At 47.1% G+C, this 41,755-nt stretch carries 35 protein-coding genes; 18 read left to right on the top strand and 17 right to left on the bottom strand.

The window, feature by feature from the left end:
* Positions 1-641, bottom strand: a 641-nt coding sequence (locus ACTHMC_RS29190) for an N-acetylmuramoyl-L-alanine amidase family protein (protein ID WP_440418613.1), incomplete at its 3' end; no start/stop codon positions are given.
* A 210-nt stretch (positions 642-851) separates the two neighbouring features.
* On the opposite strand from ACTHMC_RS29190, the gene ACTHMC_RS29195 reads away from it, so the two are divergent.
* Entirely contained in the window at positions 852-3,407 is a 2,556-nt protein-coding gene (locus ACTHMC_RS29195; protein ID WP_440418614.1) for a putative LPS assembly protein LptD, read from the top strand.
* A 417-nt stretch (positions 3,408-3,824) separates the two neighbouring features.
* Here the strand turns inward: ACTHMC_RS29195 and ACTHMC_RS29200 are convergent, their stop codons facing one another.
* The 5 genes from ACTHMC_RS29200 to ACTHMC_RS29220 all read right to left on the bottom strand — a co-directional run bounded on the left by ACTHMC_RS29200 (position 3,825) and on the right by ACTHMC_RS29220 (position 12,150).
* Entirely contained in the window at positions 3,825-4,565 is a 741-nt protein-coding gene (locus ACTHMC_RS29200; protein WP_440418615.1) for a lysophospholipid acyltransferase family protein, read from the bottom strand.
* 20 nt (positions 4,566-4,585) lie between these two features.
* A complete protein-coding gene (gene ung, locus ACTHMC_RS29205; RefSeq protein ID WP_440418616.1) occupies positions 4,586-5,260 on the bottom strand; it encodes a uracil-DNA glycosylase in 675 nt (224 codons plus the stop codon).
* 82 nt (positions 5,261-5,342) lie between these two features.
* Entirely contained in the window at positions 5,343-7,292 is a 1,950-nt protein-coding gene (locus ACTHMC_RS29210; protein WP_440418617.1) for a KUP/HAK/KT family potassium transporter, read from the bottom strand.
* 143 nt (positions 7,293-7,435) lie between these two features.
* The gene (locus ACTHMC_RS29215) at positions 7,436-9,595 is read right to left on the bottom strand and encodes a TonB-dependent siderophore receptor (RefSeq protein WP_440418618.1); all 2,160 of its coding nucleotides are present in this window, start codon (positions 9,593-9,595) and stop codon (positions 7,436-7,438) included.
* 107 nt (positions 9,596-9,702) lie between these two features.
* Entirely contained in the window at positions 9,703-12,150 is a 2,448-nt protein-coding gene (locus ACTHMC_RS29220; protein WP_440418619.1) for an outer membrane beta-barrel protein, read from the bottom strand.
* Positions 12,151-12,395: 245 nt separating this feature from the next.
* Between ACTHMC_RS29220 and ACTHMC_RS29225 the strand changes: the two genes are divergently transcribed.
* The 5 genes from ACTHMC_RS29225 (at position 12,396) to ACTHMC_RS29245 (ending at position 18,227) form a co-directional block, all read left to right on the top strand.
* Entirely contained in the window at positions 12,396-13,439 is a 1,044-nt protein-coding gene (locus tag ACTHMC_RS29225; RefSeq protein WP_440418620.1) for a sensor histidine kinase, read from the top strand.
* Positions 13,439-14,140 (top strand): LytR/AlgR family response regulator transcription factor, encoded by a 702-nt coding sequence (locus tag ACTHMC_RS29230; RefSeq protein WP_440418621.1) that lies wholly within the window; start codon positions 13,439-13,441, stop codon positions 14,138-14,140. Before ACTHMC_RS29225 ends, ACTHMC_RS29230 begins: the two co-directional genes overlap by 1 nt.
* Before the next feature lie 62 nt (positions 14,141-14,202).
* Positions 14,203-15,987, top strand: a complete 1,785-nt coding sequence (locus ACTHMC_RS29235; RefSeq protein WP_440418622.1) for a 3'-5' exonuclease — start codon at positions 14,203-14,205, stop codon at positions 15,985-15,987.
* A gap of 142 nt (positions 15,988-16,129) precedes the next feature.
* On the top strand, positions 16,130-16,696 hold the full coding sequence (locus tag ACTHMC_RS29240; protein WP_440418623.1) for a serine protease: 567 nt from the start codon (positions 16,130-16,132) through the stop codon (positions 16,694-16,696).
* 7 nt (positions 16,697-16,703) lie between these two features.
* Entirely contained in the window at positions 16,704-18,227 is a 1,524-nt protein-coding gene (locus ACTHMC_RS29245) for a flotillin family protein (protein ID WP_440418624.1), read from the top strand.
* A gap of 85 nt (positions 18,228-18,312) precedes the next feature.
* Here the strand turns inward: ACTHMC_RS29245 and ACTHMC_RS29250 are convergent, their stop codons facing one another.
* Together ACTHMC_RS29250 and ACTHMC_RS29255 are read right to left on the bottom strand one after the other, a co-directional pair.
* Positions 18,313-19,152 (bottom strand): hypothetical protein, encoded by an 840-nt coding sequence (locus ACTHMC_RS29250; RefSeq protein WP_440418625.1) that lies wholly within the window; start codon positions 19,150-19,152, stop codon positions 18,313-18,315.
* A gap of 91 nt (positions 19,153-19,243) precedes the next feature.
* Positions 19,244-19,666: a secondary thiamine-phosphate synthase enzyme YjbQ gene (locus ACTHMC_RS29255; RefSeq protein WP_440418626.1), complete on the bottom strand. Its 423-nt coding sequence runs from the start codon at positions 19,664-19,666 to the stop codon at positions 19,244-19,246.
* A gap of 47 nt (positions 19,667-19,713) precedes the next feature.
* On the opposite strand from ACTHMC_RS29255, the gene ACTHMC_RS29260 reads away from it, so the two are divergent.
* Both ACTHMC_RS29260 and ACTHMC_RS29265 read left to right on the top strand, forming a co-directional pair.
* Positions 19,714-20,217 (top strand): cupin domain-containing protein, encoded by a 504-nt coding sequence (locus ACTHMC_RS29260; protein ID WP_440418627.1) that lies wholly within the window; start codon positions 19,714-19,716, stop codon positions 20,215-20,217.
* Between the two features lie 39 nt (positions 20,218-20,256).
* Positions 20,257-21,558: an MFS transporter gene (locus tag ACTHMC_RS29265; protein WP_440418628.1), complete on the top strand. Its 1,302-nt coding sequence runs from the start codon at positions 20,257-20,259 to the stop codon at positions 21,556-21,558.
* Between the two features lie 71 nt (positions 21,559-21,629).
* On the opposite strand, the gene ACTHMC_RS29270 is transcribed toward ACTHMC_RS29265, so the two are convergent.
* Entirely contained in the window at positions 21,630-23,831 is a 2,202-nt protein-coding gene (locus ACTHMC_RS29270; RefSeq protein WP_440418629.1) for a B12-binding domain-containing radical SAM protein, read from the bottom strand.
* Between the two features lie 257 nt (positions 23,832-24,088).
* Here ACTHMC_RS29270 and ACTHMC_RS29275 point away from each other — a divergent pair, with 257 nt between their 5' ends.
* The 7 genes from ACTHMC_RS29275 (at position 24,089) to ACTHMC_RS29305 (ending at position 30,749) form a co-directional block, all read left to right on the top strand.
* The gene (locus ACTHMC_RS29275) at positions 24,089-24,742 is read left to right on the top strand and encodes a nuclear transport factor 2 family protein (RefSeq protein ID WP_440418630.1); all 654 of its coding nucleotides are present in this window, start codon (positions 24,089-24,091) and stop codon (positions 24,740-24,742) included.
* Between the two features lie 294 nt (positions 24,743-25,036).
* The gene (locus ACTHMC_RS29280) at positions 25,037-26,992 is read left to right on the top strand and encodes an ATP-binding protein (protein WP_440418631.1); all 1,956 of its coding nucleotides are present in this window, start codon (positions 25,037-25,039) and stop codon (positions 26,990-26,992) included.
* Positions 26,976-27,605 carry a response regulator transcription factor gene (locus ACTHMC_RS29285; RefSeq protein ID WP_440418632.1) on the top strand — a complete coding sequence of 210 codons (630 nt, stop codon included), beginning with the start codon at positions 26,976-26,978 and terminating at the stop codon, positions 27,603-27,605. Before ACTHMC_RS29280 ends, ACTHMC_RS29285 begins: the two co-directional genes overlap by 17 nt.
* Before the next feature lie 53 nt (positions 27,606-27,658).
* Positions 27,659-28,243: a Crp/Fnr family transcriptional regulator gene (locus ACTHMC_RS29290; protein WP_440418633.1), complete on the top strand. Its 585-nt coding sequence runs from the start codon at positions 27,659-27,661 to the stop codon at positions 28,241-28,243.
* Positions 28,244-28,315: 72 nt separating this feature from the next.
* Positions 28,316-29,206, top strand: coding sequence for an SDR family oxidoreductase (locus ACTHMC_RS29295; RefSeq protein ID WP_440418634.1), 891 nt, complete (start codon positions 28,316-28,318; stop codon positions 29,204-29,206).
* A gap of 91 nt (positions 29,207-29,297) precedes the next feature.
* A complete protein-coding gene (locus ACTHMC_RS29300) occupies positions 29,298-30,065 on the top strand; it encodes a hypothetical protein (RefSeq protein WP_440418635.1) in 768 nt (255 codons plus the stop codon).
* Between the two features lie 39 nt (positions 30,066-30,104).
* Positions 30,105-30,749: a class I SAM-dependent methyltransferase gene (locus tag ACTHMC_RS29305; RefSeq protein WP_440418647.1), complete on the top strand. Its 645-nt coding sequence runs from the start codon at positions 30,105-30,107 to the stop codon at positions 30,747-30,749.
* Here the strand turns inward: ACTHMC_RS29305 and ppsA are convergent.
* Complete coding sequence (gene ppsA, locus ACTHMC_RS29310; protein ID WP_440418636.1) at positions 30,720-33,362, bottom strand: phosphoenolpyruvate synthase; 2,643 nt, start codon at positions 33,360-33,362, stop codon at positions 30,720-30,722. The genes ACTHMC_RS29305 and ppsA overlap by 30 nt on opposite strands.
* A 7-nt stretch (positions 33,363-33,369) precedes the next feature.
* Positions 33,370-33,825, bottom strand: a complete 456-nt coding sequence (locus ACTHMC_RS29315) for a MarR family winged helix-turn-helix transcriptional regulator (protein WP_440418637.1) — start codon at positions 33,823-33,825, stop codon at positions 33,370-33,372.
* Positions 33,826-34,003: 178 nt separating this feature from the next.
* Between ACTHMC_RS29315 and map the strand changes: the two genes are divergently transcribed.
* Entirely contained in the window at positions 34,004-34,768 is a 765-nt protein-coding gene (gene map / locus ACTHMC_RS29320; RefSeq protein ID WP_440418638.1) for a type I methionyl aminopeptidase, read from the top strand.
* A 17-nt stretch (positions 34,769-34,785) separates the two neighbouring features.
* Here the strand turns inward: map and ACTHMC_RS29325 are convergent, their stop codons facing one another.
* Positions 34,786-35,163: an SPW repeat domain-containing protein gene (locus ACTHMC_RS29325; RefSeq protein WP_440418639.1), complete on the bottom strand. Its 378-nt coding sequence runs from the start codon at positions 35,161-35,163 to the stop codon at positions 34,786-34,788.
* A gap of 284 nt (positions 35,164-35,447) precedes the next feature.
* Here ACTHMC_RS29325 and ACTHMC_RS29330 point away from each other — a divergent pair, with 284 nt between their 5' ends.
* Positions 35,448-35,900 (top strand): hypothetical protein, encoded by a 453-nt coding sequence (locus ACTHMC_RS29330; protein ID WP_440418640.1) that lies wholly within the window; start codon positions 35,448-35,450, stop codon positions 35,898-35,900.
* Between the two features lie 143 nt (positions 35,901-36,043).
* Here the strand turns inward: ACTHMC_RS29330 and ACTHMC_RS29335 are convergent, their stop codons facing one another.
* Positions 36,044-36,721, bottom strand: a complete 678-nt coding sequence (locus tag ACTHMC_RS29335; RefSeq protein ID WP_440418641.1) for a YceI family protein — start codon at positions 36,719-36,721, stop codon at positions 36,044-36,046.
* Between the two features lie 171 nt (positions 36,722-36,892).
* Here ACTHMC_RS29335 and ACTHMC_RS29340 point away from each other — a divergent pair, with 171 nt between their 5' ends.
* Positions 36,893-37,882 (top strand): winged helix-turn-helix domain-containing protein, encoded by a 990-nt coding sequence (locus ACTHMC_RS29340; RefSeq protein ID WP_440418642.1) that lies wholly within the window; start codon positions 36,893-36,895, stop codon positions 37,880-37,882.
* A gap of 402 nt (positions 37,883-38,284) precedes the next feature.
* Here the strand turns inward: ACTHMC_RS29340 and ACTHMC_RS29345 are convergent, their stop codons facing one another.
* The 4 genes from ACTHMC_RS29345 to ACTHMC_RS29360 form a co-directional block, all read right to left on the bottom strand.
* Complete coding sequence (locus ACTHMC_RS29345) at positions 38,285-39,481, bottom strand: IS256 family transposase (protein ID WP_440418643.1); 1,197 nt, start codon at positions 39,479-39,481, stop codon at positions 38,285-38,287.
* An 83-nt stretch (positions 39,482-39,564) separates the two neighbouring features.
* On the bottom strand, positions 39,565-40,392 hold the full coding sequence (locus ACTHMC_RS29350; protein ID WP_440418644.1) for a hypothetical protein: 828 nt from the start codon (positions 40,390-40,392) through the stop codon (positions 39,565-39,567).
* Between the two features lie 24 nt (positions 40,393-40,416).
* Positions 40,417-41,265 (bottom strand): hypothetical protein, encoded by an 849-nt coding sequence (locus tag ACTHMC_RS29355; protein ID WP_440418645.1) that lies wholly within the window; start codon positions 41,263-41,265, stop codon positions 40,417-40,419.
* Position 41,266: 1 nt separating this feature from the next.
* Positions 41,267-41,755, bottom strand: a 489-nt coding sequence (locus tag ACTHMC_RS29360) for a hypothetical protein (protein WP_440418646.1), incomplete at its 5' end; no start/stop codon positions are given.

Below are 41,755 nucleotides of genomic sequence, written 5' to 3' on the forward strand. Positions count from 1 at the left end.
TTAAGGTCCAGTATATTGGTGCTGTCCTCTACATTCTCTCCGCCTTCTTCCTGGCTCTGGTTGATGGCATCGCTCTTGAAACCGCCGCGGTCAGCCGCCCAGATATAGGTTTCGGTACCATGCTGCCAGTTCTTCACATAATAACTTTCATAGATAGGATCCTTTACCACTTTCTTCTTTCTCTTTTTTCCTTTACCTACATATACTGTTCTGGTTTTATGACCAACTACTCTTTTGGCATACCAGCCCCCGGCTTTCACACCGGCTGCATTGCAGTGCACACTCACAAATAGATCGCCCCTGGCCTCATTGGCCATATTGGCCCTGTAACGCAAACTCTGCTGCACATTGGTACCTCCGCCGGCCAGTACATCCGTGGTGCGGGTGAAGATCACCTTCACGCCCGGCATTTCTTTTTCGATGGCTTTGCCCAGTTTCAGCGAAACGGACAATGCGATCTCGGCCTCTGTGGAATGCTGCCCGCGTGCGCCGGGATCCACACCACCGTGACCCGGGTCAATGATAATGGTGCTCAATACCGGCTTCTGCTGTTCAGGTACAGGATACTTCTTTCCCGTGAATGCGACCAGGGCACTCAGGGATCCCAGGAATATGAAAACGGATAAAACTCTTTTGGTCATTACAAGTACAATTTATCAGGAAACGAAACCTTCACAACATCTTAATGCTTTAAACGTTATTTTTGCTCCCACTGCATTATGACTAACGGACGCAAAAATAGCTTAAAACAGGGTTCAGCGTGGATTTTATTCGTATCACTTTTGCTAATAACGTCCAATGTACGCGCGAATTACACATCAGATAATTATTTTTACAATTCATTAACTGCTTTGCAGGATACTTCCAAAGTTCCCAGGCAGGACACCATCCCTCTTCGAAAGGATTCCACCATCAATAAGACTGATACCTTCAACGTAAAGATATCAAAGGATTCGCTTGATGCGCCGGTTTATTACCAGGCCTCGGATTCCATTGTGATGGAAGTGAAGACCAAGAAAGTGATCCTGTACAGCAAGGCCAGTGTGAAGCAGAAAGACATGGAGCTTACTGCAGACAGCATCGAGCTGGATCAGAACACCCACCTGGTGACTGCCGTATTCCGGCGTGACACTGCCGGGAATATGATCGGCCGCCCCAAAATGGTACAGGCAGACAGCAAGATGGAGGCCGATATGATCAAATACAATTTCGAGACCCAGAAAGGTATCACCCGGTCCACCATCACCACGCAAGGCGAGCTCATTGTTCAGGGCGAGAAGATCAAAAAGATCAACGAGACCGACTATTACGCCTACCGGGGGCAGATGACCACCTGTAATCTCGATACGCCGCACTTTGCCTTCCGGACGAAAAAGATGAAGCTGGTCAATAAAAAGCTGGCCGTGTCCGGACCCATCCACCCGGAATTCGAGGGTGTTCCCGTTCCCATTTACCTGCCATTCGGTTTCTTCCCCATTTCACAGGGAAGACATTCAGGATTACTTCCGCCGCAGTTCGCTGCCAGCGAACAGTTCGGCCTCGGCCTCGAAGGGCTTGGTTACTACAAAGTACTCAACGATAATTTCGACGTGGCCGTCCGCACCAATATATATTCATACGGAGGATGGAATCTTTACGTATCGCCAACATACCGTAAGCGTTACCGTTATAATGGTCTCATGAACTTCTCCATGCAGAATACCCGCATCCTCAGTAACAATGCCAAACAGGAGTTCACGTCCACCCGCACCTTCAATATCAACTGGAGCCATACGGTAGACAGTCGCGCCAGGCCGGGGACCTCTTTCTCCGCCAACGTGAATGCCGGTTCTACCAAGTACAACCAGTATGTGGCCAATAACCCCACACTGAACTTCCAGAATCAGCTGAGCTCTTCCATCACTTACCAGAAGAACTGGGACAATAAATATAACCTCACCCTCAGTGCCAACCATAGCCAGAACAACGTGAGCACGCTCATCAATATGAGCCTGCCCACGGCAGCGTTCACCGTGAATACTTTTTATCCCTTCCAACCGAAAGAGCTGGTAGGCCCTCCCAAATGGTATCATAAACTGGGGATCGGTCTGAACACCAACTTCGCCAACCAGATCAGCGTGTATGAAAGGGATTTCAATGTAAGCAAGATCCTTGACACCATGCAGTGGGGTGCCCAGCACAATATTCCTATCCAGGTGGCATTGCCTCCGTTAGGACCCATCCAGATCGCACCCGGTATCAGTTTCTCCGAGAAGTGGTATTCCAGAAAGATCATGAAAGGCTTTAATCCTGTCACCAATAAAGTGGATACGATCACTGCCGCCAATGGCTTTTACCAGTCGCGCGATATCTCCTTCAGTCTTGGTCTGAACACCGCGCTCTTCGGAAAATTTGAAGGCTTCGGAAAGAACAGCAAGTTCCAGGCGATCCGTCACGTAGTGCGTCCTACCATCTCGCTGAGCTACAAACCAGACCTGGCAGCCAAAGACTGGTATGATGCACAGATCGATAGTACAGGCCGCCGTGCGCGCTTTTCCTATTACGAAGGAAGCACTTACGGACCTTTCTCCGAAGGCGTATTCGGAGGTATCGGTTTCGGTATTGATAATAATATAGAAGCCAAGATCCGCAGCAAGAAAGATACTGCCAATGGCGGCATCAAAAAGATCAGGCTCATCGATGGTTTCGGCTTCAACAGTAGCTACAACCTGGTGGCCGACTCCTTCAAACTCGCGCCGTTCAGTCTCTACGCCCGGAGCACCCTCTTCGAAAAGATCAATATCACAGCCGGTGCTGTACTGGACCCTTACCAGGTCGACAGCAATGGTTATCGTACAAAAGAATATATGTGGGCTGGCGGCCGTGGTTTCAAGCCCGGCAGGATCACCAGCGGCAGCATTGCCATCTCTACCACTTTCCAGAGCAAGCCTAAAGATGAGGGTAAGGACAAAGCGCAGAAAGAAGCGGAAAAGGAAAGTGGACTGCCGCCACTCACCGTGGAAGAGCAGCAGGCCCAGCTGGCCTATGCGCAGCGCAACCCTGCCGAGTTTGCGGATTTCAATATTCCCTGGTCAGTCAATCTTTCATTCTCCTATAATTTCTCCCGTCAGTTCCGTCCAGATTACAAAGGCTGGGAAACGGTCTCCAATGCCAGCCTGAATGTGAATGGCGACTTCAACCTGACGCCCCGCTGGAAAATGGGCGCCAGCAGCTACTATGATTTCAAGCAGTCGCAGATCCAGTCTCTAACGCTGTCGCTCAGCCGCGAAATGCACTGCTGGCAGATGTCCATCAACGTTACACCGGTGGGCCTTTACAGAACGTTTAACATCACAATTAGCCCGAAAAGCGGATTGTTGAGGGATTTGAAGATCAACAGAACGCGGTTTTTCTATAACGGGCAGTAAGGAGTTTATTTTGCCTGTTGCGTAAAGGGATTTGGTTCCACTGGCTGCGAAAATATACCCACACCATTTTGTTTTTGAATGGGACTTCAGTGGGTATGTTGAAGCGGTAGGGCAGTGATGGGCTGAGGGAACGTATGTTTTCAAGGCCAGTTCCACCATAATCCCTTTGCCGCATCCCGTTGATAACGTCTATTCATCCCTGTTATACTATCGGGCAGGCAAGGCAATGGTTGTGAGTTGACGGCCTTAAAACATACGTTCCCTCAGCCCGGCCTTGCACTACAAGCCCTGACATTCCCCTCAATGCACAATAGTCCCCCCAAAGGTGTGGGTATGTTTTACAGCCGGAAACCACAGACCAATTGCCTTCCGGAGATGGCTATTAAAAAAGGAGATGGCAATTAATAAAGGAATAACTTATCTGTGAGCCACATAGTAAGCTTCCATGATCTGATGAACCCGGTCACGCAGCTCAGCGGTAGTTTCATCAGGAAGCGGCGTCACAGCCGGCAGGAAATCCATGTAGAGCCGGTGCGGCATCAGGTAGAAAGGGATAGTGGCCGGTAATACTTTGCGGGTATTGAAGATTACGGCGGGAATAACGGATTTGCCTGTCTCGATGGCCAGGCGGAAAGCGCCGTCGTGGAAGGATTTGATGGGCTGGTCGCTTTTGTTGCGGGTGCCCTCGGGATAGATGCACATATGAAGGCCCATGGCCAGCACTTCTTTCATTTTGGTGTAGCTCTCTGCACGACTTCTTTCATTTTTGCGATCGATCAGTACACTGCCGGTCTGGTAGAGCAGGCCGAAGATGGGGATCTTTGCCATTTCTATTTTGGCGATGGTTTTATTACCGCCAGGAATGAAGGGAGAAGAGATGGGCACGTCCATGAGTGAATTGTGATTGCATACCACTACATAGTTCTCTCCTTTTTTGAAATGTTCCTGCCCGGTGACGCGGAGAGGGCAACCGATGGCATTGAGGAAAACGGTCATCCATACGCGCGCGAATTGCAGGAAGCGCCTTACCCGGGCGGGGTCTTTCTGAGTATGGCTGAACAGGAGGTAGGGGATCATAAAGACCAGCAGGGTGGCAATGAATACAATGATGGCCCATACGGCAAAGATCCTTCCTGTGATGAGTTTTAGAATACGCATAATTGGGGTGCAAAGATAGCTCAAAGGGCCCAATCGATGGGATCGATGCCGTTCTGTACCAGGAACTGGTTGGTTTTGGAAAAATGTTTGCAGCCGAAAAAGCCAGAATCAGCCGAGAAGGGGGAAGGGTGCGCTGCTTTCAGGATCAGGTGGTGACGGGTAACGTCGATCAGTTCCTGTTTTTCCTGGGCAAATTTTCCCCAGAGAAGGAATACCACGTTCTTCTTTTCATCAGAGATCTTTTTGATCACTGAATTGGTGAACTGCGCCCAGCCGATCTTGGCATGGCTCATGGGCTCGCCGGCACGGACGGTGAGGGATGCGTTGAGCATCAGTACGCCCTGTTCGGCCCATTTGGTGAGGGTGCCATGGTTGGGAATGGGCAGTCCGAGATCGGAGTGCATCTCCTTGAAAATATTCACCAGGGAGGGCGGAGGCTTAATACCGGGCGCTACGGAAAAGCAGAGCCCGTGCGCTTGTCCGGCCCCGTGATAGGGGTCCTGGCCCAGGATCACCACTTTCACATTATCGAAATGGGTAAGGTTGAAAGCATTGAAGATCTGACCGCCGGGAGGGTAGATGGTCTTGCCCGTCATTTTCTCCGTGCGGAGGAAAGTTGCGATCTCCAGGAAATAGGTCTTGGTGAACTCATTCTTCAATACATCCTTCCAGCTATCGTCGATTTTTACATCCATGTGAAAGTAAGTTTCCGGTAAAAATATTGGATTTTGATGGCTGTGCAAAAAAAGCCGGGGATACCGGCTTCCTATGAATTGATCAGTGATCCCGTGTTAGTTTCGGCAACTGCACGGGAGTTACCACTACAGGATATTTTTCCACCGTTACGTTACTGGGATCCAGACCGAAGTTCACGGATTCTTTCACGCTGAGCAGTTTCAGGTTGAAATAGCTTTTCATCATGAATGATTTCACGAAAGGCATATCGTTCTCGAAGCTGAGGAAGGAGTCCAGTACCAGGAATTTGAAATCCCCGATGCGGCTCTGCTGGTAGCTCTGTTCGTATCTTTCGCTCACATCCACTTCATTTGTTTTTACAAGGTCTTCCACCACCTGGCGGAAATAAAAATCAATGCGGGGATCGATGCGGAATCCCAGGTTGAACTCCACGAAGTACACATCATTCTTTACAATGGTATGAACATGATAACGCATGGCGTATGGTTCGTCCAGCACATTCACATGCACGAACCAGTAGATATCGGCGCGTTTGGGATAGCGCCGGAGGATGGAGTCGATGGCCGTTTGCTCTATCTTCCTGCTGCTGCCGCTGGCGGTAAGGTAAACCAGGTTGGTAGCGTATTTGGGAATATGTTCGTCTGTGCTTAAGCGTTTGAGCAGGTCAACATAACCTTCTACGGGTACCAGTTTGATCAGGCTGCGTTTGATGGCCCGGCCCCTGTGCCAGATATACATGATGGCAAAGAGGGCTGCGCCGATGATGAGGGTGATCCAGCCGCCTTCGTGGATCTTCTGCATATTGGCGATGAGGAAGCAGGCTTCGATCACCAGGAAGATCCCCGTGATCAGCGCCACCCAGATGAAGGGTACTCGTTTGGCATGGAGATAGAAGTTGATCAGTACGGTGCTCATGATCATGGTGAGGGTAACGCTCAGACCGAATGCGGCTTCCATTTTGGTGGACTCTTTGAAATAGAGCACCATGCCGATACAGCCGGTCATGAGGAACCAGTTGATGAAAGGAATGTAGAGCTGTCCTTTCATATTACCGGGAAAGAGCACACGATGCCTCGGCCAGATATCCAGGCGGATGGCCTCATTGATAAGGGTGAAGCAGCCACTGATGAGGGCCTGGCTGGCAATGATGGTGGCCATGGTGGCTATGATCACGGCTGGCAGGAAAATGGAGTCCGGAACGATATGGAAGAAGGGGCTCACTGATCCGGTGGTTTCTCCTGTGTGGTTCAGCAACCAGGCGGTTTGACCGGCATAACAAAGCACGAGCATTACCTTGATATAGATCCAGCTGATGCGGATATTGTTGCGGCCTACATGGCCCATATCGCTGTACAGCGCTTCGGCCCCTGTGGTACAGAGGAAGATACTGCCGAGCAGCCAGAAGCCGCCGGGCGCTTCGCGTAGCATCACATATGCATAATAGGGGTTGAGTGCTTTGAGCACGCCGGGGTATTGTGTCATGGCCATGATGCCGAGCACACCGATAAAGGTAAACCAGACGGTCATTACAGGTCCGAAGATCTTACCGATGCGTTCAGTGCCGAACTGCTGGAAGATGAAGAGGCCTATCAGGATGGCGATGATAATGGGAACGGTGTTGATATGCGGGTTGAGTTTCTCCAGTCCCTCGATGGCAGAGGCCACAGAGATGGGGGGCGTGATGATGCCGTCCGCAATCAGGAAGGCGCCCCCTGCCATGGCAGGGATGAGCAGCCAGTGACCCCAGTAACGGCGGATCAGGGCATAGAGGGAAAAGATACCGCCCTCACCCTTGTTGTCTGCCTGCAACGTGATGATCACGTATTTGAGGGTGGTTTGGAAGAACAGCGTCCAGAAGATGGCGGACAATGCGCCCAGGGCCACATCTTCCGTGATGGTCCTTCCGTGAAAAACTGCATTGAGTGTGTAAAGGGGAGAGGTTCCGATGTCTCCGAAAACTATGCCGGCAGCTATCAGTACGCCTGCTGCCGTAACGCGCTTATGGAATAAGGCGGTGTTGGTTGAGCTCATTTAAAAATCGTCATTAAGTAATCCATTTGTCGCAATACCTGCTTCTCAGTTACAAAGTAATGACTAATTGATCATAATTTAAACAGCAAGCCGCCTGCTGCAGGTTGCGGCAGACGGCTTGCTCCATGTATGATTGCGATGGGTCAGAATTTTACACCGATACTGAGTACGGCCCTTCTTTTCCAGAGCGGCTCATAAAGGCCACTTCTTGCCAGATAGCCTTCCTGGTCCGTGAAATTGGAAACATTCAAACGGGTGAAGAAGTTTTTAAAGGTATATCCAACGGAGGCATCCATGCTCCAGTAAGATCTTACTTCCTGCTCCTGCAGGTTGTCTGTTGCTGAATAGAATTTTCCTTTGTAGAAGAAGCCATAACCGAAATCCATTCCTTTGAGTGCGCCCTTATCCAGTGTATAGTTCAGCCAGACATTGAGCGTCTGCTTCGCATTTCCTTCCAGCTGGTTGCCGGCTTTGAATGCAGGATCTTCCACTACGGTAGCATCGATCAGGGAAGTGGCCAGGTTCACGGTGAGTTGCTTCGTAACCTTTCCGTTGATATCAAGCTCTATACCTCGACTGCGATGATGACCGCCCTGGTACATGGCCCATTTGTAATAATCGTTGTAGAAGAGGTGCGGAAAGTCAGGAGCCTGATCAAGTCCGAAAACATATCCTACAATATCTTTCTTGTCTATCCGGAACACAGATAAGCCGATACCCAGTCTTTCATTCAGGAGACTGGCTTTGGCGCCTGCTTCCACCTGTTTTGCATTGGTTGTTTTAAGGATCAGGTTGGTGAGCGGATCCCATCCGTTCTGCTCATATGATTTGGTGAAAGAAGCATATACGGAGAGCCATTTCACAGGTTTTACCAGCAGGGCTACGCGGGGAGAGAATGGTTCCTGGTTATCATCTTTGTAATTGTCCGGTTTGGGTTGGGCAGCCGTGAATTTAGTTCCGCGTGATGTTCTGTTGTAGCGAAGGCCCAGCATCAGGTGCATCCTGTCTTTCCAGAACTTCAGCTGGTCCTGTGCATATACGCCGATCCGTTTGATATAGTTATGCGGCAGGTCCTTATCGCTCTCGGATCCGATGATCTTCGGCAACTGATCCTGTCCGTAAACAGGATTGTAAATATCGATGGGCGTGAGCTCCACGGGATCATTGTAATAGATCCTGTAATTCCACTGCGTATAATCAGTACCGATCACAAAATCATGTTTGATGCCGAAGGTGTTGAAACTGCCTACCAGATCGAACGTGGTTCCAAAGATCTTTGTGAAGGTCTGGAAGAACTCGGTGGTACGGGCCAGCATTCCGTTGGCATCGGCTCCCTGGAATGGAAAGAAAACGGATTCTTCCTGTTCCTGAGCTTTGGAGAGGAAGCTCACATTGCGCAGGGTGAGATTTTTGGAGAGCCTGTAATTGATGGTGGAATGCGTGCTCATTTCATTGTAGCGGTGCTTGTTGTCGGGCTCGCCGAGGAAATGGCCATAGGGCAGTTTCTTCAGCCCGTCGAATGTGCCATCAGGAGAAGCGATCCCCGGAGCAAAAACGCGGTCGTCGTTGCGGGCTACCATCTCAACGGTCCAGTCGATCTTTGGAATGATCTTCCACATCAAAGTGGGCGCTATCAGGTAGCTCTTGCTGTTGATCTTATCTATAAAGTGATTGCTGCTTTCATAGGTAGCATTGATACGGTAGAGCAGGTTCCTGTTTTCCGTGAGTGCTCCGCTGAGGTCCATGGTGGGGCGTACCAGTCCGTACTCACCCACTTTAAGCTCAAACCTGCGATAATCCTGTTCCAGTGGTTTCTTGGTAACAAGGTTCATCACGGCGCCCGGCGCCACATCTCCGTACTGAATGGAGGCGGGTCCTTTCAGGATCTCGATCCTTTCGATATTATCCCCGTACAAACGGCCGGTGGTAGGAAGCTGCATGCCATCCCGGCGGAAATTCGATTGAAAGTTGAGGCCGAAACCACGACCGTTGAACATCGCATATCCATCACCGTAAGTTCCGGTTACGGTGATGCCGCTCACGTTCTTCACGGCATCCCTGATATCCATGATCTGCTGCTGTTCGATGAGCTTCCTGTCTACCAGTTGCACTGAAATAGGCAGATCGATCAATGGGGTGGGTGTTTTAGTGATACTGGCTATCTGGCGTTTTTGTCCATATACGGCCACTTCCTGGAGGATCTTTACAGAATCCACTTTCGGCTTTGAAGTGGTATCCGTTTGCGCGGTGGCGCTGAAGCCAGTGGCGCAGAACAGGAGCGCGCCCACATATTGAAAATTCATCGAACAGATTGTTTGGTTAAAAGGAGTTGACGCCGCAAAGTTGAGCTCCTTTCAGCCAATTGGTTTTCGAGATCGGGAGTTAATATTATCGGATCGGGAAAAATTGTTTACTGAGCCCGTTCCTTTATTTCGTCCGCCGCATTATCATTGTACCTGCGTTTACGGGTGAAGCTGTCTTTGCCGAAATTATAGCTGAAACTAAGCCCTACCCGGCGTGTATCGTTTATATTATTGCGATAACTATAGGCCTGTGCCAGCCCTTTTGTTTCTTCACGATACGCCATGGCGCGGAAAGGATCTTCCATATTGATCTTGATAGTGCCCTTGCCTTTCCAGACCTTTTTCTGTAGGGTTGGATTGATCCAGTAGCGGGATCTCACCTGCCGCTGCCAATCCACGATGGGAGCGTTATAAGCGCAGCTCAGTTCCGCGCTCCAGGTTTTTCCGAACCGGAACTGGTTCACAAACTGGATTCGCCAGGTAAGCCCCTGCAGGCGTATTTCCTGATTTTGAATTTTCGTCTGGCTCATAAAATGCCCGATTGCCGGATTGAAACTGAAATTCCACCATTTGGTGGCCTGCATGGTAAGACTCACCATCAGCGCGATACCTCTGCGTTTACCGAAGTTATCAGTGGTAGTGATCTGTACATTGTCTTTGAGATAGGTAGCCCCTGAAATGCCATCAGTCATCTGGTCGAACATAAAGCGGGTATTGAGCAATTGTTTGTACCGCCAGATCAGTTCAAAACGGTTGGAATAGGAAGGTCTCAGTGCGGGGTTACCGGTATTATAAGTGTACTGGTCCTGGAATATCAGGAAGGGATTGAGTTGCTGGTATCCAGGCCGGTTGATCCTGCGCGTGTAATTCAAGAGGAGCATATGCCTGCCGGCGCTGTCGAGTTTGTAAGAAGTAAAGAGGCTGGGAAAGAAGGAGTGATAGTTTCGTTTGTTGATACTGGCCGGAACAACCGTGTTACCTAATTGATGGCCTTTTGTAAGCGTGTTCTCCCAGCGTATGCCCAGTTGGAGTCCGAACCGCCGCCAGTCCTTACGGCTGCTGAGATATGCCGAGTGGATGGTTTCATTGTAAATAAAATGGTTGGATCTGCTGTGATCAGGCACCGGCTTGTTGTCGGGCAAGGCAAAATAATCCGACTGATGATCTGTTTGCACAAAACTGGATTTGCTACCCGCTGAAATATTCATCCTGTCTTTCATGGGATGTATGTAATCAGCTGCAAGCGTATATACCTGGGTGTTATGAGGGAGGTGATATATGAAATTATCATAGCCGCCTGTTGATCCGGAAGCCTGCCTTACGAGGTTCTCCAGTTGCTGATCAGAAAGATTATCGTAACGGATCAGGTTGGCATCGGCGGTAAGTTCTTTACCTTTTTCGTTGAATTTATACTGGAAATTTACATTGGCAGTGTACTGATTCCACCGGCCTGCTGTAGCGTTTTCACCGATGCCGGTTGAATCGGGGAGGATGGATTTGCTGAAACTGCTGGATTCATACCAGGAATTCTCTTTTCTCTTTCTATCTGCTGCACTGAAGATCATCCCGAGGGTGGCTTTGGAGCTGAGCTGATAATCGAATCCCAGCCTGGCTGAAAGATCATCCGATTTAAAAGTTGAACCGCGCTGCATTGCTGAGCTGCGGGCTACCTGCCCGTTATCTGTAAATAAGACGCGGGTTTCATTACTTCTACCGAAATCAGTATACCGGTTGTATCCCAGGTTGCCGAATACATTCAGTTTTTTATGGAGATAGTTCAGGTTGATGGAATTGTAACTGCGATAATATTTCCCGGTGCTGGAGTTGTGAGAAACGCTGCCTGCATAACCTGCCACGCGTTTCTTCTTCAGCCTGATATTGATCAGTGCGCCGCCCTGCGCCTCGTAGCGGGCGGGAGGATTGGTGATCAGTTCAAACTTTTCTATCATGCTGGCAGGCATGGAACGCAGGTAGGCCGCCAGGTCCTGCCCGCTCATCCAGGTCCGTCTCCCATCTATGAGCACTGTTACACCTCCGCTGCCGTACAAACTGATCTCCCCATTTGCATCAACGATAACACCCGGTGTTTTTTCAAGCAGCTCCAGGGTATTGCCGGTACCAGCCCCCACCATGGCTTCCACATTGATGATGGTCTTGTCGAGATCATGCTCCACCAACGGTTTCTTTGCCGTTACCACCACTTCCTGCATTTCTTTTTTTACAAGTGGGTGCAGGATGGCGGGAGCCAGTTCAATATTTTTTGGAAGACTGTCTGCCAGGATCACCCGGCTGTACCAGGGCTGCATACCGGTAGCTGAAATACTCACAAGGTACCGGCCGGGGCTGATACCTGTGAGTCTGAACTGCCCGTTAACACGCGCTGCCTGCGATTGAACGGGTGTGGAGTCGGCCGCCAGTAATAAACGGACGGTAGCTCCCGGAACGGGTTCATTTTGTATATCTTTGACCTGGCCGCTGATGGACAGGCCAGATATTGTTTGTGATCTTATGACGGGCGGAATGATGAACAGGAGGAAAAAAAGGATCGGTCTCATTTTATCAGTGGTTATTTGGAATGAAGAATCTGGAGCAAATTTGTTCTTCATCCGGAGCCCGGGGAAATAATGATGATGGAGTGAGGCCGGGTACTGACAGACTGCCGCTGGGGGATGACGAAATATTTTATCAGGCGGGGACCGGTGTCCGTCAGGGTACAGACAAGATTCATCAGTTTGTTTTCGTGGACCCGTTGCGTTAATACAGATTTGTAGCAGCTTCAAAAAGAAGCCATCAACTGCATATGAAATTGAAATCATTCAACAGCAAACCTGCACAGGAAAGCACTCCCGGCCTTATCTGGATCACTATCGGTGCCGCCATTCCCCTGTATATTGCCGCCTTTTTCTATACGGATGCTCAAATGAGGGATGGAGAGGAAGTGGCTGCATTCCTGATCACCGTTTTCTTTCTCCTGGGGATCTTTGCAGGCCGCTATGCAGCTATCATGGTGGCCGGCATCCACAAAGAAGTGCCGAGAAGGCAGCTCGTTACCCTGTCCGTGATCATTCCGGTTTTTATCATCGTGGTTTTCATCATGGCGGCCGCTACTATCCATATGAGCTCCATCTTCATGGCCATGCTGCTGATGGGCATTCCATTACTGATCCTCAGTGTGAGCACCGGTATGCTGATCAAACTGGTACGTATATCCGTAAAAGGACAGATCACGGAAGCCCGCGCTGACGCCGCCCAGAGCCAGAGCGAGTTACAGCTGCTGCAAAGCCAGCTCAGCCCGCATTTCCTTTTCAATACCCTCAATAATATTTATGGCACCAGCCTCACCCGGCATGAAAAAGTACCGCCATTGCTGCTGAAACTGTCCGACCTCTTGCGCTATTCCGTGTATGAAGCACGTGAATTATTTGTGCCACTGGTGAGTGAAGTGGATTATATAAAGAATTATATCGAATTTGAACAGCTGAGGATCGGGGAGAAGCTGTTGCTGCATACAGAGATCGAAAGCAACCTGAACCCGCAGATCAAGATCGCGCCGCTGATGCTGATCGTTTTCATCGAGAATGCCTTCAAGCATGCTAAGAATACCACTGACCAGGAAATAAAGATCGATATCCAACTCAAGACCTGGGGCAATAATATACTCTTTGCCGTTACCAATTCCAATAGCCGTGGGCAGGGGGAAAGTCCCATAATCAACGGTCATAGTGGTTTCGGGCTTGATTCAGTGCGTAAAAGGCTTACATTGCTTTATCCCGGGGAATATGACCTCAGCATACAGGACAATGAAAAAGCATATACCGTGATGTTACAAATAAAAGCGAAATAATGGGCAGGTACAGTTGTGTAATAGCAGATGATGAACCGATAGCGCGTGAGATCATCGAGGGATACTGCGCACATCTTCCACAGCTCCAGGTACTGGCCAGCTGCAGCAATGCACTGGAAGCAAAAGCTGCCCTGCAACAGCAGCGCGTGGATATCCTCTTCCTGGATATCAATATGCCCGTCCTGGATGGCATCGCATTCATGAAAACGCTCAAAGAGCCGCCACAGGTGATCTTCACCACGGCGTATAAGGAATTTGCTGTGAATGCGTTTGACCTGGCCGCCTGTGATTACCTGCTGAAACCATTTTCCATGGACCGTTTCATCATGGCGGTAGACAAGGCCATCGAAAATCTCCGGAAACGTATACCCGTTAATGTGGTTGCGGAAGAGGAAGAGGCGCTCTTCATAAAAACCGATAGCAAGATCTTTCGTGTACTTTTTAAAGACATTCTCTTTGCGGAGGCAAGTGGCAATTACACCAAAATCGTAACGGCGCAGCAAACCTATATGCCTTCGCTCACTTTCACGGCATTGGAACAGCAGTTGCCGGCATCGCAATTCATCCGGGTGCATCGCTCCTTCATCATCAGTAAAGCGGCTATCTCGCATATCGAGGGCAACCGCGTTTTCCTGCATCGTATCGAAATTCCCATCGGAAGTAATTACAAAGAGGTTTTTCTCAAAGAACTAGGCCTGTAAGCTCATGAATTCAGGATACTTTGTCCGACATTTGCCGGCCGCAGTACACTATGAGCAATACAATGAGTAAGAAGAAGACGCTGACCGAAGAGCAGATGGCCGTGATCAACAGCAACAGCGATGTGGCCATCAATGCCGTTGCCGGATCCGGTAAAACTACCACCATCATCGAGTACGCAGCCAGCAGGCCCCCGAATGCTTCTATTCTCTATATCGCTTTCAACCGCTCCGTGAAACTGGAAGCCCTGAAGAAATTCGAGGCACGCGGCCTCCGTAATGTACGTGTGGAAACGGCCCATTCCCTGGCATTCGATTATATGGTGAAAGGCTCGGGTTATAAAGTGAGGCAGAAAGATTTCCGCACGCACGAGATCGTTGAACTGCTGGGACTGCGCAGCACTGGCGAAAAACATACCGAGTATATTCTTGCCACTCATATCCAGAAATTCATCGCTTTCTTCTGCAACAGTGATAAAAAGAAAGTGCAGGAATTGAATTACCTGGATTGTATCATCGATCCCACAGCTAAAACCTTTGTACGCAAGCATTATCCCGAAATAGAACTGGGCACCCGTCAACTCCTGGCGAAAATGGAAAAACGGGAAACAGAGATCACCCATGATTTCTATTTAAAGAAATTTCAACTGCAATGTCCCAGGCTGCCCTTCGATTTCATCCTCTTTGATGAAGCGCAGGATGCCAGTGCGGCCATGCTGGATGTTTTTGTTCAGCAACGCGCCGTAAAAGTGATCGTGGGAGATACGCACCAACAGATCTATGGATGGCGGCATGCCGTGAATTCCCTGGAGCGAACCGGCTTCAATATCCTGCAACTCAGTACCAGTTTCCGTTTTCCGCAGGATATAGCCGATCTGGCCACGGAAGTGCTGTACTGGAAGGAACATATCGGTACTCACCAGGCCGTTCCCATCACCGGCATGGGAACAGCAGGAAAACTGAAAACAAAAGCCACAATCGGCCGCACTAATCTCGGGCTGCTGCTCAATGCCATCGAATACATCACCAATAACCGCAAGATCAAAGGCATTTACTTTGAAGGCAATTTCAACAGCTATACCTATGCGGATGAAGGCGCGTCATTGTATGATGTACTCAACCTGGCAACCAACAAACCTGATAAGATCCGCGACAAGCTCATAGGCTCCATGCGCAGCCTCGAAGAGCTGGAAGAGTACATCGAGAAAACAGAAGATCCGCAGCTCGCCATGATGGTGGAAGTAGTGAAGGAATATGGCGATGAGATCTATGATATCCTTCGCTCCCTGAAAAAATTGCATGTGGCGGATAGCGACCGTGAGAATGCGGATATGATCTTCTCCACTGTGCATCGCGCCAAAGGGATGGAATATGATATCGTTCACCTGGTGAATGATTTTATTTCGGAATCCAAACTGAAAAAAGCGAAAGGGGAGGCTGCTGCTAAAAAAGAAACAGTGGATACCGGCCGGCTTAATGAAGAGATCAATCTTTTGTACGTGGCGCTCACCCGGGCCAAACAACAATTACATATTCCCGATAACCTGGTTCCGGAAAAATTCCCTTCTTCCGCTTTCATATTCCGCACGGAACCCAAAGAAGAAAAATTAAAAAAGAAAACCACCGGGCCATTAAAACCTGCACGCCCTGCCCCGGTAAACCGTGCTTTTGAAACCACCCGGCGTAAAGAGCAGCCCAGCGAGTCTTTCAAGTCCTGGTCATCGGGGCAGGATGACGAATTGACGGAGTTGTACGAGGATTTTGTTTCCATTGCAGAAATCGCTGAAAGTTTCGGCAGGACCAAAGGCTCCATCATTGCGCGTCTTCGCAAATTGGGATTGATGGATTAATCAGGGTGCTGCCAGTTGCTCACGTCCTGACTGTTCCTGCCCGCACGCTGACCGTAACAAAAACTTCATTTCGCACACTAATAATAAAATTGATTATCTTTCGGGCTCCAGCCCGGAACACAAAAACCTAAGCCAATCGCGTATGGAAGTACTCGAGAATCTCCCTTCATTGCTTAAACTGTTCTGGTTCATCGCCATTCCGGTAAGCATTATTTTCCTGATCCAGACTATCATGACCTTTGTGGGCGCTGATACAGCAGATGGATTGAGTGCTGATTTCGACAGTGATTTACATGGAGGTGAAGCTCCCTTCCAGCTTTTCTCACTGCGTAATCTTGTGAATTTTTTACTTGGTTTCAGCTGGGGCGGAATCTCTTTTTATACTACCATTCCCAATCAGACCCTTCTGATCACCGTGGCCCTGGCCATCGGCATATCTTTCATCTTCATATTCTTCCTGGTGATCCGTCAGGTACAGAAACTGGGAGAAGATAATTCCTTTCGCATCAGCAATACCATCAGTGGTACGGCTGAAGTTTATCTAGCCATCCCCGCACAGATGAGCGGTAAAGGGAAAGTGCTCATCAGTATCAAAGGCTCCATGCGTGAGCTGGAAGCCATGACCGCACAGGATCGCATTCCTACCGGTTCTGTAGTGCGGGTGATCAAAGTGGAAAGTGATAATATCCTGATAGTAGAAAAAATTTAAACCCTATATGTTCGAATCTCCCATTATGATTGTTGTGGTTGCAGCAATAGTGTTGTTTGTAACCATCCTGGCCTTAGTGAGCAGGTATAAGCGATGCCCGAGTGATAAGATCCTTGTTGTCTATGGCCGTACCGGCGGTGCATCCGCAAAATGTATCCATGGTGGTGGCGCCTTTATCTGGCCTGTGATACAGGACTATGCGTTCCTCGACCTGAAACCACTGAGTATTGAAGCCAATCTCACCAACGCTCTGAGCCGTCAGAATATCCGCGTGGATGTTCCCTGCCGTTTCACCATCGCCATTTCCACTGAAGCCGATAATATGAATACGGCCGCAGAAAGACTGTTAGGCCTCACGGCAGAACAGATCCAGGAACTGGCAAAAGATATCCTCTTCGGTCAGCTCCGTCTGGTTATCGCCACCATGACCATCGAAGAGATCAACTCCGACCGCGATAAATTCCTGGAAAATATCTCCAAGAACGTGGACAGTGAGCTCAAGAAGATCGGTCTGAAGCTCATCAACGTGAACGTAACGGATATCAAAGATGAAAGCGGTTATATAGCAGCGTTAGGAAAGGAAGCGGCTGCCAAAGCCATCAACGAAGCCAAGATCAGCGTGGCTGAACAGGAAAAGATCGGTGAAACCGGTAAGGCCCTGGCAGACCGCGAAAAAGATACACAGATCGCGGAAACGCACCGCGACCGTGATGTGAAAATTGCCATCACGCAGAAAGATAAAGAGATCAGCATCGCCACTGCGGTAAAAGATGAAACCATCGGTAAGGCTGAAGCACAAAGGGATACACGTGTGAAAACGGCTGAAGCCAATGCCATCGCCATCCAGGGTGAGAACGAAGCAAAGATCTCGATCGCCAATTCAGAAGCCCTCAGAAGGGAGAAAGAAGCGGAAGCACTTCGTATAGCCATCTCTGCTGAAAAAGTACAGCAGGCAAAGGCCCTCGAAGCTTCTTACGTGGCTGAGCAAAGAGCGGAAGATGCCCGTTCACAGCGTGAGCGTGCTACACAGGTGGCCAATATTGTGGTTCCTGCGGAAATCGCCAAACAACGCGCCATCATTGAAGCGCAGGCCGCAGCAGAAACCATCCGTGAAAATGCGAAAGGTGAAGCGGATGCCATCTTCGCCAAAATGCAGGCCGAAGCAAATGGTTTGTATGAGATCCTTACCAAACAGGCCGAAGGTTACAAACAGGTGGTGGCTGCTGCCGGTGGCGACGCCAACAAAGCATTCCAGCTCCTGTTGATCGAGAAGCTGCCTGAACTGGTAGCAACTCAGGTGGAAGCGGTGAAGAATATCAAGATCGATAAGATCACCGTTTGGGATTCAGCCAATGGTAACGGAGAAAACGGGACCACAACTTCCAACTTCGTATCGAATATGATGAAGACGGTACCGCCACTGAACGATCTGTTCAATATGGCCGGACTGAACCTCCCCAGCTATCTGAAAGGGGAAGATCCGAAGAATGGTGGTGATGCCATCATCGATCTTCCGGTAAAGAAAGATTAGTAGTTATATTCATAAAGAAAATGGCTGTATGAGAGTTCATGCAGCCATTTTCTTTATGAATGTAATTAAAGTTTATGCGGTACGATCATTTTGTAATGCCCATGATCTTTACGTTGGATACCAGGAAAGCTGCCGGTGAATTGAACTGGGCCCCGAACTTGAATGTACTGTAAGTAAGTTTGGCTTCAAATGCATTGGTGATATCAAAGGTTTTCTCCTCATTGATGTAGACCTGTAAACGCTCCCCCTGTTTGCGGATAGCGATATGGTTCTTCTTTCCCCCTTCGTTATAGGCAGCACTGTTCACCTGCGAATCAACATTTTTCGCTTTATTGTCTACCCACGCGGAACCGCCTTCATAGATCCTTACCTGCAAAAACGGGTTCTTCGGGTAAAGATCAAAATTTCCATTAAGCGCATCTTCAAAATCCATGAAGAGTGTGTGGCTATTGTTATTATTGGCAATAATGAGGTCGAATTCCACGGTGAAGTCTTTCATGATACCACCTTTGATCCTGGGGATGTAGAGGCCTTTGGGGGAAATGGAGAACCATTTGCCAGGGTATTCGTCAATAGTAACCACTTCACCACTGCCGTCAGTTTTCCATTGTTCAGGAAACCTGCCGGTTTCCGTTGATTCGAAATTGTCTGAGAACAGCAGCGTATCCCCTGCTGTGAAAGTGTATTTTGAATTGATGGTGATCTTGTTGCTGCCTGATGCAGGAGTAGTGTTTGAGTTAGTGGCAGCAGGCGTTTCCCTATCCTTTTCCTTGTTCTTTTTTTTGAACATACCCCCTAATTTGTTGACGGTATTACCTACTTTATCGGCTGTTCTTTCCACTTCTTCAACAGTCTGGGCTTTCATCATCAGCGGGAATGCTGCTGACAGGATGATGCAGCAGAGGTTTCTTAATTGTTTCATCATGGGTGTGATTAATTTGGACCGCAAAAATACACTCCTGCATTCATACAAGCACAACTGATGAATAAATCTGTATTAAGGAATTTTGATGTGGCTATTCACCCCAGGCTGTTATCAGGATATTCCTGCTGCCACCATGATCGCGGTGCTCACAGAGGTAAATGCCCTGCCAGGTGCCCAGGGCCAGTCTTCCGTTGCGGACAGGTATCAGTACCTGCGTACCCAGTATCGAAGCTTTGAGATGCGCCGGCATATCATCCGGGCCTTCATCGTTGTGCAGGAAATCCGGATCGTTTTCCGGAACAGCTTTGTTGAACCAGGTCTCAAAATCCACACGTACCGTTGGATCTGCATTCTCATTGATGGTGAGACTTGCAGAAGTATGCTGAATGAATACCTGGCAAATACCTGCCTGGATGCCTGCCAACTGCGGCATTGCACGTAGTATCTCAGTGGTAATGAGATGGAAACCTCTTCTCTTCGCCGGCAGCGAGAGCTGTTGCTGGTACAGTTTCATACCGGTAAGATACAGGATTTGATTATATTGGCGGCCAATACCAGGATATGAATACAGTTGAACAGCTGATCCGTCAATATGGATTATTGCCACATCCCGAAGGTGGTTATTACAAAGAAACCTATCGAAGTACGGAAACTGTGGCGGCGGATGCCTTGCCGGAACGCTTTGGTGGAAAACGTTCTTTTTCCACCGCTATTTATTTCCTGCTGGAGAAGGGTAATTTTTCCGCTTTCCATAAGATCAAAAGTGATGAGTGCTGGCATTTTTATGCGGGGCAGACATTACTGGTGCATATTATTCACCAAAATGGCAGCTGGCAGACGGTGAAGCTGGGCAGTAATGCTGAGGCAGGCGAGGTCTTCCAGTTTGTAGTACCTGGTGATTGCTGGTTTGCCAGTGAGCCGGATCCTGCAACCAGCTTTGCTTTCACTGGATGCACCGTATCGCCGGGCTTTGATTTTGCCGATTTTGAACTGGCAAAGGCTGAAGAACTGAGCCGGCTTTATCCGCAGTATGCAGCGGGCATCAGGAGACTTTGCCGGCAATGATATCCTTGGTATCTTGGCGCGGGATTCAACTGCAAGAGTATGTCAAACCAAACTGAAAAGATCTCTGCTTCCAGGCTGAAAGCCATTATCGGCGGCACCATCGGTAACCTGGTGGAATGGTACGACTGGTACGCTTATTCGGCATTTGCACTTTATTTCTCTGCTTCCTTTTTCCCTGCGAGCAATACAACAGCTCAACTGCTGAACACAGCCGGCGTGTTTGCGCTGGGGTTCCTGATGCGCCCCATCGGTGGCTGGCTCTTCGGAAGACTGGCGGATAAGAAAGGCCGTAAAGTAAGCATGACCTGGTCTGTATTACTGATGTCGTTCGGTTCTCTGCTCATCACTTTCACGCCAACTTATTCGCAGATCGGAATAGCTGCGCCGGTGATTTTACTGCTGGCCAGGATGCTGCAGGGACTGAGTGTGGGAGGGGAATACGGTGTTTCGGCTACTTATCTCAGTGAAATGGCAAGTAAGAACAGGAGAGGATTCTATTCGAGCTTTCAATATGTGACCCTGATAGGCGGGCAACTGGTAGCACTGGGCATACAGATCATACTTCAGAAATTATTGCTTACAGATCAGCAGTTGCACCAATGGGGCTGGCGGATCCCCTTCGCCATCGGGGCCATCCTTTCTGTAGTGGCGCTCTACCTGCGTTCCAATCTGCATGAAACACCCAGCTTTGAATCGCAGCGCAATACCAGCAAAACAAAAAAAGGAAGTATCAGCGAATTGCTGAAACATCCCAAAGCAGTGCTTACTGTAGTTGGGCTGACACTCGGCGGCACCCTCGCTTTTTATACTTATACCACCTATATGCAGAAGTTCCTGGTGAATACCGTGCAGCTCACCAAGGAACAATCCACCAATATCTCATTTGTGAGCCTGCTGCTGTTTGCGATGCTGCAACCCTTGCTGGGCGGACTTTCCGACAAGATCGGCCGAAGACCGCTGCTGATCGGTTTTGGCTTGCTGGGAGTATTGTTTACAGTACCGCTGTTGCAGGCACTCAGCCAGACCAGCTCTATCTGGATAGCCTTCTTCCTCATCATGGCCGCTCTGGTGATCGTGAGCGGATATACCAGCATCAATGCAATAGTAAAGGCTGAACTGTTCCCCGCTGAGGTCCGCGCACTTGGGGTTGGATTGCCCTATGGACTTACTGTGGCAGTCTTTGGCGGCAGTGCGGAATACATAGCGCTATGGCTGAAGAAGATTGGTCACGAAAATTATTTCTACTGGTATATCACCGGTTGCATTGCTATCTCCCTGATGGTTTATCTCACCATGAAAGATACAAAGCATACCTCCCGCATCAATGAAGATGCTAATTAAAGGACTGGCGGTATTCCTTTGCCTTTCCCTGTGCTTTGCCGGATCTGAACGTTTTATATCATCTGTTTGAATTATAATTTCAGCAGTCCCACTTTATGCAGGGTATTCACCGGCTTATTATCCCAGAACAATTCAAAGTTTTCAAAGCCGCTTGCATGGTAGCTGTCCATCACTTCCTGCAAAGTGTAGGTCTTTGCATTGCTTACTGATAGTTTGCCCAGCATTTCCGCGAGCCAGTCGCCCTGCTCTTTGTTCACGCTGATGCTGAACGTTGATTTCTTATCCTGGAAGGAGAGCGATGTCATTTCCCACTGGCTGCCTTTTTTGGATTTGGTGAAATGTTCCACCTTAGGATTGCGGCCCAGCCAAACGATCCTGGAAGTTGGTTTTGCGCTGCTGTACAGGTCATGCGTGAGCACCTGCTGAATATGATCAGGGGCGATCTTTGTCTTCGGCACCTTGAACTCGAACCATTTCTGTAATGGTTCTTCCAGTCCGATGCCATGCATATAATTGAGCAATGATTTCTTCAGGCCATAACCGAAGGCTTCATGGTCGGCGCCTGTTTCATCGATATGTACAATATCGTTATTGGCAAAGCTGCCGATGGTTTCGTTTTCTTTTTTTACGTTGAATTTTGCAGGCTCCAGTCCTACAGGGCTATGTGCCGTCATGGTAAAGAGGTGCCAGAAGGCGGATTGCAGGATGCCTGCGGCAAACATCTGACGGATCATTTCCAGGGAGTCGATGGTTTCCTGCGCGGTCTGTGTGGGGAATCCATACATCAGGTAAGCGTGTACCATGATACCGGCTTCCGTAAAATTTTTGTTCACCTGTGCTACCTGAGCTACGGTGATCCCTTTCTGGATGAGGTCCAGCAAGCGGTCACTGGCTACTTCCAGTCCACCTGAAACGGCAATACAACCGGAACGTTTGAGCAGCAGGCAAAGATCGCGGGTGAAACTTTTCTCAAAACGGATATTGGTCCACCAACTCACTACCAGCCTGCGTTTGATGATCTCCAGCGCCAGGGCCCGCATCAGTGCGGGTGGCGCGGCTTCATCTACAAAATGGAAACCATTCTGGCCGGTCTGGGCGATGATCTCTTCCATCCTGTCGCACAGCAGGGAAGCCGCAACAGGTTCATAGAGCCTGATATAATCAAGTGAGATATCGCAGAAAGTGCATTTGCCCCAGTAGCAACCATGCGCCATCGTTAGTTTGTTCCAGCGGCCATCACTCCACATGCGGTGCATGGGGTTTACCACTTCGATGGCATTGATGTATTTGTCTAACTGAAAATCGCTGTAATCCGGTGTACCTACCTGTCCCTGTTTGTAATCGGTGCAGGCTTTATTGTTGAAGTAGGTCACCTGTCCATCCACCAGGGTGAATGTGCGTTTGAGCTCTTCAATGGTTTTGCTGCCTTCGATATGGTGAACCAGGTTTTCGATGGGCGCTTCTCCATCATCGAGCGTAATGAAGTCATAGAATTCAAAAACGCGGGGATCGGAAAGGGAGCGAAGCTCTGTATTGGCGAAACCGCCACCCATAGCCACTTTCACGCCGGGGTAGTTTTTCCTGATCCACTGGCCGCAGCGCAATGATGTATACAGGTTGCCCGGGAACGGTACGGAAATAGCCACCAGTCTGGGCTGTACTGTTTCCATATGTTTTTGCAGGAAACCGATCAGCAGCTGGTCTATATATGAGTAATCCTTTTGTAATGCTTCATACAACTCATCGAAACTATTGGCGGAGCGGGCCAGTCTTTCTGCATACCTGCTGAAACCGAAATGTTCATCCACACATTGCTGAATGAGGTCGGAAAGGTCTTCGAGGTACATGGTGGAAAGGTGCTTTCCCTTGTCTTGCGTACCCATGGAGCCGAATGCCCAGTCGAGGTCCTCCAGTTGTGCAAACCTGCTGGCTTCCGGCAGGAAATCACGTTTGCAGATGCGGTGGGCCAGGGTAGGGTTATGCCCCTGCAGGAAATGGATCACATCATCGATAGTGGAAATATAATCATCCTGTAATGCAATGATGCGGGCTATATTTTCGGAAGGTGCTGCCGGCGGGTGCTGGTTGATTTGCCTGAAGAGCTCTGTAAGGCCGGTGCTGCTGAAAAGGCCCACTGTTACTTCGATGCCCAGATCTGCCTGAAAAGAGGAAATATTCCTGGTATTCAGGAATCCTTTCAGGTAAGCGGTGGCCGGGTAGGGCGTATTCAATTGTGTGAATGGCGGCGTCAGCAAAAAAACAGTAGCACTCAAATCTGGGAATTTGGTGCAAAATTAAGTGAAAAAGGCGGGATGACGGGCTCTGGGCTGCACCAAATGCGGAGCTTATCCAATAATGCTATCCATTCAAAATTTCCACTTAAATTTGAGTATACTTTCTTACTGCATACATACAATATTGATCACAGACTTCCCCGCTTAAGCGGCAGGTTCCTGCTTTGCAGCCCGCCACCTTTATTTCTTTTTACATATTCCCGGAAAGTAAATTTTCATTCTACATTATCACTGTTATGCAAAACAACCAGAATAAACAGACTGTACTCTCTTTCTATAAAAATGTGATCGCCAGCCGTGAAGTGTCGGTCATTCCTGCTTTTATCCATCCTGAATATATCCAGCATAGTCCTCAATTGAAAGATGGCCTGTCCGGTTTGCGGGAGGCAATACTGACTTTACAAAAGATGCCTGTGCAAAAGCAGGATCAGTCCCCGGTTAAACTGGTGCTCGCTTCCGGTGACCTGGTGGGTATGTACATGCTGATCAATATGCAGGGGAAATGGCTGGCGGTGGCCGACCTGTTCAGGTTAGAGGATGGTTTGATCGTGGAGCATTGGGATGCCGTACAGGAACTGGAGCAGGCCCCGGACCAGGATGCGTTGGTAGTGCAGGAAGATCTGGCCGGGCAGGGTCATCCTTTACAGGAAAATGCTGCGGAGGATCATATTGAAGAAGATTTAGTAAACCTGTTTCGAAATGAAAACAGGATTGTACACCGCATAATCATGGATGGAAATTATGCATTGGGTCAATCTTCAGGAACAAAGGACGGGTGTCCTTTCGTTTTTTATGAATTCCTGCTCCTGGATGGCCGACAAGTCAAAAAACGGTTTTCGATCGAACAGGAAATTCCCGCTGTTTCTGCCAATAAAAATGGAATGATATAAATATAGATAGCTATGGGGCTGCCCAAAAATGGTCAGCTCCATTTATTTTCACTGTGCCCGGTGGCTCGCGTTCCCGTGAGTGACTTCTATTTGCTGCCCTCCGGCGGGCACCGTGTTGCCGGAGGCGACCGTATATCCGTCACTTGCGGGGATGAGCGACTGCTCCTCAAGTAATAGTGACATTCCATTTAAGTCGGCCCCGATTTCCGGCAGAATCACCTGAAAAAGGGATACAGATCTGATTCAGGCTTCGTTTATTTGCCTGGGCCATGAGTAAAACCTATCTTGTTTTGTATGAAGCAACTTTTCTCATTATTACTGCTGTTCTGCATGCTGCCCCTGGCTTCTTTCTGCCAGGAACAGGGCAATGATAGTCTGTTGACTGCGCTGAAGGCTCATAAAGAAGACACCAATAAGGTCAGAACCCTGTACAGGCTGGCCATGAACTATGAGAAAAGCAATCTCGATTCCGCCACCCTGATGCTCAAAAAGCTTCGCGAGCTCTCATCCACCCTTAAATATAATCTGGGACTTTACCTGTACTATGAAAGAGCCACTGTGGTAAGTTTTACCAATGGTGATTTCGAGCAGGCATTAAAGGAAAGCAAGGAAGGGCTGGAAATGGCCAAAAAACTGAAAAACACCGGATATGAAGCAGTGATGCTGAACAATATTGCTATCTGTTACGGATATATGGACAAATTCCAGGAACAACTCGATTACACTTTGCAGGCAAAAGATAAAGTGGAAATGAGCAAGGATTCCGCCAAGCTTTCCGGGCTGTATCATGGGCTCAGTAATGTGTATTCATCACTTGGGCAAAACCGGAAATCATTGGATTATGCGCTGTTGTCCATCCGCCTTTACTCAGAATTCGGAAAGAGAAATGACTATATCAACAGGGTGTATGCAGCTGCCGCACAAACCTATGAAGTGATGGGAATAACAGACAGCGCCGACATCTATTTTACAAAAGCCATCAGTGAATCAAAGAGGCTGAATGATAAGTTTGCCGAGGGCACTATTTATAAATATGCAGCTAATTTCTATTCCAATACCGGTAACTATGATAAGATGCTGGAGATGGCAAAACAGTCGCTGCCACTTGCAAAAGAGCTCAACAGCCGGCAACTGGAAGCAAGCTCTTACTACAATCTTGCAGCTGCTAATTTCTACAATAATAACAATGCAGCCGCTTACAGGAATGTAAAGCTGGCGCTGGAAATAGCTGAGAAAGATTCCATCAAACAACAGGCGCAGGATTCTTACCGTCTGCTGTCGTATATCGCTGCGAGGGATGGCGATTTCAGAACGTCAACCATGGCGCGCGGTAAAGCGGACTCCTTGCGGGAAGCGGCTTTGAACGAAGAAGTGGCATTGAATGCAGCTGATCTGGAAAAGAAATATGAAACTGAGAAGAAAGAAAACCAGATCAAACTTCACGAAGCTACCATCCGGCAGAAAAATACGTTGAACTATGTATTGATCAGCGGAGCGGTTGCACTGCTCATCATTCTTATCCTCAGCTACCTCAACTACCGGAACAAACAGAAACTGCAGCAACAACGCATCAGCGAACTGGAAACCGAAAAACAATTATTAGCCACACAGTCTTTGCTCAAAGGACAGGAGGATGAACGCAGCCGTTTGGCCAAAGACCTTCATGATGGTCTGGGCGGATTATTGAGTGGTGTTAAACTTCAACTGGGAGCTATGAAGGGGAACCTGATATTAACGGAAGAGAATGGCAGGGCATTCAATAATGCCCTGAATAAGCTGGATGAATCTATCAGTGAAATGCGACGTGTGGCGCATAATATGATGCCTGAAGCGCTTCTTAACATGGGGCTTAAACAGGCATTGCAGGATTTTTGTGATGGCCTTGCCGAATCACAGAGCTTTTCCATTACCTGCGAATTTTACGGATTGGAGCAACGTATGGCGCCATCCGTTGAGATAGTGTTGTACCGCATCATCCAGGAACTGATGAACAATGCGATCAAACATTCCGGCGCCAGCATTATTTTAGCGCAGGTGATCAGGCAGCAGGATCATGTTACCATCACCATTGAAGACAATGGAAAAGGGTTCGATACTGCCAACCTGGAAAATATGCGCACAGCGGGCTTGCGCAATATCCGCTCGCGGGTGAACTATCTGCACGGAAGCATGGATATCAAAGCGGCGCCCGGTAAAGGAACATCCATTCATATAGATTGTATAATAGATGAGCATGAGCAAAACAGATAAGATCAGTGTATTGGTGGTGGATGATCATCCGATGGTACTGGAAGGCATGCGCGCCATGCTTAACCAGATCTCATTTGTGCAACTTGCAGGCCTTGCCACCAATGCATGGGAGGCCATGGAAATGATCAAACTGCAATTGCCTCATATTGTACTCACTGATATCAATATGCCTGAAGTGAGTGGAATAGAACTGACAGAAAAAATAAAAAAGGAATTTCCATCGGTAAAAGTCGTAGCCATGAGCACGTTCAAGGAACGCAGCTATATTTCCCAGATGATACAACATGGGGCATCGGGCTACCTGGTGAAAAGCGCTTCGCGCGAAGAAATTGAAGAGGCCATTCTTTCGGTATATGAAGGCAGGCTGTATATGAGCCTTGACCTGCATCTTTCGGGCGCCGATAAACGGGAAATGAAAAGCCCTGTGCTGACCAGCCGTGAAAAAGAAGTATTGCAGCTGATAGCCGACGGGCTCACGAATATGCAGATCGCAGAGAAACTTTTTCTGAGTATGCACACGGTGGACAGTCATCGTAAGAACCTCCTGACAAAGTTTGATGTGAAGAATACAGCACTGCTGATCAGGATGGCAACGAAATCAGGGTTGTTGTAAAAAAATGCAGTATCATTTTCCATCTCAATAAACGGAGATCGCTTACATTTGAAATGGAAATGACAGTTTTTGAAACATATCTGCGTTCTCACACCGGCATCAGTAATGAGGAAACCGCGAGGGTGCTTTCAGTGGCAATACGCCGGACCCTCCGGCGGAATGAAGTACTGCTGTACGAAGGGCAGGTTTGCAGGCATAAAGCATTTGTAGGAAAGGGACTGATGAGGATTTATGGTACAGTGGCCGATGGCAGCGAGCATATCCTGCAGTTTGCACCCGAAAATACCTGGGTGATAGATGGTGAAAGCTATGATCATCAAAAACCTGCTACCTTTAATATTGCAGCTGTGGAACCCAGTGAGTTGCTCTGCTGGACAAAAACCGATTTTGATCTCCTGCTGGCTGAGATCCCCTTACTGAGCAGTTTTTCCCGTCAACTGGTCACCCGAAACAGTCATAGCAGCCGCCAGCGCTTGTTCAGCATGCTGAGCAGAACGCCTGAAGAAAAATACAAAGAGTTTGTGAGTCAATACCCCGACTTGCTTTCACGGCTTCCTTTGCATATGATAGCAGCCTACCTTGGCATCTCTCTCAAAACACTTACACGCATCCGCCATACTCAAATAAATGGTTATTGAATTATGGTCAAATGACCATGTTTCTGCCATTGAATTGACTGAGTTTTGTACAATAAAATCAAGTCATTTATTATGAGAGTATTTGTAACAGGAGCCTCGGGGTTTGTAGGCTCCGCAATAGTTCAGGAATTGTTGAAGGCCGGGCACCAGGTAACCGGATTAGCCCGGTCAGACAGTTCAGCAGCGGCTTTGATCGATGCAGGAGCAGCAGTGCATCGCGGAAGCCTGGAAGATAAGAGCAGTCTTAAAGAAGGCGCAGCGCTTGCAGATGCAGTGGTCCACACGGCATTCAATCATGATTTCAGTAAGTATGCCTCCAGCTGTGAAGATGACCGCCGGGTGATCCTGGCAATGGGTGAAGCAATGGCCGGCTCCGGCAAGCCTTTATTGATCACCTCTGGAATAGGGTTGCTTAAATACAACAGGGTTGTAACGGAAAACGACCTTCCTTCAGGTTCCGATCTGGTTCCCCGTGCAGCTTCGGAAGAAGCGGCAAATACTGTAGCAGCCATGGGTGTGAATTCCTATATCGTCAGACTCCCGCATACGGTCCATGGAAAAGGAGACCATGGGTTTATTCCGATGGCCATCAGTATGGCAAAAGAGAAGAAGGTGTCGGCATTTATAGGTGATGGAAATAATCGCTGGCCGGCCGTACATCGGTTAGACGCTGCCGTTATATACAGGCTGATTCTTGAACAACAGCCTGATCAGAAGAATTTCCATGCGGTGGCGGAAGAAGGTGTGCCGTTCAGGGAAATTGCCCGTGAAATAGGAAAGGGGCTGGAACTACCTGTGCAAAGCAAAGACGGTGCTGAGGCGGAAGCTCATTTCGGGTTCCTTACACATTTTGCTAAAATGGATTGCCCGGCATCTTCTGAAATAAGTAAATCTGTATTGGGGTGGAAACCTGCACAGATAGAGTTGATCGGGGACCTGAAATCAGGCGTTTATTTTGAATGATTTAGGGTATAGATTTTGGTGCTTTCCATTGCCAGTAATGAAAAAATCGTAACTTCCTTGCTATATTTTCCATTACGAAGCAATACTTTATATGAAAGCAATCGCGCTGTCCATCTGCATACTATTTTCGGCCTCTGTATTTTCACAGCTCACGCTCAATAATTATAAATATATCATTGTGCCAGAGCGGTTCGGGTTTCTGAAGCAGGACAACCTGTATGGAATGAATACGCTGACCAAACTGTTACTGAAAGAAAAGGGATTTGAGGCCTTTTTGAACAACGAGGGCCTTCCGGCAGAAGTGGCCACCAATAAATGCAATGCTTTGTTTGCTGACGTAACTTCCAGCAGCGGTGTTTTTGTTACCAAGCTTACACTTACCCTGAAAGATTGCCAGGGTAATATTGTTTTCAAAAGCAAGGAGGGAAAGAGCAGGGAGAAGGAATTCCAGACAGCCTATGATATGGCTTTGCGCGATGCCTATACCTCCCTGGAAGCTGTACCTTATAAATACGAGGCACCGGTAGCAGTGCTGCAAACGCAACCTGCTCCGGTTCCTGCAACTACTACTACTGCTACAGCACCAGCGCCTGCTCCGGTGCAGGCTCCTGCTCCAACAACGCCCTCTGTTACTGAATCCACAGGTGTTCTGTATGCACAGGCCACTCCCAATGGATTTCAACTCATCGATACAACTCCTAAAAAAGTACTTACGCTGTTGAAGACATCCATGCAGGATTATTTCATTTCCGTAGATGGAAATATCAATGGGGTAGTATTTAAAAAGAATGAGGAGTGGATGTACGAATATTACAAAAACGATAAACTTGTATCCCAGAAATTACAGATCAAGTTCTGAGCACGCTGCATTCCTGATGCTTATTTTTGTGGCATAATGATGCCGGTATCTCTGCATATACAAAAGATTCAAAGAACGGATTTCAGCATTGAGCTGTTTGTTCCCGACGCAAAGGAAGTTCAGGAAGAATATTTCCGGCAGCGGAAAGGGGGCGCCGATTTGCCTTTTCCGCACTGGACCAGGTTATGGCCTTCTGCATTCGGAATGGCAGACTTTATAGCGCAGCATCCAGAGTTGGTTCAAAACAAGGTTGTATTGGAATTAGCTGCCGGACTGGGTTTGCCGGGTTTTGTGGCAGCCAGGTATGCGAAATCCGTCTGTTGCAGCGATTACCTGGATGCAGCCGTGACTACTATGTTGCAGTCAGTGAAACATCTGCAACTTGCCAACACCAGTTGCCGGTTGCTTGATTGGAATAATTTGCCAACGGACCTGGAAGCTGATGTTTTGCTGTTAAGTGATATCAATTATGACCCTGAGCAGTTTGAACAGCTCTATATTGTGTTACAAAGGTTTCTACTCAAAGGAACGGTTATATTGCTGGCTACGCCACAGCGGCTTATGGCCAGGCCATTTATAGAAAGACTGCTGCCTTATTGCAGGCAGCAATCAGAAATCCAGATAGATCATCAGCAGCAAATCACATTCATTAGTTTATTGGTTCTCGGGGAAGGCGTTGTCTGATAAAATTTCCACATAACCATCAGAACCATTTACCCGGATCCTTTGTCCGTTTTTGATGAGCCGGGTAGCATTATTTACTCCAACAACCGCCGGGAGGCCATATTCACGCGCGATGACTGATCCGTGGGTCATCAACCCGCCTACTTCCGTCACCAGGCCCTTAATAGCAACAAAGAGGGGAGTCCAGCTAGGATCAGTGAATCTGGTAACCAGGATATCGTCACTTTCCAGGATAGCCTCTTCCATTTTCTTAATTACCCTTGCCCTGCCTTCTATGATCCCTGAGGAAACAGCAATTCCGGGAAGGGCGCCAGGAGGCAGGTCGTTCCGGTTGTATTTTCCTGAAAAGGTTTCCCCGTCTGAGGTGAGCACTCTTGGCGGGGTAAGTTTTTCAAAGAATCTGAAGTCTTCTTTTCTTTTTTGGATAAGCTGATGGTTGATCTTGCCGGTGCGAACAATTTCTTTTAACTCTTCGAAGTTCAAGTAATAAATATCTTCTTTTTCCGGGAGCGTTCCATTCTGAACCAGTTCTGCGGCCAGCTTCAGCAATGCCTGTTTATAAATAAAATAACGGCTCACGATCGCGTATTTCGGGTATTCCCGGTATCCGCTCAGATCACGCACCAGCCTTATCAGGTGTTTTGTTTCGGCGGCTTTTTGATCTCCATCGGGTAGTTGTTTCAGCCGTTCTATGATCTCGTTTTCTTTATTGACCGCTTCCTGTAATCCCTGATTGAATTTTCTTTTACTGGTTCCTGGTGTGAAATTTTTTAGATTCGTAAGAATTGTGGGAATGAGAAGGGCGGGGTTTTCGCTCCATCGGGTTTGGGTGATATCGATCTCTCCGGCGCATCGCATGCCATATTTGTGGAGGAAGTTTTTAAACACCTGCTGGATTTTACTTCCTCCTTCAAACCTGGAAAGTTCATCCAGGAAATTTCCGTCTTTGGTTTGTTGCAGAAAATCAATGATGGCGGGGTAAGGCCTGATTTCATCGGCAAGATCCATCAGTTCGAGCCCCATTTCCGAAGTAATATTATTGGGAACGGATTGCGAGATCTTGTCGGCCACATTCTTTTCCCCCAGCCATTCCTGTATATTTTCATTGATCCGGAATGCGGCATTCACAGCAGTGAAAATAACATCGAAACTTTGAGGGGCGAAAGCCGTTCTGGTTATTAGTTTAAGATGTTCCTGAATAAAAACCAGCAATTCCAGTCCCGACTTGCTTTGGATATTTTGGCGGAGCTCTTCAATTTCCTTTTGGCTGTTGCTGATCATTGCTGTAACAATGCCGGCGTCGAAATCTTTTATAGTCTGGTAATCCGGCGTGGAAGTACCCTGGGGTGCCTGGTTCTCTTTATTACCTGGTTGCTCCCGCCCGGTAAATTCCTCCCGTTGCATGATAGAACTGATGGCATCTTTAAAAAGAGGATCGGACTTTCCCAATACGTTAAGGAGCACATATTTTTTGTCGGGAGATGACAGGTCATTTGTTATATCGATGAATAATCTTCCGCCAGCAGTATACATGGGTCGGCTACTGGTCAGTTGCCAGATGGATATTCCCAGCGGTTTTATTGCATTGGTCATCATTTGCTGGTGACCTACAGAGATAAAAACATGTTTTTCCTGGTCAGTTGTTTCAGGAATGGGAAACAGGGTGGTGATGGGCCGGCTCTGAACAAAATGGAATTTCCCGTTTACCAGGCACCATTCGATATCCTGTGGAGTATGGAAAAACGCTTCTATCTTTCTTGCCAGGATGGCCAGTGTCAGGATCTGTTCATCCGTGAGGGCTTGTTTGTTCTGTTGTACAGCAGGAACACTCTCTTTTTCCGTGCTTCCATTACTGGCGGGAGAAATCACGAGCTGCTTGAGGGAAATGTTTTTTTCAGTGATCTTTCCATTTTCTATTTTGTAGTTATCAGCGTTCACCAATCCGGAGACCATGGCTTCGCCAAGTCCGAAGCTGGCGTCGATGGAAATCACTTTCCGGTTGGAACTAACAGGATCTGCTGTAAATAAGATCCCGGAAACCTGTGGAAAAAGCATTTCCTGAATAATAACGGCCAATCGCACCTGCCGGTGATCGATATTGTGCCGGATGCGATAGATGACAGCTCTTTCGGTGAATAAGGATGCCCAGCATTTGCTGATATGTTCCAGCATGCTGTTTGCTCCGGAGATGTTCAGGTAGGTGTCTTGTTGCCCTGCAAAAGAAGCTGTCGGCAGGTCTTCCGCTGTTGCGCTTGATCTGACTGCGTAAGTGGTGGTGGGGTCCGTATTTGATAACCTGTTACTGATTTCCCGGGAAATAACAGCAGGTATGGGGATGCCTGAGATGGCATTCCGTATTTCAGCGCTCAGGACTTTAATGGAATCTGTTTCTTCCACATTTAGTACAGAGAGCTGGTCGATCATTTTTTGTATGGAGGTATCCGTTTCAATGCAGGTCCTGTATGCTTCAGTAGTGATGCAGAAGCCTGAGGGCACCTGAATCCCGTCGATCCTTGACAGTATTGCCAGGTTCATGGCTTTGCCTCCTGCCAGTGCCAGGCTTTCTGTACCGATATCCCGGAAGTCAAGTGTGTAGGAGTGTTGACTATTCATGTGCGGATTATTTTTTGTTGAGCTTACTGGTGGTTTCATTCATGATCCCGATGGCCTGTGTAAAATACTTTTCGATGATCCTGATCTCTTTGGTGGAGAAACTGGCTATCAGTTGTTCGGATTTGCTCCGGTATTCTTTATAAAGGGGAGCGAACAATGACATGATGGCTTTTGAGTTGGGTACAATGATCACTTTTCGCCTGTCTTCTTCGGCAAATTGCCTTTTTACAAGTTTCTTTTTTTCAAACCTGTCTATCAGACCTGTGATAGCGCCTGTGGTAAGCCCTGTGAGGGCTGCGAGTTCGCCTGCAGTCATTTGTCCTCTTTCCAGCAGCCAGCCCAGGTATTTATGATCGGTCCCTGAAAGGCCTGCCTTTCGGGCTACAGCTTCGTGCATCTGGAGGGAAGTGTAGGCGTGGAGTTGGTTCAGTTTCCTCAGCTGAGTGATCAGGGCAGTATCCATATAGTTTATTTGATAAGTATCTTAGTGGCTAAGATAATATAATTTATTTGATCGGCGAACAGTATTTAATGATTTTTAAGAATACGAGTGGCGGGAATATTGCCGGGTTGATATCTATAGGAGAGTATTGAACAATTGAGCGATTTCATTGTTAGTAGGCCTGAGATAAAATAACCATATGTCTATTTCCACAGAAAGCGAAAGAACAGGAATGCAGTTAGCCAGCGATGTTGTAGCTATTACCCTGAAGAAGATGCGGGAGTATGCCAGGCCTGGTATGTCAACAAAAGAGCTGGATGAATTTGGCGGCGCGTTACTGGCTGGGGCTGGTGGCAGATCTGCTCCTGCAATGACCTATAATTTTCCGGGTTTTACCTGTATAAGTGTAAATGAAGAGGCGGCTCATGGAATTCCATCAGCCCGCAGGATCCTTCAGGAAGGAGATCTGATAAATATAGATGTATCGGCAGAGGTGAATGGATACTGGGCGGATAATGGAGGTTCTTTTGTAATTGGTCAGGATATACATGGACATGGAAGGCTTGTGGAGACTTCGAAACTGATTCTACAAAAAGCGATCAGCAATATCAAAGGAGGCGTGAGGATATCAGAGATCGGGAGGTTGATTGAAACTGAAGCCAGGAAAGCAGGTTATAAAGTTATAAAGAATCTGGCCGGACATGGGATAGGGCGTGCTTTACATGAAGAGCCTCACGAGATTGCCAATTTTTGCGATAAATACAATAGAACACGTTTCAAAAAGAACGCCGTAGTAGCCATTGAGACTTTCATATCCACCATATCTACCATTGCAGATACGCAGGCGGACGGTTGGACCCTGATTGGCAACAAAGGAGGGTTTGTTGCGCAACATGAGCACACGATAATGGTTACGGATGGCCAGCCGGTTATATTTACGGGTAAAAATGAAATATGGGCCTAGCATTATTGCGGCTGTAACTATGCAACAGGACGTACTCGGGCTGTAGTTTTTAAAGGCGCAGTCCGTGTTAAAAGTGCGATCAGAATTTCCATAATACCTACTACCAGGTGGGGTAGCCGGATATAATCTGCGAAGCCGAAGAGCCAGGGGGATGCCGCCAGTAAAAGACCTGCAACAACGTCCAGAAACAGGTGCATGCGCATAGTGAACACTCGGGTGATGCCCAACTCGTAATCGGTAAGCAGGCTATAAAGAATTGTACCTGTTCCAAGTATAACAGGGACCCAGGTTTCCGCACCCCCTCTCGCAAAATCAAGTATCCACGGAGCACCTATCAAAAGGATACCTACAATGTAGTCTAAATAGCCATGCGCTTTTGTACTGATCGGTTTCATAAATTGATATTTGTTCAAATGGTTTTGCAGCATTTGTTATGCCTGAAACTGCTTTGCATATTCAGGCTTGAAGTGTAGAGTGGAAAACACATTTGTATGGAGTTTTATTTACACTTCTGTGTATGATTTTACAGGGAGGATATGAAATCCAGCTCATTTTAGCATCTATTAGTTTTTGATTTTAATGCATTACGGTACCCGTAATAGCGATCGTGATTTTGTTGTCATCCTGCTCCTATAAAACATATCCCGTAAAAAATAGTTATGCAACACTTCCCTTCGTTGTGAAGAGCAGTAATGATTTTGATCAGGTCTGGGATAAGTTGATTGATCTGTTTGCGCAGAATGGCCTGTCCATTAAATTGATCGATAGGAGCAGTGGGCTGGTCATTTCTGATAATTCAGCAGTATTGGCTACTTGGGAAGACAAGGATGATAATCTCGTTCATAATAACGCTGACATAGTTATACCGAAGTATAAGAACAGTAGTTTACAGGCTTATGTCCCGGTTGTGGGAGGTTATTATAAGAGATCTGATATGAAGAACCCTGTGAGGCTCCGGGGTGAGTGGAATGTCAGGGTGAAAAGAGATGGACAGGGCAGTTCCATAAATGTGAATCTTATAAATGTCACCTTTATTAGTATTGATTCAAAAGGGATAGCTCATACTCAAATGATCAGTGATTATGTTTCTACTGGGCACTTTGAAAAGGAAATATCCAATATAATAAAGTAATGTCTTATCAGAATAATTATAATGATGTATTGGAACTAAAAACCCGCATTAGTATTATGGGTTTTTAGTTCCTGTAAATAAATATGGGCATCCGGCCAGATACAAGAAATGCTGGCAATAGCCGGATCCTGAATAGTCGCTTATCAATGTTTCTTATGAAACCGTAAATCAAGGGACACCGGTACCAAATCTTCCAGCAATTCATCTTTCACAAGGCCGAATATACTACCCGACTTGTAAGTGATGCCCCATTTTGTCCTGTCTATCGAGAGCGACGCCGTAGCCTTAATATCATCCCCGGTTTTGACGATCGTAGCCGGAAATTGGATCTCCTGTGTAATTGCCCGTAAGGTCAGCTGGCCGGTGATATAAAAGGTGGAATCGCTGGACACCTTAATCGCTTTGGTTAATTGAAACGTACCCTTAGGGAATTTTTTCACATCAAAGAAGTCCGGGTCTTTCAGATGAGATACCAGTCCGTTATCGCTGCTTGTATCTTTTTTGTCGGTAGAAGTAATGGAATTCATATCGAGTTCAAAATAACCTCCTGCAATATTGCCCTGGCCGTCAATAGCCAGGGTGCCCGTCAGAGGTTTTATATAACCCTGATGTCCATTTCCTCCCATAACACTCTTGCCTTTCCAGTTGACGAAACTTTCTGGTATCACCAGAGAATAACCCACTACATTCCCGATTTTTGTGGAAGGAACTGATGTCACAGCAATAGTAGAGTCTGCCACAGCGTTGGCTGAACTATCCCGGCAGCCGTTGGCAAAGGTCAGGCATAAGGGTGCGCAGACCAACAAGAAGATTGACCGCATAAGTTGTTGATTTATGTGATTATAAATGTGGAAATAAAGAAACCCGGGTTGTTGATACAAACCTAAATGGTCTTTTCGCGGCAGTGGCAAAAGGCTGGTAAAAACTATGTAAACGAATGTAAAATCTGATAAGCGCCGCCCCGGCTCATCAGGAATACAGTAATTTTAAGTATGAGTTGGAAAGCCTTGCTGCTGATGGGCGCTGCCCTTATAGTTATCGTTTCCTGGTCTGCCATGCGTGACCGGGCCAGCCAGCCCGTTGCAGATCGGGCAACTGAAAAACTGGTGATCCGGCAGATCGGTCATCAATTGCTGTTACAGGCCGGTGATTCTTCCTCCCGCATCCTTCCTGTGGAAGAACGGGCTAACAGGGAATACCTGCTCCGGTTTTCTGCGCCTTTTACTTTTTTATCCGATACTTTGGTGGAAACTGTGCGCAGGGTAGTGGAAGCCAATGGCCTGCCATCTAATTACCGCGTGGAAGTTATTCAGAATACTCCTTCACCCGAAGTGATCTACGGATTCCAGATTTATAAAGACAGTATCCGGAATATTATACCGTGCCTGGGCCGCAGGCAGGAAATGGGTTTCTACAATTTACTGATCATGTTTACTGAAACTGAAGTTGCGGGCATCGACCCGTTTTCAAGTGGTGTTCTTACGGGTAGCATAGTGGCTATTCTGGCAGGTATTTTATTCGGCGCGCTGTATTTGGGAAGAAGAACTAAAAACAAAACAGGAACTCCGTCAGTCCAGAACGCTTCAACAGGGAAGGCAGTAACCAGTCATGGGCCTGAAAACATTCAGGCAGATCCGGCAGAGGAAGAAGGTAAGCTGGAGGCCCCGGTATCACCAGGCATTTCAATTGGTAACCTGCTTTTCCTGCGCGAAAGTCAGCAACTGGTAGCAGGTTCTTCCATCACCATACTCACAGCAAAAGAAGCCAAACTCCTGGAGGTTTTTGCCAAAGCTCAGCAGGAAGTGATAGACCGCGACCAGTTGATGAAAGAAGTTTGGGAGGATGAAGGTGTTATCGTGGGCCGGAGCCTGGATATGTTCGTCTCCAAGTTGCGGAAAAAATTGAAAGCTGATCCGCGCATAAGTATACTGAATATACATGGGAAAGGGTATAAACTTGTGATAGGGCAGTTGGCGTGCTGAGTTGAAAGGAGAGGAGAATTAGAGATTTATAAAAACACAAAACCCGCGACATGCGCGGGTTAGAAAAACTCAGTGAACCCGTTCGGACAGATGTCGAACTCTTTTTGTAACGATTTTAAAGTGTTTCACATGCTAAGAGAATTAATAACCAATGACTTAAAGCTGCTTACACAATCCAAGTCCCAATAGTAGAACCCTGTATCAAGGATAAGGAGATCTATTTGTTCGGACATAATGGACAGATTGCAGAAAAGGTAGTCAGACAGGGTAGGACTTTACTGGTCAAAAACGTAAAGTTAATGAGATACAACCGTAAAGACTTTTCAACCCTTGTGATTTTTTATTTATAGGGACTATCTCACTAACTGTGTAAGTTTCAAAAAACGGAGTTCGTAGCAGGATCTATATCTTGATCCTGTTTTCAAAAATAGTTAAAAACTGATCCAGGACAATGCCCCAGTTTCTAATCGGCATTGTCCATTTTTTTGTTACCTCCCGCAAAGCCAGGTACACCGACTTGAGTACGGCGTCATCTGTAGGGAATGAGAGCTTGTTCTTTGTGTACTTCCTGATCTTGCCGTTGAGGTTTTCAATCAGGTTGGTTGTATAGATAATCTGGCGGATCTCAATCGGGAAGTCAAAAAAAACGGTCAGCTCTTCCCAGTTATCCTTCCAGCTTTTGATAGCATAGTTATACTTGCTTCCCCACTTACTTTCAAAGGCCTCCAGGGCGGCCTGAGCAGCCTGGCGGGTGGGTGCGGCATAGATATCCTTCATGTCGATGGTAAACTCTCGTTTGTCTTTCCAGACCACATACCGGCAGCTATTGCGGATCTGATGAACAACGCAGACCTGAGTTGCTGATTGAGGGAATACAGTCCGGATCGTTTGCGTGAAGCCATTGAGGTTATCGGTGGCAGTGATCAGGATATCTTCCATACCACGGGCCTTCATGTCAGTCAATACAGTCATCCAATAGGCCGCAGATTCATTCTTCCCCAGCCACATGCCCAGCACCTCTTTAAAGCCATCCTTACGTAAGCCTACAGCGATGTAGATCGTTTTGTTGACCACTTTGCTGTTCTCCCGGACCTTGAACACGATCCCGTCCATCCATACGATCAGGTAAACCGGCTCCAGTGGTCGGTTCTGCCAGGCTACGATGTCTTCGGCTACACGGGAAGTGATCCGGCTGATGGTGGCAGTAGAGACTTCAAACTTGTAAACATCTTTGATCTGTTCCTCGATATCACTTACGCTCATACCCTTTGCGTACAGCGATACAATCACCTCTTCAATGCCTTCCACCATGCTCTCCCGCTTGGGAACGATCATGGGATTAAAGCTGGCATCCCGGTCACGAGGAACTTGGATCTCTGATTCTCCGTACTGAGTTTTGATCTTCTTTTTCCCATACCCATTACGGGCATTTTTGCTCTTACTCTGTTCATTCTTCTCATACCCTAAATGCCCGTCCAGCTCACCTTCCAGCATCTTTTCAATCGCTCGTTTCTGGATCTGACCCAGAAAGTCGTTGAGTTGCTGACCGGACTTGAACTGCTTCAAAAAGTCGTCTGATAAAAAATCCTCTGGCTTCATGTCTGTGTAAAGTTTAAAATTAAAAAAATCGGAGCTCTTACGAACCCCGATTTTCTATGTTTACACAGTTTTTGTTATAGTGTCTATTTATAATACCTGCCCATCTCCTCAAACTTCTCCATTAGTTTCTCTACGAGTTCAGATTTCTTAATAAAATGCTTAGCACCTTTGGCTTTTGTACCTTCTTTCAAAGAGACATTAAAACGACGTTTATTTTTGCCATTTACTGATACCAAAGTTGAATTAGCTTCGTAATCTTTAGAAGGAATTAATAATAATCTGTCTTCTAACTCCAGAGTTGAGGGATTGAATGCGGCTCCTACAATATAAAAGTTATTGTGTACTGCAAAAGTACTTTCGCTTATATCAATCAGAATACTGCCTTTTTTGACCGCATTGAATCTTGATTTTACCTGTATGAAAATAGGATAGAAGAAACCATTCTGCATAACCACAAGATCAATCCCCCGATTGTCTACCACTGGCTTATACACATTCAGTAAGCCCTGACCATATAGCAGGATTAGCTCTTTAATACGGTCTTCCACGATATTGCCCTTGGCACCTGAAGAAAGACCCGATAAATCAATAAGATCCTGCTCAGTTTCTTCTTCCTGTATGCTAAGCTCTTGGTGAGCAACAGAAACTTTTACTTGTAACCGGGTAAGCTCTATATTGAGTACTGTTCCAGGTTGAATATTATGCTTCTTATACCAGGTGGTTAAGCCAAAAATTCTTTTATGGTCGGCATTATAATTTAGATCAAATGGCTTGACATTACCTTCTAGCCATACAGATACTTTTGTAGTTTCTGCCGGCATAAATTCCTGCCCATGAGCCGGTATATACAAGAAGCCCAATTTACTTTCTACTCCGATTATTTTACGCTGATATTTTATTGACTCTTTCATTTTTGAAGCACTAGATCATGTTTATTATAAATCTTTCAATTGTCTTGATAGTTGTAGGATTGTCCATTCTTCCTGCAAGCGCTTGTCGTATATCTCAATAAGCTTTGCGTATGGAATTTCTTTAACCTCTATTTGATCGTGTATCCTTAAAGAACGGACAATATGGCCACGGGTTATGATCCAAACCTGCCGATCATTATCTTTAATCGTATAGCCTAATTTTTCATTGATTTTAATGTTATCACTTTTCAACTGATGAATAAAGTTTTCTAGTTGAACACCTTTTACCGATTCAATGTTTGGCTCTAGCGTAGCATCATATAATACAGAAAGACTGCCCAGCTTGAAGAAGCCATCTGCTTTTCCCCGATTATCAGTTTGAGGGAAACGATGCAATTCATGGATACCCAATAAACGAAGCAATAGGAAAGTGTACTCTTCGAATTGCTCCCAGTCACAACTTGCCATAGCGGTAAAGAAAAGTGGGCGTGTATTAATATGCTGCTCCGGTATTGAATCGATTATAGCTGGAGAAGGCAGGCATTGTTTATTTAGATGCCAACCGTTCGTGTAAGCCTTATATTCTTCAGGGCAATCTATTTCCTTCAGATCCGACACTTCAAAGCGGATGGCAGGGTTACCCTTGTTGGGATCCTGCCGAAAATTTTTGGAAATGCCTAGCCAGCTTTTTTCTAACTCATTGCTTTTGCTCCGCTTAATAAACAGGGTAACAGCTTTCTCTGGGAAATTGCTCTTTTCTATCCCATCTTTTATTATCGGCAACGTGAACAAAGTAGAATTATTCCATTTAGGACCTAACTTATCCCAGTGCAAATCCCAATTGGTTACCATTATGTATTTAGCATCTTGCATTCTATATTAATTTACTTCCATCTATCCTAAATAATGAATCCCCCCAGTTTGCCGTAGCAGTAAGAGCATGTAGTGCTTGAAATTCATTATAATTTGTCAGCATTTCTTTTGAATTGCCATTTAAAGTATGTTCTTGTGGAATTGTTCCATCAGGATTAATTGGAAAACATTTTACAATTTTCCCTTTGAAAGAAGAGTAGTAATGACTGCCCAAATAGGTGAGTAAGTATAGTGAATTTGAAAGCTCATATTCTCCTACAAAGATTTGATCAGACACAGGATTATGTAATCTTATCTGTACCAATTCACCGCCTGCAATGATGGTTCTATAATTTGATGTAGCATGTAGTGCTTTTACTTTTTCCAAAACATCAATTATTTGCCTTATCTCAGATTTATATCTTTCTAATCCTAAATCAGCTTTAGATAATTGATTTAATAATACTCTTACAGACTTCATGAGCTCTTTATATACGATACAGTTAAGACC

Source organism: Pseudobacter sp., from assembly GCF_051955275.1.
In the GTDB taxonomy this organism is placed as follows: Bacteria; Bacteroidota; Bacteroidia; order Chitinophagales; family Chitinophagaceae; genus Pseudobacter.

Bases quoted from the DNA above. Each gene is read 5' to 3' on its own strand.
- ACTHMC_RS29285 (WP_440418632.1), top strand. From the start codon at position 26,976: ATGAGCAAAACAGATAAGATCAGTGTATTGGTGGTGGATGATCATCCG.
- ACTHMC_RS29250 (WP_440418625.1), bottom strand. From the start codon at position 19,152: ATGATGAAACAATTAAGAAACCTCTGCTGCATCATCCTGTCAGCAGCA.
- ACTHMC_RS29260 (WP_440418627.1), top strand. From the start codon at position 19,714: ATGAATACAGTTGAACAGCTGATCCGTCAATATGGATTATTGCCACAT.
- ACTHMC_RS29355 (WP_440418645.1), bottom strand. From the start codon at position 41,265: ATGCAAGATGCTAAATACATAATGGTAACCAATTGGGATTTGCACTGG.
- ACTHMC_RS29345 (WP_440418643.1), bottom strand. From the start codon at position 39,481: ATGAAGCCAGAGGATTTTTTATCAGACGACTTTTTGAAGCAGTTCAAG.
- ACTHMC_RS29300 (WP_440418635.1), top strand. From the start codon at position 29,298: ATGAAAGCAATCGCGCTGTCCATCTGCATACTATTTTCGGCCTCTGTA.
- ACTHMC_RS29295 (WP_440418634.1), top strand. From the start codon at position 28,316: ATGAGAGTATTTGTAACAGGAGCCTCGGGGTTTGTAGGCTCCGCAATA.
- ung (WP_440418616.1), bottom strand. From the start codon at position 5,260: ATGGATGTAAAAATCGACGATAGCTGGAAGGATGTATTGAAGAATGAG.
- ACTHMC_RS29225 (WP_440418620.1), top strand. From the start codon at position 12,396: ATGAAATTGAAATCATTCAACAGCAAACCTGCACAGGAAAGCACTCCC.
- ACTHMC_RS29200 (WP_440418615.1), bottom strand. From the start codon at position 4,565: ATGCGTATTCTAAAACTCATCACAGGAAGGATCTTTGCCGTATGGGCC.
- ACTHMC_RS29335 (WP_440418641.1), bottom strand. From the start codon at position 36,721: ATGCGGTCAATCTTCTTGTTGGTCTGCGCACCCTTATGCCTGACCTTT.
- ACTHMC_RS29235 (WP_440418622.1), top strand. From the start codon at position 14,203: ATGAGTAAGAAGAAGACGCTGACCGAAGAGCAGATGGCCGTGATCAAC.
- ACTHMC_RS29215 (WP_440418618.1), bottom strand. From the start codon at position 9,595: ATGAATTTTCAATATGTGGGCGCGCTCCTGTTCTGCGCCACTGGCTTC.
- ACTHMC_RS29210 (WP_440418617.1), bottom strand. From the start codon at position 7,292: ATGAGCTCAACCAACACCGCCTTATTCCATAAGCGCGTTACGGCAGCA.
- ACTHMC_RS29290 (WP_440418633.1), top strand. From the start codon at position 27,659: ATGGAAATGACAGTTTTTGAAACATATCTGCGTTCTCACACCGGCATC.
- ACTHMC_RS29350 (WP_440418644.1), bottom strand. From the start codon at position 40,392: ATGAAAGAGTCAATAAAATATCAGCGTAAAATAATCGGAGTAGAAAGT.
- ACTHMC_RS29315 (WP_440418637.1), bottom strand. From the start codon at position 33,825: ATGGATACTGCCCTGATCACTCAGCTGAGGAAACTGAACCAACTCCAC.
- ACTHMC_RS29220 (WP_440418619.1), bottom strand. From the start codon at position 12,150: ATGAGACCGATCCTTTTTTTCCTCCTGTTCATCATTCCGCCCGTCATA.
- ACTHMC_RS29265 (WP_440418628.1), top strand. From the start codon at position 20,257: ATGTCAAACCAAACTGAAAAGATCTCTGCTTCCAGGCTGAAAGCCATT.
- ACTHMC_RS29275 (WP_440418630.1), top strand. From the start codon at position 24,089: ATGCAAAACAACCAGAATAAACAGACTGTACTCTCTTTCTATAAAAAT.
- ACTHMC_RS29305 (WP_440418647.1), top strand. From the start codon at position 30,105: ATGCCGGTATCTCTGCATATACAAAAGATTCAAAGAACGGATTTCAGC.
- ACTHMC_RS29340 (WP_440418642.1), top strand. From the start codon at position 36,893: ATGAGTTGGAAAGCCTTGCTGCTGATGGGCGCTGCCCTTATAGTTATC.
- ACTHMC_RS29255 (WP_440418626.1), bottom strand. From the start codon at position 19,666: ATGAAACTGTACCAGCAACAGCTCTCGCTGCCGGCGAAGAGAAGAGGT.
- map (WP_440418638.1), top strand. From the start codon at position 34,004: ATGTCTATTTCCACAGAAAGCGAAAGAACAGGAATGCAGTTAGCCAGC.
- ACTHMC_RS29280 (WP_440418631.1), top strand. From the start codon at position 25,037: ATGAAGCAACTTTTCTCATTATTACTGCTGTTCTGCATGCTGCCCCTG.
- ACTHMC_RS29230 (WP_440418621.1), top strand. From the start codon at position 13,439: ATGGGCAGGTACAGTTGTGTAATAGCAGATGATGAACCGATAGCGCGT.
- ACTHMC_RS29240 (WP_440418623.1), top strand. From the start codon at position 16,130: ATGGAAGTACTCGAGAATCTCCCTTCATTGCTTAAACTGTTCTGGTTC.
- ppsA (WP_440418636.1), bottom strand. From the start codon at position 33,362: ATGAATAGTCAACACTCCTACACACTTGACTTCCGGGATATCGGTACA.
- ACTHMC_RS29245 (WP_440418624.1), top strand. From the start codon at position 16,704: ATGTTCGAATCTCCCATTATGATTGTTGTGGTTGCAGCAATAGTGTTG.
- ACTHMC_RS29325 (WP_440418639.1), bottom strand. From the start codon at position 35,163: ATGAAACCGATCAGTACAAAAGCGCATGGCTATTTAGACTACATTGTA.